The sequence below is a fragment of the Arthrobacter silvisoli genome (assembly GCF_003369445.1).
Taxonomy (GTDB): Bacteria; Actinomycetota; Actinomycetes; order Actinomycetales; family Micrococcaceae; genus Arthrobacter; species Arthrobacter silvisoli.
Map to the genome: position 1 here is coordinate 1 of NZ_QRCU01000039.1, position 55,523 is coordinate 55,523.

The following is a 55,523-nucleotide window of genomic DNA, read 5'->3' on the forward strand; positions in this document are numbered from 1 at the left end:
CTTCGGCATCCCCAATACGTAGACGCTATCCCGGCCGCGCAAGGAGTGTCGATGGGAACCCCTCCCCATGAAAAGGTCCCCACCGACGCCGGGCGGGTCCTGGCCGGCTATTTACCGAAGCCGCGCAGCCTCAGGGAATTGGCCACCACCAGCACCGAGCTCGCGGCCATCGCGGCGCCGGCGATCATCGGGTTCAGCAGCCCCAGAGCCGCCACCGGAATGCCGATCGCGTTGTAGAAGAACGCCCAGAACAGGTTGGTCTTGATTGTCGAAAGGGTCTTCCTCGACAACTCGATCGCCTGCACCAGTTGGCCCAGGTGGCTGCCCATCACGGTCAGGTCCGAAGCCTCGATCGCTACATCCGTGCCCGAACCCATCGCGATGCCCAGGTCCGCCTGCGCCAGCGCTGCAGCGTCGTTCACGCCGTCGCCGGCCATCGCCACTGTGGCGCCCCTCGCCTGCAGTTGCCGGACGGCGTCCACTTTGCCTTCCGGCAGGACTCCTGAGAACACGTCTTCAGCCGCGATCCCGACGGCGTCGGCCACCTGGGCGGCCACTGCGGCGTTGTCGCCGGTCAGCAGCATCGGCCTGATGCCGAGTTCCTTCAGCTGCGCGATCGCCGCCGCGGAATCGTCCTTGATGGTGTCCCGTAGTGCGACGATTCCGGCCGCACCGCCGTCCACGGCGACCCAGATCGCCGTGGCGCCTCCGGCCTCCGAGTCCGCCAGCGCCTTGCGTTGCGCCTCGTCCGGGGCGATCCCGTTTTCTTCCAGCCAGCCGGAGCGGCCCACGACGACGGTCTGCTGCCTGCCGTTCAGCGTCACCGTCCCGCGGACTCCGCCGCCGGCCGCCGAACTGAAGTCCGACACCGCGGGCAGGTTGCCGCCGTCGGGCAGTGTGTCCTTGGCGGCGGCGGCAATCGCGTGGGCGATCGGGTGCTCGGAGGCTGCCTCCACCGCGCCGGCCAGGGTAAGCACATCCGCTTCCCGGTGACCGTTGAGCGCCATGGTGCCGTCCACGGCCAGCTTGCCGCTGGTCACCGTGCCGGTCTTGTCCAGCAGGATGGTGTCCACGGTGCGGGTGTCCTCCAGGACCTGCGGGCCCTTGATGAGGATGCCCAACTGCGCGCCGCGCCCTGTGCCGGTCAGCAGGCCCACGGGGGTCGCGAGCCCCAGGGCGCACGGGCAGGCGATCACCAGGACCGCGACGGCGGCCGTGAAGGACGCGTCCAGCTCACCGGTTGCAAGGAACCAGGCCAGGAAGGTGAGCACCGCGAGGACCAGCACCACCGGCACGAACACCGCGCTGATGCGGTCCGCGAGCCGGGCGATCGGCGCTTTGCCGGTCTGTGCCTGGCTGACCAGCCGCCCCATTTGGGCCAGGGTGGTTTCCGAACCCACCCGGGTGGCACGCACCAGCAGCCGGCCCGAGGTGTTAATGGTGGCGCCCGTGACCGGGCTGTCCGGGCCGACCTCCACCGGGACGGACTCGCCCGTCAGCAGTGCGGCGTCGACGGCGGACGCGCCGTCCGTGACCACGCCGTCGGTGGCGATCTTCTCGCCCGGGCGGACCACGAACACATCGCCCACCCGGAGCTGCTCCGCCGGGATCTTGTGCTCGACGCCGTCACGCAGCACCGTGGCGTCCTTCGCGCCGAGGCTCAGCAGGGCTTTGAGGGCGTCGCCCGCCTTGGCCTTGGCGTTCGCCTCGAGGTAGCGGCCCAGGAGCAGGAAGGTGGTGACCACGGCGGCGACCTCGAAGTACAGGGCACCACCCATGGTCTCCATGCCGGGGTGCTCGGTCATCTGCGGGTCGGCGAACAACTGCCACGCCGAGTACAGATAGGCCGCCAGCACGCCGATCGACACCAGGGTGTCCATCGTGGAGGCGAAGTGCCGGGCGTTGATCGCGGCGGCCCGGTGGAACGGCCACGCCGCCCAGCTCACCACCGGCAACGCCAGCGCAGCCGCCACCCAGCCCCAGTTCGCGAACTGCAGCGCCGGGACCATCGAAATCAGGAACACCGGCACGGTCAGGATTGCGGCAACGATCAGGCGGGGGCGCAGCTGTTTCGCTGCGGGGCCGTGGTGCATGTGGTCGCCTGTCGCGACGCCACCGTCGCCGACGCTGTGGTCGTGTTCCGTTCCGCTGTGCTCACCATGATGCCTAGCGTGCTCGACGGCGGGGTGCTCGCCGTGGTGCCCGTGGTGCTGCCCGTCCGCGGGGCCGGCATGCGGCAGCGCGCGTCCAAGCGACGAAGGAGCGAGCGCGCCGAGCATGTCGGTTTCGCGGTCGTGCGCGTTCTCGTCGCCGTCGTCGGTTTCGTGGTCGTCCGAGTGGGTGCCCGGTTGCGGCTTCAGGTAGGCCTTGTAGCCCGTGGCGTTGACCGTGTCCACGATCTGTTGGTCCGTGATGCCGGCCGGGACCGTGACGCTGGCGGATTCGAGGGGGAGGTTCACGGAGGCTTCGACGCCTTCGAGCTTGCCGAGCTTCCGCTCCACCCTGGCCACGCATGATGCGCAGGTCATGCCCTCGATATCCAGTTCGATGATGCGGGTACCTTGCTGCTTGAGTAAGTCCTGGTTCCCCACGATGCCCCCTACGCGTCGTTGGCCACTACCAGGTAGCCTGCCTCGGCCACGGCTTCGCCGATCTCCGAGGGGGAGAGCTCCTGGGTGGAGGTGATGGTCACTGTCGAGATGCCGCCTGCATTCAGGTCGATCGCCACGGACTTCACGCCGTCGAGGGCTTCGATTTCCTCGCTGACCGCTGAAACGCAGTGCCCGCAGGTCATGCCCGAAACACTGACGTTGGTCTGGATGGTGGCGCTTTTCTGGCCCATGGCGTACTCCTTGGTGGTGAGTTGGATGGTGTGGTGAGAGTTTGCGGGGTTACCGCAGCAGGCGCCCGATGGCATCCGTGGCCTCCTTGACCTTGAAGTTGATGATTTCCGCACGGACCTCCGGGTCGGGTTCCGACGCCGCGCCCACCACGCAATGCCCGATGTGCTCTTCCAGCAGGCCAAGGCTGACGGCGTGCAGCGCCTTATTGACGGCGGCGACCTGGGTGAGGATGTCGATGCAGTACTTGTCCTCGTCAACCATGCGGGCGATCCCGCGGACCTGACCTTCGATCCGTTTCAGCCTGCGCAGGTAGGAGTCCTTGTTCGAGGTGTAGCCGTGCGGGGCGTGCGGCTCTTCGGACGTGTCCGAAGCAGCGGCAATGCCGGCCGGGGTGGTGAGAGGGTCTACCGTGCTCATGCATTCAATGTATACCCCCCGGGGGTACTTTGCAAGTACCCCCGGGGGGTATCCTCCGGTGGACGCGCCGCGGGTGTCGGGGACTAGGATTGCGCTCGGCTTTGTGAAGGTCGAAGAAAGGAACGCCATGCCGGACCCCGCAAGGGAAACCCCTCGGGGTGGAGGTGGTGCCTCGGAGTACTTCCGGGCTAAGCTCCGCTTCGAAATCGACGTCATGGACGTCGCCGACGCCGCGCCCGGCAGCTTCGTGCTGGTGGACACCCGCCGGCTGTCCTCCTGGGAACACGGGCACATCCCCGGCGCCGTGCACCTGCCCACCGCACAAATCCCTGCCCGTGCCCCGGAGCTGATCCCGGCCGGCAGCCGCGTGGTGGTCTACTCCTGGGGCCCGGGCTGCAACGGGAGCACCTTCGCCGCGCTCGCCTTCGCCGAACTCGGCTATCCGGTGCAGGAAATGATCGGCGGGATCGAGTACTGGGCGCGGAACGGCCTCCCGGTCGAAACGCCTAAGGGCGTGCAGACGGAGAAGCCCGATCCTCTGGTGACCGCGCACCAGGGGTGACCGTGAACCCGAGGTGAGCCCGGAACCCGAGGTGAGCCCCGCCGTCGGCGTCCAACGCCCGACGGCGGGACCGTGGCCCCGACTTAGCAGCCCTGACTCAGCCGCCCCACATCGCCGGGTACAGCGGAGTGACCGTCAGGCTCTCAAGGTGAGCGATGCCTCCCTCGGAGAAGACGGAGATGCTGTTCGCGCCCGCGGCGGGGAACACTTGATCCGTGATGGTCGCCAGGCCGTCCTGGGCGAAGAGCTCCACGGATGCCCGGTCCACGTACAAGCGCATCCGGAGGCGCCCGTTGATCAGGTCCACCCGGGCGTCTTCCACGGAGCTGAACGCCGGGTGGAAAACCACGTTGCCGGAGTTGCTCCTGTCGATGGAAAGCCGCTGCGTGGCCGTGGCATAGCCGATCCTGGTTGACTGGCTGGCATTTCCGAGCACCTTCAGGCCAAACGATGATGCCGTGCCGGGGGAGAATTCGGCGTCGATCTGCACTACGTCCCCGGTGGCCGGCAGGGCAGCGGTTCCCGGCTGGATGTCCTGGGCGGGCGCGGTGTACGCGGCGGAGGTGTTCTTCAGGGCATCTGCCTGGGACACCACCTGTTGCCGCAGCCGCGGGCCGTCGGGCGTCTGGGTCAGGACCACTTCACGCGGCAAAGCCATGGTTCCCCGCCATGTGCTGGTGGGGGTGTCCTGCCCGTAGTCCCAGTTGTTCATCCAGCCGAGCATGATGCGTTTCCCGCCGGGGGCATTGTTGAAGGACACCGTGGCGTAGTAGTCGCGGCCCCAGTCCAGCCAGTCGTGCGGTTCAAGGCGGGAGGTGTCGGAGGAGACGAACTCATCCGCCAGGATGTGTCCCCATCCGCCGCGGTTGTTGTCCACGATCCTGATGGTGGCCTGGCTGCCCTTGAAGGCGCTGACGTCCCATGCGGTCCAGGCCAGGCGTTCGGAATCGGCCCCGGTTGCGGTCCGGACTGTCTGGCCGTTGACCACCAGGTTCACCGTGGTTTCGCTGCTGCGGACTTTGGCCGGCTCGGATCCGAGCACCATGTTGTCCAAGGTCAGGTGCCCCCACGGGCCCGTGGCGTTGTCCACGATCCGGATGCGCGCGATCTGGCCGTACCATGGCGAAACGTCCCAGTTCTGCCAGTTCAGATCGCCGGAGTTCCGGCCCGTTGCGGTACGGACCGGAACGCCGCCCACCAGCAGTTCCACCTGAAGCTGCCCGTCGTACCGTTGGCCGCCACCCAGGAGGAATCCGATGTTGGTGTTCGTCAGGTAGAACTCGGGGGAGGTGACGGTGCCGACGTTGTTGTCCTGGTACGGGCCGCCCTCGAAGGTGTTGATCCGTTTCCCGATGGCGAATTCACCGCCCGACGTCGAGGGGTTGAGTGCCGCCTGGAAGTCGCCGGTGAGCTGCCAGCCGGCGTCGCTGAGGGTCCCGGGGTAGTCGAAACCGTCGAACAACAGATAGCCCGGAGGGGCCTGGTTGCCCGATTGTTCGCCCGGGCCCTGCGGGTGCTTCCCGCCGCCCACGAGGAAATTGAGGTAGTCCTTGTCGACGCTGAAGGGTGCCGATTCCATGGTGCCTACGGGATTGTCTCCACCGTGGAACCCGTTCACCAGCCCGGCCCCGACATTGCCCGCCACCGCCATCTGACCCGGGAGGCTGCCGGCGGCCGGGGCACTTCCCCAGGGACCGGAACTGTTCGCAGGATCGTTCTGGACGTTCCATCCGCCGTAGCTGCCGCCGTTGAAACCGGCAAGGACGTTTCCGGCCGGCAACTGATCGGCGGGATCGATGTTTTCGGCGGTGAACGTTGTGCCGTTGAAAGTACCCACGAAGTACTGTCCGCCGCTGCCGCCGGCTACGGCGCCCGGGTTGATGTTGACGGTGAGGACCCATTTGATGTTGTTCGGATCCCCGTCGACGGCGAGGGGAAACAGATCCGGGCATTCCCATTGTCCGCCGAAGGCATTCGCCGGTCCGAAGTCGGACAGGTAGCTCCAGTCCTTCAGGTTGCTGCTCTTGTAGAGGAGGACCCGGTGTTCGTCGGCCTCGACGGCGGCCATCACCCAGTAGTCCGGCCCGGAGGGGTTGTCGTACCAGAAGACCTTGGGGTCGCGGAAGCTGGAAGTATTCCTGGTGAGGACGGGGTTGCCGCTGTACTTGGTCCAACTCTGCCCATCGTCGAGGCTGAACGCCAACGATTGTGCCTGCTGTCCGGCCAGAGTCGGGTGGGCACTGGTGTAGTTGCTGGTGTAAATGGCAACCAAGGGCGGGTTTTGAAGGCTCCCGAAGCCACTGCTGTTGAGGGGGTCTTCCACCACGGAGCCGGAGAAGATCTCCTCGATGGCCTGGCCATTGCCGTTGAGGCCGCGGGAAATCGCGAGGGGCTGTTCCTGCCAGTGGATGAGGTCCGTGGACGAAGCATGGCCCCAGCTCATGTCACCCCATCGGGTCCCGTTGGGGTTGTACTGGTAATACATGTGGTACTTGCCGTTGTGGTAGACCAGCCCGTTCGGGTCATTCATCCAGTTCTTCTCGGGCGTGTAATGCAGATAGGGCCGGTACTGCTGCGTCGCCGGATCGGGATCGGTGGCGCGGGCAGGGCTGGTGGCTACGGCGAACGAGGCGGCAGTGAGGGCCACGGCCGTCCCGAGTGACAGCAATGCTTTGGTGCGTCTGGTCATCTTTGACAGACCTTTCAAGAGTGCTTGCCTTGCGGTAGGTCGGAAGTGCAGTGCAACGAAAGTGCAGTACATCGAACGACGACGGCGGCCATCACCTCAGGGGGCGGTGTCCGCCGTCGTCGTTGTTCCGGCAGCTGCGCGGCCGGTGGCAGGCGCTCGGAGCTTAGGGCGTCGCCCGGAACGAGTAGTTCGAGGCGTAGCTGACCACCTGGTTGCTGTCTCCGCTGTCCAGCACCTTGCAGCCGGACGTCGATGCATCCAGCACTACGGTGTGCACGGCGATCCCGGACACCGTGTTGTTCGTGGCGATGTAGTTGTTGTTCCCGGAGGCCACCAGGATGATCGTGGGCGTCTGGCCGGACGGGCTGACGGAAGCTGAGGGCACGTCGAAGCTGAAGTGGTTGCCGATCACTGAGTTGCTGCCGCCGGCGATGTGGACCAGCCCGAAAAGGTCATCCAGCCCGTTGTTGTAGGGTTTGAGCGGATCGAACGGCTCCATCTGGCGGAGGAAGTGGTTGTTGCCTACAAGGTTCTCCGTGCAGCTTCCCTCGAAGTTGACCATGCCCGGATAGAAAGCGTGCAGGCGGTTGGCGGTGATCGAGGAACGGGTGCAGTTCTTGAAATGCACGCTGCTCTTGCCGCGCGGGAAGATGTTGTTCCCGGTGACGAGGAGTCCGAAGTGGCCCTCGGCGAAGACCGAAAAGCCCACATAGCCGGCGCCGATCAGGTTGTCCGTCACCTTTGAAGCCTGGCCGGAACCGGTGAGCTCAACGCAGGATCCGCACTCGGCCAGGAAGTTGCCGCTCACGCTGAGGGCGTCGGTGTCCTTCACCACCAGCCCGCGCTCCAAGTACACCATGCCCATGCCCTCGACTCGGCAGGAATCGTTGGCGGAGTCGAAGAGGATGCCCGTTTTGCCGTTGGTGTAGTCGTTTTCGTTACTCCCGAAGGAGACCCCGTCCAGGCAGAAGTTTTCGAAAACGATGGAGCTCAGCCGCGGGTCGCCGCTCCGGTAGACCCGGAAGGCTTCGTTGTTGCCGTCGGTGTTTTCCACCCGGACGCGGCTGCCGCCGGGGTTGATCTCGTGCCAGCTGGAAGTGTTGCCGGCGTTGTAGCGGATGCTCAGCGAGGTGAAGCCGTGGCCCGATCCGCGGATGGTCAGGAAGCTGATGTCCACATTCACGCGGGTCTTGAGGGAGTAATCGCCCGGCGGGATGTAGATCACGGCGCCGGGCTTGGAGGACTGGCTGGTCTGCTGACCCTTGATGTCGGCGATGATGCTGTTGATGATGAGCCCGATGTCGTTGTAGGGCGTGGCCGAGGGATTGCCCGGTACGGACCAGGTGGTGACGTCGTAAACGGTGGTCAAAGCGTGTTCTCCTCACATCGTTGGGGGACTTGCTGTGCTGCTGTGCTGCGGGATCGCCGGAATAGTGCGGAGTCGCTGGAACATTCCGGCGATCCGGCGGCGTTCCGGCGAATTCGAGGGGCCGCGGCGGGGACTTAAAGAACGCCGATCAGGTGGCGGTGTCCGGCTCCCGACGGCGGTTGGCCGCTGCCCGGCGTCGGCTGCTGGGGCGCCGCGTGTGCCGGGCCGGCAAATGCGGCCAGCCCGACGGCGGTGCCCGCCGCTGCGGCCGAGGCCAGGAAGGCGCGGAGTACGTTCCTGCGGCTGATGTCCGGAATGGGCTTCATCTGTTCTCCCTTGAACTGGATTTCCTAGCTGTGACGAGCTGAGTGTGCCGAAGTGCAGCCAAAATGTGCCAAAACGATTTTGCGCCGCCGCGAAGACTTTAGGGCTGCACCAACCCCGGCGTCAAGGGAAAAGCCGAGGGAAAAATCCTTTGGGCACGCCGTCCGGACAATTTCCCTGTGACCCTTGACACCCTCGCCAATGGCCTTTACGGTTTTGCCAAGTCGTTTTGGCAAAACGATTCTTCACCCCGATCAATCTCGCCATTTCCGTTCGAGAGAAAGTGAGTCGACAGCGATGTCCACTCGAAAGACCATCAGCAGGTTCGTCGCCATCGGCGGCATTTGCACCGCCGTCGCCCTTGCGGCCACCGGGTGCGGCGCGGGGGGCCCGGCGTCTGCGGGTAGCGCCGCCAGCAACACTGTCAACGTCCTCGTCGAAGCCGGCGGCCACGCGGAACTCACCGGTGTCGCCGAGCAGTGCAAGAAGGAAACCGGCGTCACCGCCAACTTCGTCGAACTGCCGTACGACGGCATGTTCAACCGCCTGTCCAGCGAATTCTCCTCCGGCAATGTCTCCTTCGACGTCGCAGCCCTGGACTCCGTCTGGCTGCCCAGCTTCAAGGATGCGGTCCAGCCCATCGACGAACTCTTCACCGACGAGGCCAAGAAGGACATCTTCCCGGCCCTGGTCAAGGAAGCCAACGTGGACGGCCACTTCATCGGCATGCCCGCCTGGACCAACGCGGAAATCATCCTGTACCGCAAGGACCTCTTCGAAGACCCCAAGAACAAGGCCGACTTCAAGGCCAAGTACGGCTACGAGCTCGCCGCACCCACCACCTGGAAGCAGTACCAGGACATCTCCGCCTTCTTCACCAAGGACGGCATGTACGGCACTGACGTGAAGGGCGCCGTCGAAACCGAATGGCTGGCCCATGTGCTGCAGGCCGGTTCGCCGATGGTCCTGGACGCCGACGGCAAGGTGATCGTCGACAACGCCGCCCACAAGGAAGCCCTGGACTTCTACACCAGCCTGGTGAAGTCCGCCCCGTCCGGTGCCGCTCAGGTGGACTGGGCCGCGGCGCAGAACCTGTTCAACCAGGGCAAGACCGCCATGACCCGCTTCTGGGCCCACGCCTACCGCCAGATCCCCAAGGATTCCCCGGTGGCCGGCAAGGTGGGTGCCGCCCCGATGATCGGCGGCAGCGCCGGCGTCGCGGGTGTTCCCGGCCCGTGGTACCTCTCGGTTCCCAAGGCCACCAAGAACACCGAGGCGGCCAAGAAGTTCGTCAAGTGCGCCTACGACTACAACAGCATGGGCATCGAATCCAGCCTGGGCCTGGCCGCGCGCATCTCCGCCTTCGAAAAGTACCAGGACAAGCCGGGCTACGAGAGCTTCAAGCCCCTGATCGAAACCCTCAGCGGCAAGGCGACCCAAACCCGCCCGGCTACCGCGAAGTGGCAGCAGATCGTGGACACGGTCCTCATCCCCACCCTGCAGAAGGCCGTGGCAGGCGGTGACTCCGCCGCCCTCCTCGCTGACGCCAAGAAGCAGATCGAGGCCCTCCTCAAGTAAGACTCCGCGGCCGGCACCCGAGGCACAGCAAGTCCGGTGCCGGCCGCGGCCCCAACCAGCAGAAAAGAAAACCGTGCGTATCTCCGATCGCCGCTTCGCCCTCTTCCTGATGACGCCCGCGGCACTGTTCCTGGCCGTTTTCGTTGCTTACCCGCTGTTCCGTCTCGTGGCAGACAGCTTCTTCAAGATCTCGCCGATCGCCGGCGGCCCCCGGGACTTCGTGGGGTTCCAGAACTACGTTTCGGCCTTCGCCTCCGATGCCTTCATGGGCGCCGGGTGGCGGACACTCGCCTACACCGTGGTGGTGGTGACCCTCGAGTTCGCCCTCGGGCTGGGCATGGCCCTGCTGTTCACCACCCTGGGCCGCAGGTCCCAAGTGTGGCGGACCGTCTTCCTCTACCCGCTGATGATCGCCCCGATCGTGGCCGGCCTCCTGTGGAAGTTCCTGATGATCGACAACTTCGGCCTCATCGGAACCCTCCTCCACCAGGCCGGAATCCTCAGCAACCCCAACCAGATCGGCTGGCTGTCCGACCCCAACATCGTGTTGTTCTCCGTGGCCATCCCCGACATCTGGCTCACCACGTCCTTCATGTGCCTGGTGCTCTTCGCAGGCCTGCAGAACATCCCCGGCGACCTGATCGAGGCCGCCCGCCTTGACGGTGCCCGCGCGCCGTCCCTGCTGTTCCGGATCATCCTTCCGCTGCTGCGCCCCGTGATCGCCGTTGCCCTGGTGGTCCGCGGGATCGACGCCGCGAGGGCCTTCGACACCATCCTCATCCAGACCAACGGCGGCCCCCAGTCGGCTTCCGAAACCATGAGCCTGCTGATCTACCGCACCATGATCCGCTTCGGCGACCCGGGCCTCGCCAGCGCCATGGGCACCATCTACCTCGTCGCGATGCTCGCCGTCGCCTTCTTCGCGGTGGCCACCATCTGGCGGCCAGGAAAGGACACCTGATGCGCGTCGCCGAACGAACCAGGCCCGACGCAGGGAAGGCGGCTGCAGTGATTGCCGAAAGTTCCGTGCCAAGCACCACGCACGACGGCAGGCGCAAGCGCCGGGGCGTCAACCGCGAAGGCCTCGAAGCGGGCCGCCGAAGCACCCGGACGCTGCTGTGGGTCCTCCTCGCAGCAGCGATGGTCCTCTATGGCTTCCCGTTCCTCTACCTCCTGTTCACCTCCTTCAAGACGCCGATCGACACCATCGCGGTGCCGCCCACGGTCCTCCCCAAGGAATGGACGCTGGAGAACTACGCGAATGCCCTGGGCCGCAGCGGCGTGGTGGCCTCCTTCATCAACAGCATCCAGACGGCCGTCATCAGCACCCTGCTTTCGCTGGTGCTGGCGATACCGGCGGCCTATGGCATCACCCGCTACAAGACCCCGAGCGGCCGGGTGTTCATCATGGCCGCGCTGGTGACCCGCATGGTGCCGCCGGTGGCCATCGGCATCCCGCTGGCGTCCATGATGGCCTCCGTGGGCCTGGCGGATACGCCCATCGCGCTCTCGATTGCGCACACCACGATCTCGTTGCCGCTCTCCATCTGGCTGATGTCCAGCTTCTTCGAAGCCGTCCCGCGCGACCTCGAAGAGGCTGCAACGGTGGACGGCTGCAGCCGCCTTGGAGCCCTGTGGCGGGTGGTGATCCCGGTGGTCTCGGGCGGCATTGCGGTCACTGCGATCTTCGCCTTCCTGGCGTCGTGGAACGAGTTCCTGTTCGCGCTGTTGATGACCGCGATCCGCTCGCAGACAACACCTGTGGTGATCGCCAACTTCCAGACCCAGTTCGGACTCGACTGGGGATCCATGACCGCGCTCGCGGCGGTCTACTCGATCCCGGTCATCCTCCTGACCCTTCTCCTGCAGCGCAAGATCGTCGCAGGCATGACGCTGGGCGCTGTCAAGGGCTAGCGCCGTCAAGGGTCAGCGCTGCCAAGGGTTAGCGCCGTCAAGGGTCAGACCACCAGCAACGAGTAGCCTACTGATAGCCCCGCGGGGCAACCGACCATAAGGACGTGGGAGACAGATGAGCAACAAGACCATCGGCATCAAGGACGTGGCCCTCGCCGCCGGCGTCTCTGTGACAACGGTCTCCCACGTCCTCAACGATGTTGCCTACGCGCGGATCAGCCCCGAAACCCGGGACAAGGTCAGGACAGTCGCGGAGCAACTGGGCTATGGTCCCAACCGCCTTGCCCAGGCCCTGCGCACCCAGAGGACCGGCATGCTGGGCCTGGTCAGCGAGGAAATCGCCACCACGCCCCACGCCGGGCGGATCATCCTCGGCGCCGACGAGGCCGCGAAGGCCCGGGGTTACAACCTCATGATCATCAACACCCCCGGCTCGGCCAGCCTCGAATCCCGGCAGGCCGACGTCCAGGCCCTCCTGGAACGCCGGGTGGACGGCATCCTCTACGCCACCATGTACCACCGCAACGTGGAGCTTCCGGCCAACCTCGGCAGTGTGCCCTCCGTCCTGGTCGACTCGGTGGCCACGGGCGGAAACATCACCGCCGTGATCCCGGACGAGGAAGGCGGCGCCCGTGCCGCCGTCGGTGCGCTCCTCGAAGCCGGGCACACCCGGGTGGGCTTCATCAACAACACTGATGACGTCCCCGCCACCCACCAGCGGCTCGACGCCTTCCGGTCCGTGCTGACTGAAGCAGGGCTCGACGGCGATGCGGCACCTGTCGAGTCCGAGGTCTCCGAGGTGCACGGCGGCTACGAGGCGGCCCGGCGGATCCTGACCGGAAAGAACCCGCCCACCGGCCTGTTCTGCTACAACGACCGGATGGCGATGGGCGCCTACCGCGCCGCCGCGGAACTGGGACTCAGGATTCCTGAAGACCTTTCGGTGGTGGGCTTCGACGACCAGGAACTGATCGCCGCCAACCTCTATCCGGGCCTCACCACCGTGGCCCTGCCGCACTACGAGATGGGTGCATGGGCCACCGAGCACCTGATCGACGCCATCGAGGGGAAGACCGACCTTGCCCTCATGGCACTCCACCCGACCATCCTGAGCTGCCCCCTGGTGATCCGCGATTCCATCGCCGCTCCCCGGCAATAAGCAGCCAGCCCCTTCCAGCCCCCAAGAGGAAACGCCAGAACATGTCCAGTCGCCTTGATGCCGCACGCCCGGAAACGGCCCCGGCCGTCACCACCAGATTCCGGCCTGCCATCCACTTCACGGCAAGGGATACCTGGCTGAACGATCCGAACGGCCTGGTTTTCCACCACGGCCTGTACCACCTCTTCTACCAGAACAACCCGTACGGCAACGTCTGGGGCAACATGTCCTGGGGCCACGCCACGTCCCCTGACTTGCTGCACTGGACGGAAAATCCTGTGGCGATCGCCTGCGACGAAACGGAGGACATTTTCTCGGGCAGTGTCGTGGTCGACCACGGCAACACCTCCGGCTTCGGCACGGCGGACGCACCTGCCCTCGTCGCCATCTACACCAGCGCGTTCAAGGCGCCGTCCGGGCACGGCGGTACCCAGGCACAGTCCCTGGCCTACAGCACGGACGCAGGCATGACGTGGCGGAAATACGCCGGAAACCCCGTCCTCACCAGGAACTCCGCGAACTTCCGCGACCCCAAGGTCTTCCGTTATCACGGTGAGCACGGCGCCTACTGGGTCATGGCCGCCGTTGAGGCGCAGCAGCAAAAGGTGGTTCTCTACCGTTCGGAGGACCTCAAGTCCTGGGACTTCCTGAGCGACTTCGGCCCGGCCAACGCCGACGCCGGCGAATGGGAGTGCCCCGACCTCTTCCCCCTGCCGGTGGACGGGGACCCGGAGAATACCAAGTGGGTCCTGATCGTCAACGTCAACCCGGGCGCGGTGGCGGGAGGATCGGGCGGCCAGTACTTCGTGGGACAGTTCGACGGCGTCCGGTTCCTCCCGGACGACGGTTCACTTGCGGCGCCGGCCGGAGTGTCCTCGCTCGCCGATCCCAGGGCGGCCGCTGCCGCCTTGCCGCAATGCCTGTGGCTGGACTGGGGACGCGACTGCTACGCCTCCGTGTCCTTCAGCAACACCCCGGATGACCGCCGCATCATCATCGGCTGGATGAACAACTGGGACTACGCCAACGAACTGCCCACCGCCCCCTGGCGGTCCTCCATGACGCTCGCCCGCGAACTGCGCCTGACGACGGCGGGCCCCACCGCCGTCGACGGCTCCGTCCGACTGGTCCAGCAGCCGGTCCTGGCTGGGCCCCCTGCGGAAGTCATGGATACCGTCCAGCTGCATGATTCCGCCGTCCGGCTCCCGGACGCCGTTCCCGGCAGCGCCCAGGTCATCGACGCGGAGATCCTGCCCGGGAGCGCCGGGCGCGTCGATTTCCGGCTCCTCGGGAGCAGCGACGGAAGTGAGGGGACCATCCTCAGCTACGACACGCGAAGCGCCCGGCTCATCCTTGACCGCAGGTACTCCGGAAACACCGGCTTCCACGCGAAATTCGCGTCGGCCGAGTCAGCCCCGCTGGTCCTTGAGGACGGCGTACTCACGGTGCAGATCGTCGTCGACCACTGCTCGGTGGAAGTCTTCGCCCAAGGCGGCAAGGTGGTCCTGACCGATCTCATCTTCCCCTCCGAGGGAAGCCGGGAGAACTGGCTCTCCGTGGAGGGCGGCCCGGCCACCATACTGAAACTCGAAGTCTCAACCCTCGCCTGAGCGGCACACAAAGGAAGAAGCCATGTCCAGCAGCAACTACTACGACGTCACCACCTGGCCCGTCGGCAACGCGTCCAAGGACGTCGGCGAAGTCATCAACAGCATCATCGCGGACATCAAGGAGCGGCAGGCCGACACCGACGCGAACGACGGCGGAAAGCCCGGCGCGGTGATCTACCTTCCGCCGGGGGACTACCGCCTCCGGACGCAGGTGGTGATCGACGTCAGCTTCCTCAGGATCGAGGGCTCGGGGCACGGCTTCACGTCATCGAGCATCCGGTTCAACGTCCCCGAAGACGAATGGCCGGGGCTGCGCGAACTGTGGCCCGGGGGAAGCCGCATCCTCGTGGACATAGCCCCCGACGGAGAGGGCGGGGAAGCCCAGGGCGCCGCCTTTTACGTTGAACGGACGGGCAGCCCGCGGATCAGCTCGGTGGAGTTCTCCAACTTCTGCATCGACGGGCTGCACTTCACCGACGATGGCTCGGGAATGCACCCGGAAAACAGCTACGTGAACGGCAAGACCGGCATCTACGTGGCGAACGCCAACGACTCGTTCCGCGTCACCGGCATGGGGTTCGTCTACCTCGAGAACGCCCTCACCATCTACCACGCGGACGCGCTCTCCATCCACGACAACTTCATCGCCGAATGCGGCAGTTGCATCGAACTGCGCGGCTGGGGGCAGGCGTCAAAGATCACCGACAACCTGATCGGAGCAGGCTTCAAGGGCCACTCGATCCGCGCCGAGAACCATGGCGGGCTCCTGATCACGGCGAACAATGTCTTCCCGCGTGGAGCGAGCAGCGTCCACCTCGAGGGCGTCACCCGTTCCAGTGTCACCAACAACCGCCTGCATTCCTTCTACCCGGGGATGGTGATCCTCGCGGCGAACAGTTCGGAGAACCTCGTGGCCACGAACCACTTCCTGCGCGACCACGAGCCCTGGACGCCCTTCCTGGGAGTCGACAACGGCCTGGACGACCTCGCTGGGCTTCTCTGCGTGGACGGCAGCAACAACACCGTCGTCGGCAACCACTTCTCCGAGGTCATCGACGCAGACAGCATCCGGCCGGCTGGTGCGGCGCCGGTCATCATCCGGCTGCAGGCGGGGACCGGCAACTTCGTCTCCAACAACCATGTGGTGGCGTTGGACGTCCGTGCCGAATCCAGCGACTCCTGCTTCGCGGCGCAGGTGGACGCCCTGCTGACAACCTCGGCTTCGGACGGCCTCGCCGTGACGGCCGTCCTGGTTGATCCCGAATCGGCCCGGAACACGATCCTTGACTCCGGGACCGACGCGCAGGTCATCGCGGACAGGACCGTCAACGCCTTCAGGGCCACGCCCGCCATCGCTTCCTAGGCGGCCCATGCACCTGTGCCCGTAACCTTCCAGCCCCAGGGGGGCCTTGCCCCGGGAAGCACGACGGCGGCGGCCGCCTTTTGCGCCGCCGCCGCGGACGGCTACTTGTGTACCGGTGCCCAGGCCTCCGTGCCGACCGTGCCCGTGCCGACCGTGCCCGTGCCGCTGGCAGCTTCCGGCGCCGTCCCCCGGTCGAAGCGGTCGAGACGGAAGGACTTCAGCACCGGCGACAGGGTTCCGGTGAGGATCTCTTCGGCGAGGAGTTCACCGAGGATCAGCCCCAGCGTCGCTCCCGAGTGCGTGAACACAGCATGGAGGCCGGCGATCGCAGGCACCGGGCCAACCACGGGTTCGCCATCGCCCGGAATGGGCTTCAACCCAGCACCCACCCGCTGCGCGGTCAGCCGCGGGTTGCCGGCGAGCACTTTCGAGGCCTCATCGAGGAGGCCCTGCACCGACTCCTCCGGCACGGTGAACGAGCCGTCCTCCTCGGTGACCACGGTCTGTTCTGCCCAGTCAGCGTCGAGCACAAGCCGGCCGTCGGGCATGGGCCGGACCGCAACGCGCGGGGTGTTCAGCACGGTCTTCACTTCGGCATCCACCGGATCCGTGAACAGCACAAAGGCTGCAGGCGTGGCGTCCGGGACAACCACGCCCAGGGCGGCGAGCTGGGCCGGAACAGCGCCGCCGGTAGCGAGCACCACGTCGTCGGCGGGCAGCCGGGTTCCATCGCTGAGGATCACGCCGGATGCAGCGCCGTCCTGCACGTCAACCCGTACAACGCCTGCGTGTTCGATAACGCGCGCACCGTGGGCGGTCGCTTCGGCGGCGAGCACAGGGATGAAGTCCGGCATGTTCACCCAGCCTTCGCCCGGGTTGTAGATTGCCCCCTCCTCGGCAACGGCGTCGGGATCTACCTCGGGCGCAATGCGCGCGACGTCGGCGCGATCCACCCAGGTGGCGTCGTACCCGCCCGCGCGTTCGAAGGCGAACGTCTCATGGAAACTCTCGCCGGGACCTGCCCATTTCATGGCGCCGTCGAATCGGAGGTAGCCGCGGCTTTCCGGGTGGCGGGCGCTCCACGTGCGGTAGCGGTCGATGGCAAGCATCCGCAGGTAGTGGTAGCTGGCGGAACGGGCGCCTGAAGAATTCAGCCACGCGATCGAGCGGCTGGATGCACCGTCGGCGAGCGGCCCGGCGGTCACGAGCGTCACCTGCGCACCGCCCTGGGCAAGGTGTGCGGCGGTGGAGGCTCCGAGGATGCCGCCGCCGATCACGACTACGTGCTTCTGGGGGGACGTGGAGGACATGGTTCTCCCTTTCATGGTCAAAGGAATGGTGGGCGCCGCGAGGTGGGCGGCGGGGGAATGTCAGGCGGAAAGGGCGTGGATGCCTTCGATGACCCGCAGCACCTCAAGGGATTCGCGCGGATCGACGGGAAGCGGGCCAGTGCCGCGGAGGGCGTCGGCCAGCTCCTCATAGAAGCGGGGGTATGCGCCGCGTTCAGCAGGCACCGGGGTGCCGGAATCGCCGATGCCGAGGAGCCCCCACGACTCCCCGGGTTCAGTTCCGTACCCCGGATCGGTGGGCCGGACGCCCGCCGCGAGTTCAGCTTCCTGCAGGTCCAGCCCCCATTTCGTGTAGCCGGCGGCGGAGCCCAGAACGTGGAAGCGTGCCCCGTTCCGGGCGGCCATGCCGTTCATCCACAGCCGGGAGCGGACCCCGGAATCGTGGAGCAGGGAGACGAACGCCTCGGTTTCGCCGCCATCGGGGTGCGGGCCGTGCTTTGCCATGTCGCCGTGGCTTTGGGCAACGGGGCCGAACAACTGGATGGCCTGGTCGATCAAGTGGGCACCGAGATCGTGCAGCAGGCCGCCGCCTTCTGCCGGGGTGGCGGAGTCGCGCCAGTTCCCGAAACCGTCCGGCCGCCACCATTCAAAGCGCGATTCGAAGCTCCGGACCTCCCCAAGCGCACCGTCCCGCACAAGCTTCCGGAGGGTGAGGAAGTCGGCGTCCCACCGGCGGTTCTGGAACACCGTCAGCTGCACGCCGGCGTCGGCAGCCAGGGCCAGGAGTTCCTCGCCTTGGGCCGAGGAAGGAACGAACGGCTTGTCCACCACGACATGCAGCCCGCGGGCCATGGCCGAAGCGGCCAGTTCGAAATGGGTCGACGGCGGAGTCCCCAGGACCACCAAGTCAAGTTCCAGCGCGAACGCTTCCTCCACCGTCGGGACGATCTTCGCGTCAGGGTGGAGCCGCGCCGCCTCGGCGGCACGCGCCGGGTCCGCCGTCACGATTGCGTCCAGCGAGTAGTCCGGATCCGCGGCGATCAGCGGGGCATGGAAGACCTTGCCGGAGACTCCGAAGCCGACGACGGCGGTGCGGAGCGGCGCCTGCATTACAGCACCTCCGAAAGGAAGCGCTTGAGCCGTTCGCTTTGTGGGTTGTCGAAGAGCTCGGCGGGCGTGCCGGCTTCCACGACTTCGCCTTCGTCCATGAAGACCACCTGGTCCGCGACCTTGCGGGCGAATCCCATTTCGTGCGTGACCACAAGCATGGTCATGCCGCGGCGGCCAAGGCCTGCCATGAGGTTCAATACGCCCTTGACGAGCTCGGGGTCCAAGGCGCTGGTTGCTTCGTCGAAGAGCATCACTTCGGGTTCCATGGCCAGGGCCCGCGCGATGGCGACGCGTTGCTGTTGCCCGCCGGAGAGGTCACGTGGACGGTGGTCGGCCCGTTCGGCGAGGCCCACCTCGGCGAGGCGGCGGCGGGCGCGTTCCCTGGCCTCGGCCTTGGGCATTCCCTTGACGCTCCAAAGAGCCAGGGCCACGTTCTCCAGGGCGGTGTGGTCCGGGAAGAGGTTGAAGTGCTGGAAGACCATGCCGATACGGGCCCGCAGGACGTCCGGCTTGACCTGGAGGGCACTCTCGCCGGCCAGGATGACGTCACCGCTCTTGGGTTCATGCAGCCGGTTGACGCCGCGCAGGAGGGTGGACTTGCCTGAGCCTGAAGGCCCGATGATGCAGGTGGTGGTGCCGGGAGCCACGGTGAGGCTGACGTTGCGGAGCACTTCGATGTCCCCGTAGGCCATGGTGAGGTTCTTCAGTTCCAGGCTGGAGCCGTGGAACGTCTCGGCGGCTGTCTTGTCGGTGCTGCTGGCGCTGGTGCTGCTGTTTGCGAGGTTCACGTGTTGCTCCCGGTGATCAGCGGCGAAGCCGCATCGAGTTCATTGACTTCCTTCAGGCCACTGGTGGGCGCGGAGGGACGGCGGCGGCCGGTCCGGAACCTGTTGTCGAAGTAGTTGACCAGGTGGGTCAAGGGCACTGTGATCACCAGGTAGAAGATGCCGGCCATAACCAGCGGCGAAAGGTTTCCGGACAGCACGGCGGCGTCCTGGCCCACGCGGAAGAGCTCGCGTTCAGAGATCAGCAAGCCCAGGAAGTAGACCAGGGAGGAGTCTTTGACGATCGCGATGAACTGGTTGACGAGGGCCGGCAGGACCCTGCGGATGCCCTGCGGCACCACCACCAGGGCCATGGATTTGGCGTAGCTCATCCCCAGCGCGCGGCAGGCTTCGCCCTGGCCCTTGTCCACGCTCTGGATGCCGGCACGGAAGATCTCGCCGATGTAGGCGCTAGCAATCAGGCTGAGCGCGATGATCCCCAGCGGGTAGGGCGAGGGGCCGAAGATCGACTGGCTGAACCGGGCAAAGCCCTGGCCGATCAGCAGAATGGTCAGGATCGCGGGCAGGCCGCGGAATAGGTCGGTGTAGATCCGGGCCGGAACACGCAGCCACTTGGACGGGGAGATCCCCATGACCGCGACGATCATGCCCAGAGCCATGCCGATGATGGTGGCCGCGACGGAAATAATGAGGGTGTTCAGGAGTCCTACCCCGAGGAGTTGGGGGAGGACTTCGGCCATCGCGCCGAAATCGAAGAAGGTACGGATGATGGTGTTGAGCCAGTCCATGGTTGCTCTCAGACGTAGTTAGCTGGTGAATCCCGGGCGGACCGCACTGAGCGGCCCGCCCGGACATGTGGCGGCCGGCGGCCGGCCTGCCCGCCTACTTGCTCGGGGCGGGGGTGGTTGTTTGCTCGGCCTTGGGCAGGTACTGCTCGGGCATCGGAGAACCGGGGAACCACTTCTTGTACAGCTTCTTCCAGGTGCCGTCCTCCATCGCTTCGGCCAGGCCCTTGTTGAGCGCCTCCTTGAGCGCGGTCTTGCCCTTCGCCATGGCGAATCCGGCAGGGGCGTCGAAGGACGGGATGTCCGCCGCGCTGACCAGGCCGTGCTGCTTCTCATAGGACTTGGCCGCCTCGTAGTCCAGGAAGTGGGCGTCCACGGAGCCGTTGTTCAGCGCGGCAATCGCGGTGTTGTTGTCCGGGAAGCGCACCAGGCTCGCCGAGGTGAAGTTCTTCACCGCGTAGGCTTCCTGGAGGGTTCCCTGGACCACGCCCAGGCGCTTGCCCGCCAGGCCGTTTGCGTCCTTGATGCCCGAGGTCTTGGTGGTGATGATGGTCAGGTAGCCGGCCAGGTAGCCGTCGGAGAAGTCGACCGTTTCCTTGCGCTTGTCCGTGATGCCGATGGCGGCCACGCCGACATCGAACTGGCCGTTGGCCACAGCGGCAAGGAGGCCCGAGAAGTCCTGTCCGGTGAAGACGACGTTGTCCACGCCTGCGCGGTGGGCCACATCCTTGAACAGTTCGACGTCGAACCCGGTGAAGTTGCCCTGGGCGTCGGCGAAGGTGTACGGCTTGGCGTCGCCCAGGCTGGCAACGCGGATGGTGCCGGGCTGGATGAGTCCGTAAGGGTTGCCCGCCGTCGAGGTGCTCGCGGGGGTCGATCCGCCGCAGCCGGAGAGTGCCAGGAGCGTTGCAACGGCTGCCGCAACGATCACCCCCGGGCGGAAGTTCAGTCGTTTGGTCACAGCTTTTTCCAATCGTAGGAGCAGGAGGCGCCTTTGGCCTTTGGTGGGTGAGTCCTTGTTGAGTCCGGTCTCACCGGCTAGGATTGAGACCGGACTCACATTGGGGTTGTTTAGAAATGTAACCTAAGCCACAGTGGCCGTCAAGGCCCTTTCGGAAGGCCAAAATGAGCAGTAACAATCCGCGGCGGCGGGACGTCACGGTCGCCGACGTCGCCAAAGCCGCGCAGGTTTCCAAGGCCCAGGCCGCACGCGCCTTGGGCAATTACGGCGCCGTGAGCGACGACGTCCGGGAGCGCGTGCTGGCTGCCGCCGAGGAACTCGCGTACCGGCCCAACGAACTTGCGCGCAGCATGAACACCGGCAAGTCGCACACTATCGGCGTGGTGGTCGGTGACATCGAAAACCCGCACTTCGGCCTCGCTACCCGCGGCATCAGCGACACCGCCAAAAAGGCCGGTTTCAACGTCATCCTGATCAATACGGACGAGGACGTCTCTGCCGAGGTGGACGCCGTCCAGGTGCTTCTGGATAAGCGCGTTGACGGTTTGATCGTGGCGCCAGCGTCGTCCGTGAACACCGGGCACCTGCAGCGGGTGCAGGAAGCAGCCCGCCCCTTGGTCCTCCTGGACCGCACGGCCGGCGGACTCGCTGCTCAGACCGTGGCCGTGGACATGGCGGGGATGGCCTATGAATCCACGCGCTATCTCCTCTCGGAGGGCCACCGCCGGATCGCCTTCATCTCCACCCTGAAGACGGAATCCCCCTTCACCCCGGGCATGGTCGTGGATTCCTCGCAGATCACCGAGCGCCTGGACGGGATGGGCCGGGCACTGGGCGAGGAAGGGCTCGCGCTCTCTGCCGACTTGGTGCGCCTGAACGCCGGCGACGCGGAGTCGATCCGCAGCATTACGCGCGACGTTCTCCTCATGCCTGAGCCGGCCACCGCCGTCGTGGCTTCCGACGGCCTCATCGCCCTCAGCGTCATCGAAGCAATCCAGGAACTCGGACTGTCCATCCCGGGCGACGTCTCGTTCCTGATGTACGACGACTTCGCCTGGACGAGGCTCACCACCCCGCCCCTTACGGTCATCGCGCAGCCTGTGTACGACATGGGTGTGGCTGCTGCCAGTGCTTTGATCCGGCAGATCGAAGGGCGGAAGCCGGCCGTCGCGCCGGACCTGGTCGCCCGGTTGATCAAGCGGGGCTCGGTGGGCACGCCGAGGGCGGTCAAAGCGTACACCTGACCTGATCCGTTTCCGTTCAGTGGCGGCAGCCTTCCCGAGCGGCGTGCCGCTACGGTTGCCGGCTCGCGAAGACGACCTGGTTCCGGCCAAGGGCCTTGGCCTTGTACAGGGCAGCGTCGGCGGCCGCAACCATGCGCGGCAGGTCGGCGTCGGCGATTGCGCTCGCCGCGACTCCGTAGCTCACGGTGGGGAACACGACGCCGGGAGGCGTGGGCGCGGCGGCCAGGGCGCGGCTGATCACGCCGGCGATCACCTCACCGGTTTCCTGTTCGGCGCCCGGGAGCAGGATGAGGAATTCCTCGCCGCCGTACCTGCCCACAAGGTCGGTGGAGCGGATCGACGCGACGGCGGCTGAGGCGAACGCCTGGATCGCGGCGTCGCCGGCGGCATGGCCGTGCTTGTCGTTGAGGGCCTTGAAATGGTCCAGGTCTGCCATGATCAACGTGGAGGCCGTCCCCGTCGCATCCATGCGCTGCACTTCGCGGGCAGCCAGTTCCATGAAGGCCCTGCGGTTGAGGACGCCTGTGAGGCTGTCCCTGTTGGCGCGTTCATGGAGTCCGCTGATCAGCTGGTCGTTGCTCAAAGCCGTCATGCTGAAGGACACCGTGACCAGCAGGCCGATGATGAGGAGGCTGGTGACTGCGGGGCTGAAATAAGTGCGGAAGTCCGGGCCGTCGGGGCCTTCGAGCAGGTACACGGGCCATCGGCACAGGTAATAGGCCGCCAGGACACCCGCACCCACGGTCAGTGAGCGGTTGACGTAGGATCTGCGCGGTTTCAGCAGCGCAAGCTCGCGGGTCGCCAGCCCCAAGCCCACGGCCATCAGGCCCAGGTACACCAGGCCGCCCGACCATTCATTGGACGCTGGATTCTCCAAGGCCGAAGCAACCGCCGTCACCACCGGGGCCGCGATGACCAGCCAGAGCGGCGTCGTCAGCAGGCGCAGCGAGCGTGCGCCTGCCCAGACGCTGAACGCGCCGGAAACCGCCAAGGCGTTGCCGAGCGGGTCGGCCCAGACCTGATGCGGGGTCCCGGTGAGAAGGAACGCCAGGTTCCCTGTGAGGAAGGCGACGAGCGAAAGGCACCACCAGCCGCTGTACGGTGACCGCGTCTGTCGGAACGATGCGAAGAACAACAAACACAGGATGACTGTGACAACCCCGAGGGCGACCCTCAGGCTTAAAGTATCGAGTTCCATGACCTACTACCCCCTTGCCGAGGCCAAGCCTAAGGCATTTTGGCTGCCAGCCGTTGTCAAGTTGCATCACCGGGACACAAGGGTCCGCTGGGGCTAAAGGGGTCAGCCCCCCGCGGGAGTCAAACAGGCCGCCAAGGCGTTGAATATATGTAGCTGAAGATTCCTTCCCAGACCCCGCACTGCGGTTACAAGGCGGGGTCGGCGACGTGAGAGCCCAAGGGGCCCGGGGCCCTGGCTCTCTCCCCAGCCGTCGTCGGCCCCCCCGGAAAGTCCGACGGCGGCACGTGCCTCTGCTTTTGAGGTGGCAGTGCCGCCGTCGTGCTGTGTCCCAAACACCTAACGCAGGCCGCTGGCTCTGGTCGGAGCACCGTTGCCGGGTCTAGGCTCCAAAGCGACGGCGTGTGCCCGGCACGCCCCGACTGCGGGTGGGTGGAACTCTTTGGACGCCTTCGACAACAAGCAGCAACTGGACAGTGTGGAAAACAAGCAGGGCGCTGGTGAGGGGGAGGCGCCCCGGGGAAAGCCGGAATTCAGCGGCCCGTACCACCACCCTGCGGCCGGCTGGGGCGCGGCGATGAGCGTGGGACGGATCCTGCTGCGTGAACGCACCCTGCTGGACGGGCCGCGGGCCATTTTCCGGATGAACCATGAAGGCAAGGGCTTCGACTGTCCCGGCTGCGCCTGGCCGGACGACACCAAGGGCCTGCACCTGGACATCTGCGAAAACGGCATCAAGCACGTCACGTGGGAAATGACCCACAAGCGCGTGGGCCGTGCGTTCTTCGCGGAGCATTCGGTAGAGGAATTGTCCGGGTGGAGCGAATTCGAGCTGGAGAACAAGGGCCGCCTGACCGAGCCGATGGTCTACGACGCCGGCACGGACCACTACGTGCCGATCAGCTGGAGTGATGCCTTCGAACTGATCGGCCGCTCGCTGCGGGAGCTGGATGATCCCAACCAGGCCTCGTTCTACACTTCCGGCCGGCTGGGCAACGAGGCGACCTTCCTGTACCAGCTCCTCGCCCGCGAACTGGGCACCAACAACCTGCCGGACTGTTCCAACATGTGCCACGAAGCCAGCGGCCGTGCGCTCAAGGCAGCCCTCGGCACGGGCAAGGGCACCGTGGACCTGGCGGACTGGGAAGCCACCGATGCCCTGTTCATCATGGGCGTGAATGCGGCCTCGAACGCGCCCCGGATGCTGACTGCGCTCGCCGAAGCACACCGCCGCGGCGCGCAGATCGTGCACATCAACCCCTTGGTGGAAGCCGCCGCGAGCCGCACGATTGTTCCGCACGACATGTTGGACATGGCCGCCTTCCGCTCCACCAAGACCAGCACCCTGAACCTGCAGCCGCGCATCGGCGGCGACATGGCCCTGCTGCGCGGCATGGCCAAGGCGATCCTGGAAATGTCCGCCACCGACCCCAAGGCACTGGACCAGGAATTCATCGAACGGCACACCGCCGGCTTCGAGGAGTACCGGGCTGTCTGCGAGGCCACCCCGTGGGGCGACATCGAGCGGCAGTCCGGGCTGTCCCGGGCCGACGTCATCAAGGCCGCCCGGGTGTACCGCAACGCCGACCGCAGCATCATCAGCTGGTGCCTGGGCATCACCCAGCACGACCACGGCGTGGACACCATCCGCGAGATCGTCAACGTGCTGCTGCTGCGCGGCAACCTGGGCCGCGAAGGCGCCGGGCCCTCGCCGGTGCGCGGGCACAGCAACGTCCAGGGCAACCGGACCTGCGGCATCGACCACAGGCCCACCGAGCACTTCCTGGCCCGGCTGGACGAGGTGTGCGGCATCGAATCCCCGCGCGCCCATGGCCTGGACACGGTAAGGACCATCGAGGCAATGCACCGCGGGGACGTGAAGGTCTTCGTGGGCATGGGCGGCAACTTCGCCCTTGCGGCCCCGGACACCCCTTACACCTACGCCGGGCTGCGCAATTGCGAGCTGACGGTGCACGTGAGCACCAAGCTCAACCGCAGCCACCTCGTCCACGGGCGCCAGGCCCTGATCCTGCCCTGCCTTGGCCGCACCGAGAAGGATGAACAGGCCAACGGACTCCAGAGCACCTCGGTGGAGGACTCCATGAGCATGGTCCACCTGTCCGTCGGCATGAAGCGCCCCGCGTCCCCGCAGCTGCTTTCCGAACCGGCCATCGTCGCCGGCATCGCCCAGGCCGCGCTGCCGGAAAGCACCACGCCGTGGGCCTGGTACGTGGGGGACTACGACCGAATCAGGGACACCATGGCCAAAGTGCTGGACGGCTTCGAGGACTTCAACCGCCGGGTCCGCCTGCCGCTGGGGTTCCGGCTCAAGCAGCCCGCCCGGGAGCTCGTGTTCAACACGCCTTCAGGGAAGGCCGGATTTTCCGCCGCCCCGTTGCCGGACGTCATCCCGGCCCCCGGAGTCATCTCGCTGGGAACCATGCGCTCCCATGACCAGTGGAACACTACGATCTACTCGGACAACGACCGCTACCGCGGCATCAAGAACCTGCGCACCCTGGTGTTCATGAACACCCAGGACATGGCGGACCGGGGCATCAAGGAGCTCGACCCCGTGGACATCGTCAGCACGGCGCGGGACGGTTCCACCCGTTCGCTGTACGGGTACCTCGCGGTCCCGTATGACATTCCCCGCAGTTGCGCCGCCGGCTACATGCCGGAGATGAACGTCCTGTGCGCCATCGGCGACTACAGCACGCAAAGCGACCAGCCGATCATGAAGCACCTGAAGGTCACCATCACGCCCAGCGTCTGAGCTGGAGCCCGACGGCGGCACCCGGCCTTGCCGGTCAAGGTGCGGTGCCGCCGTCGGGCTTTTTCCGGGGCCGCTAACCCGGGCTGCTAAGCCGCGGGCCGGCTCACGAGCTGGATGAGGTTCCCGCAGGTGTCGTCCAGGACGGCGGTGACCACCGGTCCCATGGGGGTCGGCGGCTGGGTGAAGGCGACGCCGGCGGCTTCGAGCTCCTGGTGGGCGGCCTCGACGTCGTCCACTGCGAAGGACGCCGCCGGGATGCCGTCCGCGACAAGCGCCTGCTTGTAGGCCTTGGCCGCGGGGTGCTGGTCCGGTTCGAGCAGGAGCTGCACGCCGTCGGGTTCGCCCGCGCCGACCACGGTGAGCCAGCGGTAGTCCCCGACGGGCACGTCTTCCTTGGGAACGAATCCCAGCTTCCCGGTGTAGAACTCCAGGGCCTTGGCTTGGTCGTCGACGAAGACGCTGGTCACGTGGATCCTGGCCTGCATGGGCATCTCCTTGCTCGCTTGGTTTGGGTGTCCGGCTGCTGTGTGCCGATCCTACCGGGAGGGTCTGACAGGAAAGCCGGCGAGCACCCGCTCCAGCATGGCGACGCCGAAATCCCGGAAGGCATAATCGCCGATCCCGTGCGCCCACACCACGGTTCCGATGGCCTGGTTCAGGTTTTCAAGCTGCCAGATACTGTCCTCGGCCGGGCCGATGTGCCGTCCGAGGCCACCATGAAAGGCATCCGCCAGGTGTGGGCTGCCAACAAACTGCTTATGGGACAAGCGGACTAGGTCGTGCACCCAGGGCCGGGCGTCCGCGCGCCCGAAGTCGATGACCTTGATGCGGCCCTCCCCCTGCAGCCAGTTCCTTGGCTGGAATGGTCCTTGAGGACCATGTGCGGCCCAGAGGCTCCGATTAGACGGTTCCCGCGCCATAAGACGGCGGCCGTCGTCTGGTGCGGCGGGAACCGTCTAATCAGGCGGCCCCCGCACAAAGCACGACGCCGGCCCCCACCGAAAGGCGGGGACCGGCGTCGGGCGTTAGAACAGTTAGCGAGTGTTACGCCGTAACTGCCAGGGCGTCGATCTCGACGAGCATGACCTCGTGCGGCAGGTCGACGAAGACCGTGGTGCGGCTGGGGAGCTGGCCGCTGGGGACGTTCTCGTTGATGAACTCGCCGTAGACCTCGTTCATCGCGGCGAAGTCGTCGCGGGTGGTGAGGTAGACGCGGAACATGATGACGTCTTCCACCGAGGACCCGCCGGCCTCGAGGATGGCCTTGACGTTCTCCAGGGTGCGGCGGGTCTGGACGCGGACGTCGCCGTCGCCGATGTACTGGTTCGTGGCCGGGTCCATGGGGCCCTGGCCGGACACCTGGAAGATGCCGCCCTTCTTCACGCCCTGGGAGAAGGTGTGGGCCGGTGCGGGGGCGTTGTCGGTGCGGACGATGGTCTTGGCGCTCATACTGCGTTCCTTTCGGTGGGGGTCCAGCCCAGATCTTGTGAAATGGCTGCGGTGGTTTCGGTCAGTTCGGGGAGCAGGCCCATCAGGCCCTCGTAGTCGAGCATGACGATCGGCACGGAGCAGGACGCCGCTGCCACCACGGCGCCGCTGGCGTCGCGGATGGGAGCTGCGATGCAGTGCACGAACGCTTCGTGCTCGGCGTTGTCGTGGGCCCAGCCCTGCTTCCTGACTACTTCCAGTTCGGCCAGCAGGGCCTCGGGGGAGGTCAGGGTGTTCTCGGTGACCTTGACGTAGTCCAGTCCGGCGGCGATTTTCTCCTGCCGGGCGCGGGGCATGTCCGCCAGCAGGACCTTCGCGACGGCTGCCGAGTGCAGCGACGCCGTGAGGCCGATCCGCGAGTACATCCGCACGGGATGGTGGGACTCGAACTTGTCGATGTACACCACGTCCTTGCCTTCGAAGGCCGCCAGGTGCACGGTGTGCCCGGTACGGGCATTCAGTTCGGCCAGGTGCGGGCGCGCCACCTCGCGGATGTCGCGCTGCTCCAGGGCGAGGGAGGACAGTTCGAACAGCTTCGAGCCGAGGCGGAAGCGCTGTTCGTCGTCGCGCACCACCATCCGCTTCTCCTCCATGGTGTGCAGCAGGCGCATCACGGTGGTCTTGTGCACGGAGGCGCTGCGGGCGAGTTCGTCCAGGGTGGCCGGCTTCGCGGCCAGCTCGCTCAGCAGGTCGATCGCGCGCATCAGGCTCTGGCTCATGGCGCCACGCTCCCTTCGGCGGGTGGGGCTGCCGGCGAACCGCCCGGGGATGCGGCCGGCGGCGATGCTTCCGGTACGTCGAAATGCCCGGGCCGGACCCGGATCCCGGCCCACTGTTCGTCGCTGCATTCCAGGATCGCGGCGAGTGCGGCGGCTTCGGGGAGCGGCCCGCGGTCCCCGTGAACGGTCAGCGTGCATGCCGCGGCGGCATGGCCACGCCGCAGGCTGGCCTTCTGGCTGAGCCCGAACAACACGCCGCTGAGGTACCCGGCGGCGAAGGAATCGCCCGCGCCCACCGGTTCCACCACGTCCACGGACAGTGAGGGCACTTCGTCCCGGCGGCCGTCGCGGTGCAGGGCGATGGCGCTGATCGCTTCGTTCTTGATGACGACGACGGCGGGATCGGGCATGAGCGCGCGGAGCTCGCCTTCGTCCGTGGTGCCGAAAGCGTGTCCGGCTTCGTCCTTGCCCACCAGCACGATGTCCGCGAGGTTGGCCAATTGCCGCAGCACCGACTTGTCCTGCCCGGCCCAGAGGGCGGGTCGCCAGTTGACGTCGAACGTGATGAGCCTGCCGTCGCGCGGGGCCTTCAGGAGGACCTCGAGGAGCGCCCGGCAGTCGGCGGACAGGGCGGCGGTGATGCCGCTGAGGTGGATGAGCCCGGCCTTGCCGAGCAGCTCTGCCACCGCCGGATTCGCCAGGGTGGCCGGGGCCATGGCGGAGGCGGCGGAACCCTGCCGGTAGTACAAAACCGAGCTGCCGGCGTCGGGTTCGCTTTCCTGGGCGGGGACCTTTACGTAGAGGCCGGTGGGCAGGCTGGTATCCACTTCGACGCCAGTGACGCCCACGCCGTGGTCCCTGAGGTCTTCGATGATCCGGGTGCCGAAGCCGTCGTGGCCCACCCGGCCCACCCAGTGCGCTTCGAGGCCCATCGCGGCCAGGCCCATGGCGACGTTGGACTCGGCCCCGCCGATGCTGCAGTGCAGCTCCTCGGCCCGGTGCAGGGGGACCCCGTTCACGGGGGTGAGCATGGCCATGGTCTCGCCGATGCAGACAGCAGTTGGCATAAAGCTCTCCTTCTTTAGGTATACCGGGGCCTTGACGCCCAATCCGGGACCATGTTAGACATATCTGCAACAGCTTTGCAACCAGCGTTGCAAAATACGCAACGCAAGCATTTTGATAAGCCAGATCCTTGGTGTGCCGGACAATGACCGACCGGCCCCGTGAAGGGAAAACATGTCCACCTCCGAAGCCGGATCAACAGCCCCCGCCATCGCCGCCGACGCCGTCGCGCGGCTTTCTTCGGTTCCGCTGAGCTGGCGGCACAAGGCCGTGCCCGCCGCCGCGAACGGAACCACCGCCGGCGACTTCATCCGGGAACGCCACACCTTGGCGGAGCTGCAGACGCCGCTGCTCACCCTCGATGGCCGCGCGCTGGAGGGCAACGCCGACCGCCTGGCCGCGTGGTGCGCTGAGCACGGCGTCCGCCTCGCCCCGCATGGCAAGACCACCATGGCCCCGCAGCTCTGGGCCGAACAGCTCGAACGCGGCGCCTGGGGTATTACCCTGGCCAACTTCGCCCACCTCCGGGTGGCCCGTGAATTCGGGGTGCGGAAGCTGCAACTGGCCAACAGCCTCACGGATCCGCACGCCATTGAATGGGTTGCCTCGGTGGTGGGACCCGAACAGACCATCCTGTCCTGGGTGGATTCGGTGGCCACCGTGGAGCTGATCGGCCGCACACTTGAAGCCGCCGGAAGCAGCGCTGTGCTGGACGTCCTGGTGGAGCTTGGCGCCCACGGCGGACGCACCGGCGCCCGCGGCATCGACGCCGCCCTGGAGGTGGCCCGGGCTGCCGCTGCCTCGCCGCACCTGCGGCTGGTGGGCGTCAGCGGCTACGAAGGATCCCTCGCCCACACCGCCGACGCCGATGCGCTGGGTACCGTGCGCGCTTACCTCGGGCAGATGCTGGAACTGCACCGGCAGCTGCTCGCGGACGGCCTGTACGGCTCGGACGAGCTGATCGTCACCGCGGGCGGCAGTGCCTACTTCGACGACGTCGTCGACGTCCTCTCGCCGTGCATCAGCGACGGCGGCGACGGCGGACGGAAAGTCGAGCTGCTCATCCGCAGCGGCGCCTACATCATCCACGACGACGGTTTCTACCGGGGGATCTCGCCGTTCTCCCGGCACGGCGGGCAGCCCTTCCGCTCCGCCATGCACGGCTGGGCCCGCGTGGTATCCCAGCCGGAGCCCGGCTTGGCCCTGCTCGACGCCGGCAAGCGGGACCTTCCCGTGGACGAGGGCCTGCCGCGCCCGCAGCAGATCGGGCCGGAACTCGGCGGAGCCATGAGCCCGCTGGAGGGCGCCGAGATCACCGCGGTCAACGACCAGCATTCCTTCCTCAGCTTCGACCCCGCCACCACCACGGTCCGTCCCGGCGACGTGGTGCGGCTGGGCCTGTCCCACCCGTGCACGGCCTTCGACAAATGGACCCTGATCCCGGTCCTGGCCAGCGCGGACGGTGACCAGACCGTCGTCGACCTCATCCACACCTTTTTCTAGGAGTCCCGGATGAAGACCCTCATCAGCAACGCCGTCCTGATCGACGGCACGGGCGAGGCCCGGCGGGATGCGGACGTCCTGCTGGACGGCACCGGCATCGCACGGATCGCCGACGCCGGAAGCCTCACCGCCGCCGGAACCGGCGCCGACCGCACCATCGATGCCACCGGACTGGTCCTCAGCCCCGGCTTCATCGACATGCACGCCCACTCGGACCTGCAGCTGCTGGTCACCCCGGAGCACTACGCCAAGCTCAGCCAGGGCGTCACCACCGAACTCCTCGGCCAGGACGGACTGTCCTACGCGCCCGTGGACGACGCAACCCTGGCCGCCATCCGCCAGAAGATCGCCGGCTGGAACGACAACCCGGAGGACTTCGACTGGGACTGGCGCACCGTGGGCGAGTACCTTGACCGCCTGGATACCGAAAACGACGGCGGCCGGATCGCCACGAACGCCGCCTACCTCGTGCCGCAGGGCACCGTGCGGGCGCTCGTCATGGGCTTCGACGAAGGCGAGGCCAGCCCGGAGCAACTTGAGCAGATGCGCGAGGTGGTCCGGACCGCGATGGCGGAGGGCGCCGTCGGGATGTCCTCCGGACTGACCTACACACCCGGCATGTACGCCTCCACCGAGGAACTCGGGGCGCTGTGCAGCGTGGTCGGCGAACTGGGCGGCTTCTACGCCCCGCACCACCGCTCCTACGGCAAGGGCGCCTTGGCCGCGTACGCCGAAATGATCGGCCTCAGCCGGGACACCGGCTGCGCCCTCCACCTTTCCCACGCCACCATGAACTTCGCCGAGAACAAGGGCCGCGCGGGCGAACTGCTCGCCCTCATCGACGAGGCCCTCGACGCCGGCGTGGACATCACCCTGGACACCTACCCGTACCTGCCCGGCGCCACCACTCTCTCGGCGATCCTGCCCAGCTGGGCCTCCGCGGGCGGTACCGACGCCACACTGGCCCGGCTCCGCGACCCGGAAACCAAGGCGAGGATCCGCGAAGCCGTGGAAATCTACGGTTCGGACGGCTGCCACGGCGTGGTGGCCGAATGGGACACCCTGGAAATCAGCGGCGTGCAGAACCAGGCGCTCGCCGGCTACGTGGGCCGCACCATCGCGCAGATCGCGGCAGACGAAGGCCGCGAACCGTTCGAGGTCTTCACCCGGATCCTGCTGGACGACCGGCTCGGCACCGGCATCCTGCAGCACGTGGGCCACGAGGAAAACGTCCGCGCCATCATGGTGCACCGCACCCATACCGGCGGCAGCGACGGACTGCTGGTGGGCGGCAAGCCGCACCCCCGGGCGTGGGGCACCTTCCCGCGCTACCTCGGCCACTACAGCCGGGAACTGGGCCTGATGAGCCTGGAGGAAACCGTCCACCACCTCAGCGGCCGGCCCGCCGCGCGGCTCAAGCTCGACCGCCGCGGCCTGGTCCGCGAAGGCTACGCCGCGGACCTGGTCCTCTTTGACCCGGAGTCCGTCCGCGACACCGCCACCTTTGAGAATCCCCGCCAGGCAGCAGCCGGCATCCACTACGTGTTCGTCAACGGCACGGCAGCGATCGACGGCGGCCAGCCCACCGGCGCGCGTGCCGGCCGTGCCCTGCGCCGCAGCCCCGACGGCCGCACCCGAGCAACCCGAAAAGAAGGTACCCACGCATGACGCCCGAAGAATTCATCCAGCAGCTCGAGGAGGACCGCACCCTCGCCGTCGTCCGGGCTCCCGGAATCCCCGACGCCGCCGAACTCTGCCACGCCCTGGCTTCCGGCGGCATCCGCTCGGTGGAGCTGACCTTCACGACGCCGGACGCCCTCACCCATGTGCGCCGCGCCGCGGAGACCGCCGCTGAGCACGGCGCCGCCGTCGGCATCGGCACGGTCCTCACTGCGGACCAGGCCAAGGCCGCGATTGACGCGGGCGCGAAGTTCCTCGTCACCCCGGGTCTTCGCCCCGAGGTGGCCGAAGTCGCCACCAAAGCAGGCATCCCGTTCAGCCTCGGCGCCATGACCCCCACCGAAGTGGCCCAGGCCCTGGACCTCGGCTCCGCCGCGGTGAAGATCTTCCCTGCCCGCCAGCTCGGACCTGTGTACCTGAAGGACCTGCAAGGCCCATACCCGGGCATCAAGCTCCTGCCCTCCGGCGGCATCGACGCCTCCAACGCCAAGGGCTACCTCGACGCCGGAGCCGCCGCGGTCTGCTGCGGTACCAGTGTGGTGCCCCCCGCCGCCGTCGCCGCCGGCGACTGGACGGACATTTCAGCCCGGGCCGCCGCCTTCACCGGCGCCCTCAAGTAGGAACCCCGGAAAGGAAGATCAATGAATGAATTCCTCGACTGGCTGCGGCACGATACAGCCGGCCTGCTCCTGTTGGCAGGCGTGGGCATCGCCCTCTTGCTTTTCCTGATCATCAGGCTCAAGGTCGAACCCTTCATCGCCCTCGTGGGCACCAGCGTGCTCGTGGCCCTGGTCGGCGGGGTGACGGTGGAAGCCCTTGTCGGCTCTCCGGTCAAGAGCGGCGACGCCCTCATTGAAAAGGGCTTCGCCGGCATCCTCGGCCACATCACCTTGATCATCGGCCTCGGCACGGTGCTCGGTGCCATCCTCGAACGATCCGGCGGCGCGGAGGTGCTGCTGGGCAAACTCGTGAAGATCTTCGGCGAGAAGGGCACCCCGATCGCCATGGGCGTCACGGGCTTCGTGCTCGGCATTCCGGTGTTCTTCGACATCGGCATCTTCGTCCTGGCACCGCTGGTGTACGTCGCTGCGGTGCGCGGCGGAAAGTCCCTGGCCCTGTACGCCCTGCCGCTGTTGGCAGGCCTCTCCGTGACCCACGCCTTCCTGCCCCCGCACCCCGGTCCCGTGGCCGCAGCCGGCCTGTTCCACGTGGAACTGGGTTGGATCATCATCATGGGCCTCGCCTGCGGCATCCCCGCCTGGTTCGCCTCCGGCATCCTCTGGGGCACCTGGATCGGCAAGCGGGTCGATGTCAGCGTCCCCGAAGACCGCGTGATCCCGGAGGCCGAAGAAGCCAAGGGGCACGAGCCGCCCATGAGCCTTGTGGCACTCGCCATCGGCCTGCCCATGCTCCTGATCCTCGGCGCCACCTTCGGCAACGTCTTCCTGGCCGCAGGCACCCTGCGCGACGTCCTGGTCTTCTTCGGCAACCCGGCCATCGCATTGACGGTCGCCGTGGCATTGTCCATGTGGTTGCTGGGCATCCGCCGCGGCATGTCCGCCAAGGACCTCTCCGAACTCAGCTCCGCCTCGCTGAAGCCGGTGGGCATGATCCTGCTGGTGGTCGGCGCCGGCGCCTTCTTCGGTGCCGTGCTCTCGGCAACCGGCGTGGGCAAGGCGGTCGCCGACACCCTGTCCACGGCCGGCCTCCCGGTGATCCTGTCCGCCTACGTGATCGCCTGCGGCATGCGCATCGCCCAGGGCTCGGCCACCGTGGCCATCGTGACCACCGGCGGCATCCTCGCCCCGGCTCTCACGTCGGGGAGCTACTCCCAGCCGCAGCTGGCCCTGATTGCCATCGCCATTTCCTCCGGCTCGATCATCGCCAGCCACGTCAACGACGGCGGCTTCTGGATCATCTCCAAGTACTTCAACATGTCAGTCAAGGACACGCTGAAGACCTGGACCGTGCTGGAGACCGTGCTTTCCGTGGTCGGTTTCGGCATGGCGGCGCTGATCTACCAGTTCGTGTAGCCCTTGCCAGCCCCCGACGGCGGGTGGCCACCTCCGGCGCGTTTGCCGCGCGGGTGGCTGCCCGCCGTCGCGCGTTAACAGCGGGGGCGATGTCGCGGCGGCCCGGCCGAATTCGCCGGAAGGCTGCGGGGTCGCTGGAACGTTCCGGCGACCCGGCAGTTCTCCCGCGACCCCGGAGGCCGGCGCGGCACGTTTTTGAAGCGACCGCGCACGTCCCCTCTGGACGGCTAACGGCAGGAAGGGCTGGGGCTTGCAGCGTCCGGAGGGAGTCCCGTGGCGCTGGTGCACTAGCGGTGCTTAAACAAAAGAGCTCCGGAGTGCGTTATTGGGGGATACGCACTCCGGAGCGGCCTTTGGGCAGGTGCCTTGCGGTTCCTGCTGACATTCAGCTTACGTGCCGATTTCCTGCGCCGCCACCACCTCGAATAAGTACTTTTGCTTTAGTTTCAACCGACCTGTTTTGGCTGCCGGGTCCGTTACGACGCGGCGGAACCGTCCTCGCCGTCTTCGCCGTCCTCGTCGATTTCGTCCCCGGCCCGGTGCGCGTGCCGGGCCTGGACCGCCTTGGCCAGCGGCACGATCAGCACCGGCCTGCTTTGGTGGTGGCTCAGCCAGGAGGCCACCGAACCGTTCAGCGCCTCGGAAATCCGGTGCCCGATCCCGGGTTCGGGGCTGCCCACGACGATCATGGAGGCGTCGATTTCAGCGGCGAGCCGGCCGATCGCCCGGGCCGGATCCCCGGCCAGGAGCCGCAAGGTCCAGTCGACTCCGCTGCCCTGGGCGAGCCCGGTAATGCGTTCCTTCAGTCCCTGACGCACGGCGGCGATGTCGGCGTCGTCCTTTTCCGGGTGCAGGGACAAACGGTGGGTGTCCCGCGAGGGGTCCCACTCGACAAGGTAGCTTGCCTCGTCCACGTAGGCGCATACCAAGGGCGCGTCGAGGCGCCGGGCGAAGGCGGCTGCCGTCTGGAATACCTCGGGATGCTGCTCGGGCACGATGCCGAGAAGCAAGGGGGACCGTCCGCTGAAGCCGTCAGACATACTCAAATTGTCGCGCGATGCATGGTCAATGAACAGGTTCAGCGGACCTTGAAGAGAGCTCCAGCGGGGCCTAGCGTTAAGGCACAGAAAGGGGTGGTCCGCATGGAGATCTTCATGTGGTGGCTGGATCTGGACCTTAAACACAAGGAATGGCTGCGCGAAAACCTGCGTGTCACGGAGCTGCCTTTGACGGTACTCCAGGGAATCGCCGAAGCGGGCGGACCGCATCCGGACGATCCCGGTGGCGGCCTCAGCGCGGCCGACTGGGACTTCATCGAAACCCAGTCGGAGTTCGTGGACTAGCAAGGGGTCAGCGAGGCTGTGCCCGAACGGAAGGACACTGCTTGGAGCTGATCACGGGCGCCCTGGAAAAGGTTTCCGAGGGCGCGGTATGGGCCGAGGGGCCGGTCTGGCTGCCGGAAACGCAGACCGTCCGGTGGAGCGACATACCCAACGACCGGATCTTGGAATTCGACCCCGGGTCGGGGCAAACGTGGGTGTACGCGAGCGGTGTTGAGTACACGAACGGGCGAACCCTCGACCTTGACGGAAGCGTCGTGCAATGCAGCCACGGGCGCAGGCGCGTGGAGCGGGACCGCGGAGGCGTGGTCGCGGCGCTCGTCGATTCCTTTGGCGGCCGTCGGCTCAATTCGCCCAACGACGTGGTAGTCAAGGGAGACGGCTCGGTCTGGTTCACGGACCCGCCGTACGGAATCCTGCCCGGGACCACGGAAGGCCACGAAGGCGAACAGGAATATGGTGCGTGCCACGTCTTCCGCTTTGATCCGGCAACCGAGGTCCTGACGTCGGTGGTCACCGATCTCGTGCACCCCAACGGCCTGGCCTTCTCGCCGGACGAATCCATCCTCTACGTCGCCGATACTGCAGGCCCGGACCGCGGAGTTCCATACCGCATCGCCGCGTTCGGCGTGGAGGACGGCCGTTGCGCTGCCGGAAGGACTTTTGTGGAGCTTGAGGACGGCATGGCCTCGGACGGGTTCCGCGTCGATGTTCTGGGGCGGCTATGGACCTCCGCGGGACCGTCGGTGCGCGTCTACGCCCCCGACGGCAAGCTGCTGGCCGGCGTCGACGTTCCCGAAACGGTCTCGAACGTGTGCTTCGGCGGGCCAGATGGGCAGGACCTGTACATCACGGCCACCTCGTCCCTCTACAGGCTGCGCACGTCGACCCGGGATGCAGCCCGGCGGCTCGGCTCCGCTTCCGGTTGACCCTGCGCGGACGGCATTCTCCCCGGCAACGACGCGTGCCGCCCCCGCAAACCGTTGCCACCCGCAGGTGCGGGTGGTTGCATGGGGACCATGGCTAACGCAGAGAGTTACATCTTGGCGATCGGGACCAAAAAGGGCTTGTGGCTGGCGCACAGCACAGACCGCAAGGAATGGTCCCTCAGCGGCCCGCACTTCCTCATGAGCGAGATCCCCAGCATCGGGATCGATACCCGTGGGGATTCCCCGCGCATCATGGTCGGCGTGCGGTCCGAACATTGGGGGCCCACCGTGGCCCACTCCGATGACCTTGGCGCCACCTGGACCGAACCGGAACAGGGCGCCATTTCCTTTCCCGAAGGCACCGAAGCCGCGCTGGAACGCATCTGGCAGATCTACCCCGACGCCGCGTCCCGGCCCGGCGTCGTCTGGGCCGGCTGCGAACCGATTTCCGTCTGGAAGTCCACCGACGGCGGCGAGCACTTCGAGCTGAACCGCGCGCTGTGGGACCACCCCCACCGCAGCGAATGGGGCGCCGGCTACGGTGGCGCGGCCGCCCACTCGATCGTGGTGGACCGGTCGGGGGAGAAGGTGCACATCGCCATGAGCACCGGCGGCGTGTACAGATCGCTCGACGGCGGTGCCTCCTGGGAGGCCCGGAACAAGGGAATCTCGGCGTATTTCATGCCGGACCCCAACCCGGAGTTCGGCCAGTGCGTGCATAAGATCGCGGCGGATGCCGCCGTCGACGGCCGCCTCTACGCGCAGAACCATCACGGCGTCTACCGCACGGATGACGACGGCGAGAACTGGGAACCAATCGCGGACGGCCTGCCCGCCGATTTCGGCTTCGTGATGCTCACGCATCCGCGGCGTTCCGGGACCGCCTGGGTGGTTCCGTTGAAGGCCGACGGCGAGCGGATCCCGCCGGACGGCCGGCTTGCCGTGCATCGGACGGACGACGCCGGCGGGTCCTGGAAGCGGCTCGAGACCGGACTGCCGGACCATGAGTACAACTCGGTGCTGCGCGACGCCGCCTCGGTGGACACCGCCGAACCGGTCGGAGTGTACTTCGGAACACGGGGCGGCACGGTGTACGCCAGCGCGGATGAGGGCGAGAGCTTCACCGAGGTGGTTTCGCACCTGCCGGATGTGCTTTGTGTCCGGGCCGCGGTGGTCTCGGGTGCGGCCGTGCCCGCGTTTTCTGCGTAGGAGTCCCGTTGCCAGACATCACTGTGGTGCTGCCGAGCGTCCTGCAGCCGCTCGCCGGCGGGCAGTCCTTGCTGACTGCGCCCGCCGGCGGGGCCGGGACCGTGGGTGCGTTGCTTGACGCTGTGACCGGGGATTACCCGGTGCTTGCCCGGAGGCTCCGGGACGAGACCGGAGCCCTGCGCCGCTACGTGAATATTTACGTCAACGGCGAGGAAGTCCGGCGCCTGAAAGGCTTGGAAACCGAGGTGTCGGCCGGCCAGGAGGTGTTGATCATCCAGTCCGTGGCCGGCGGTTGAGACGCGTGGGCGGGTTGGCTCAGGCCACTCGCCAGAGGGTGCATTCGTCCGTATTGATGGCCTTGCGGAGGCCGCTCAGCTGGTCCATGATCCACACGACGCCGATGCCCGGCGCGGTTTCCTGGACGCTTCCCCTGCGGATGACGACGTCATCGTATGCGGGTCCGACAGAGAGGCGGGCCTCGATCTGGTCGCCGCGGTGCAGCTGGTCGAGGGTGCGGATGCGGGTGGTTCGGACTGGTACTTCCTTCAACATGGTGGCCTCCTTGGCTGGAGCTGCCAGCGTTTGCCGGCACTTCCAGTGTGGGGGGCGAATGTTGCAGGGTGGTTTCGGCGCCGTTAGCGTCCCGTAAGTTCCACACTCCTTAAGCGCGAACTGGCAGCAGATGACCTCTCAGACCGATTCTGAGGGCATCTGCTGCCAGTTCGAGCTGTGCCTACTTGGGAGGTGACGACGGCGGACGGTTCCGGGGCTACCTCGAGCCGAGTTCCGCCGTCGGGGTCTTGAAGGACTCGCGGGCGGTGAGCGCGGAGACTGCGGCGATCACGCAGATCGCGCCGGTGAAGAGGCTGATCTGCACCCATCCGCCGGCCTTGGTGCCGCCCATGGCGGTGACGATCGCGGGGGCGAAGCCGGCCATCAGGAAGCCGAGCTGCGTGCCGATGGCCAGGCCGGAGAAACGCACCCGGGTGCTGAACATTTCACCGTAGAAGGAGGGCCACACGGCATTGGCGGCGGCGTAGCCGCAGGCGAAGAACACCACGGACACCAGGAACATCAGCGGCACGTTGCCGGATTCCAGGGTCAGCAGGAACACGGGGGTCATGATGGCGCTGGCCAGGGCACCGTAGATGAAGACGGGCTTGCGGCCGATCCGGTCTGCGAGGTTGCCGAAGAACGGCTGCGTACCCAGGGCGAAGATGTTCGCCACCACTACCAGCCACAGGGTGACGGTGCCGTCCACGTGGGCCACATCCTTGGCGTACTTGATGGCAAGGGTGCCGAAGACCGTGCTGACGGCGGCGATGAAGGCGCAGCAGACCACGCGGAGGACGTCGCGCCAGTGCAGCTTGAGGAGGTCGGCCACGGGGAGCTTGGCGATGGTGTTGTTCTTCTTGGCTTCGGCGAATGCCGGCGGCTCGTGCAGGGTGCGGCGGATGAAGTAGGCCACGACCACGACGGCGGCGCTGAGCCAGAACGGGATGCGCCAGCCGATGCCGTACTTGATTTCGTCGGGCAGGGCGACCACGGGAATGAACACGAGCGCCGCGAGGATCTGGCCGCCCTGGGTGCCGGTGAGGGTCCACGAGGTGAAGAAGGAGCGGCGGTTGTCCGGGGCGTGCTCGAGGGTCATGGAGGAGGCGCCTGCCTGCTCGCCGGCAGCGGAGAGGCCCTGGCAGAGACGGGCAAGCACCAGCAGGGCGGGAGCCCACCAGCCGATGGTCTTGAAGTCCGGGAGGCAGCCGATGATGAAGGTGGCTGCGCCCATGAGGACCAGGGTGAACATGAGCACCCGCTGCCGGCCGATCCGGTCGCCGAAGTGGCCCAGGATCACGGCACCCACCGGGCGGGCCACGTAGGCGAAGCCGAAAGTGGCGAAGGACATGATGGCCGCGTTGGCGTCCGCGCTGGGGAAGAACACGTGCGGGAAGATCAGGGCCGCGGCGGAACCGAAGATGAAGAAGTCGTAGTACTCAACGGCGCTGCCCAGGAAGCTGGCGAGGGCTGCCTTCTTCGGCGTGCCCGCAGGAGTGTGGGTCCCCGGCATCGTAGACGGGATTGTGTGGCTCATGGTGTTCCTTCGGTGTGACGACGTTGTCGCATCTGGTGAAGCGGGTGGTCTGTGGCGCCTTCGCGGCTGCTCTTCGTGAGGCCGGTGGGAGGCGGTCCTGTGGACGTCTCGGCTGAAACGCCCGGCGCGAGGCTTCAGCAGTAGCTCTCACAATGTGGGAGCTGTTTGTGCAATATAGAAATGATGACTGTGAGTACGGTCACCTGTCAAGAAATCTACTCACGATCTAGATATAGCTCTCACGATGTGGCAATCTTTGCTCATGAGCGTCAAAGAGGACACCAAGACGGACATGATCGGCAAGGCCCTGGGCCTCCTGGTGCTGCTGGGCAACGAACCCAAGGGGGCCAGTGCCTCCGAGCTTTCCCGGCAGGCCGATCTTCCCTTCAGCACCACCTACCGCCTGCTTGGCTCGCTGACGCGGGACGGTTTTGTGGACTACGAGCCGGACGGCCGCCGCTACCATCTCGGCCTGCGGGTCTTCCAGCTCGGCCAGCGCGTCTCCAACCACCACGGCTTCGCCGGCACCGCCCGGCCCGTCCTGCAGAAGGTGACCGAAGGGACCGGCGAGGCCACCATCCTCGCCGTGCGGGACGGCCACCACCACCTCACGGTGAACAAGGTGGACGGTCCCCAGATGTTCCGCGTCACCAGCGATCCCGGGTTCCTGGGCAAGCTGCACACGACGGCGGTGGGGAAGGCTTTGGTGGCTTTTGCCCCCGACGACGAGCGCGCCGCGCTGATCGAGGAGCTGGACCTGGAGCCGCTCACCGACTTCTCGATCACCGACCGCGACGCCTTCCGGGCTGAAATCGAGAAGATCCGCCGGCAGGGCTTCGCGCTCATGGATGAGGAGAACGAAGTGGGGATGCGGGCGATCGCGGTGCCGGTCCTCAATAGCCAGGGATTCGCGTTCGCCGCGCTGGCCACGGCCGCCCCGGTATTCCGGATGTCCGTGGAGCAGCTCCAGGCCGTGGTCCCGTTGCTAAGGGACGCGGCCGCCGAACTCGCCGCGCGCCTGCCGCAGCGGTGAGTGTGTTGCGCGAACTGGCAGCAGATGACCCTTGAAGTGCATTCAAAGGTCAGGTGCTGCCAGTTCGGGCTCGGATCGGGACGCGACTCGCCTGCGAGCCTTTTAGATGTTCGCAATAAGAACACTAGTGCAATATGTGAACATGTTGTGTAAGCTGGTTCATACCGCAAGGCGGCGCTCCGCTGGAGCCGCCGCCGTCCGGAGTTGTCAAAGGAGCAATGAGCATGAGCACTCGAGCCGAGTCCTATCTGGTGGGCCTGATCGGTGAGGGCGTCATCCCGTCGCTGTCGCCGGCCATGCACGAGCGCGAGGCGGACCGCCAGGGCCTGCGCTGCCTCTACCGCCCCATCGACCTGCTCGAACTCGGCCTGCCGGGTGCCGCCGTCGGCGATCTCCTCACCGCCGCGTACCGCATGGGCTTCAACGGCCTGAACATCACCCACCCCTGCAAGCAACTGGTCCTCGAGCACCTGGACGAGGTGTCCGACGACGCCCGCCGCCTCGGCGCGGTGAACACCGTGCTGATCCAGGACGGCCGCTTCATCGGGCACAACACGGACTTCTCCGGCTTCGCCGCCGCGCTCGCTGACGGCCTCCCGGATGCCTCGCTGGAGCGCGTTGTGCAGCTGGGCGCCGGCGGTGCCGGGTCCGCCGTGGCGTACGCCCTGCTGTCCGCAGGCGTCCGCACCCTGGACCTGGTGGACATGGACCCCGCGCGCAGCGCCGAACGCGCCGCAGAGCTGTCCGGTTTCTTCCCGGAGGCCACCGTGACCGCCCGCTCGACGGCGGAGCTGCCGCAGCTCATGCCGCTGGCCGACGGCCTGGTGCACTGCACCCCGGTGGGCATGGCCGCGCATCCCGGCACGCCGCTGGACATGTCCCTCGTGGAGCCGCGGCACTGGGTGGCGGACATCGTCTACCGGCCGATCGAAACGCAGCTGGTGCGCGAAGCCCGCGCCAAGGGCTGCCGGGTGCTCGACGGCGGACGCATGGCCGTGGGCCAGGCCGCCGACGCCTTCCGGATCTTCACCGGCCGCGACGCCGACGCCGCCCGCATGCGCGAACACTTCCTCGAACTGATCGCCGCCGAGGAGAAGGTGGCCGCCTGATGCGCACCGGGATTGCCACCGTGTGCCTCTCCGGCACCCTCAAGGAGAAGATGCAGGCCTGCGCGATCGCGGGCTTCGACGGCATCGAGATCTTCGAACAGGACCTGGTCACCTCTGCGCTCAGCCCGGAGGCCGTCCGCGCCATGGCCGCCGACCTCGGCCTGGGCCTGGACCTTTACCAGCCCTTCCGCGACTTCGACAGCGTTCCTGAGGAGCTGCTCAAGGAGAACCTGCGCCGCGCCGGCGCCAAGTTCGAACTCATGTCCCGCCTGGGCATGGACACCATCCTGGTGTGCAGCAACGTGGCCACCGCCGAAATCGACGACGACGGCCTGCGCGCCGAGCAGCTCACCCGCCTCGCGCACCTGGCCGGGGAACACGGCGTCAAGGTGGCCTACGAGGCGTTGGCCTGGGGCAAGTACGTCAACGACTACGAGCACGCCCACCGCCTGGTGGAAATGGTGGACCATCCGAACCTGGGCACCTGCCTGGATTCCTTCCACATCCTTTCCCGCGACTGGGACACCGCCCCGATCGAGAAGATCAACGCGGAGAAGATCTTCTTCGTACAGGTGGCGGACGCTCCGAAGCTCTCCATGGATGTGCTCTCATGGAGCCGCCACTACCGGGTTTTCCCTGGGGAGGGGCAGCTCGAGCTCGCCAAGTTCATGGGCCACGTAGTGCGCGCGGGCTACGCTGGCCCGGTGTCCCTGGAGGTCTTCAACGACGTCTTCCGCCAGTCCGACGTGGAGCGCACCGCCGTGGATGCGATGCGCTCGCTGATCTGGCTGGAGGAGCAGAGCGCCAAGTGGCTGGACGCGAACGACCCCGGGGCTGCCGGCGCCTCCGGCACCTCGGCGAGCGGCCGCCGTCGTTATCCGATGGAACTGGCCACCCTGCCCAAGGTGGCCGAACCGGCAGGCTTCAACTTCGCCGAGGTCAAGGCGGACGACACCGCCGGCCTCGAGAAGCTCCTGGGCCAGCTGGGCTTCGAGTTCGAGGGCCGGCACCGCACCAAGGACGTGCAGCTGTGGACCATGGGCCACGCCCGGGTCATCATCAACGAACAGGCGCCCTCGCACGCCGAACCCGCCATCGCGGCGCTGGGGTTCGACGTCGACAATCCCGTGATTGCCTCCGCCCGCGCCCAGCAGCTCAAGGCGCCCGTGGTTCCGCGGAAGGTGCAGGCGGACGAGGAAGTCTTCCAGGGCATCGCCGCCCCGGACAGCACCGAGATTTTCCTGTGCCAGGGCAGCCCGGACGGCACGGCGGCGTGGACGCATGAGTTCGGCGACGGGCTTGCCACGCCAAGCGGGACCGGCGCGGTGATCGACCACGTCAACCTGGCCCAGCCCTGGCAGCACTTCGACGAAGCCGTCCTCTTCTATACCAGCGCACTGGCCCTGGAACCTGCCCCGTTTGCCGAGGTTCCCAGCCCCACCGGCCTGGTGCGCTCGCAGGTCATGCAGACCACGGACCGGGCTGTGCGCCTGGTCCTGAACCTGGCGCCGCTGATCCAGCAGGGAGCTCACGCGGGCTACCAGGAACACATCGCCTTCGCGGTGGACGACCTGGTGGGCCTGGCCCGCGACGCGAGGGACCGCGGCCTGGAGTTCCTGCAGATCCCGGCCAACTACTACGAGGACCTGGCCGCCCGCTTCAGCCTGGACCCCGGCTTCCTGGCCACCCTGAAGGAACTCAACCTGCTCTACGACCGGGACGCCAGCGGCGAATTCCTGCACTTCTACACGGCCACCGTGGGCAGCGTGTTCTTCGAAATGGTGGAACGCCGCGGCGGCTACGACGGCTACGGCGCCCCGAACGCGCCGGTGCGGCACGCCGTCCAGTACGACCACGCCCGCCGCGCAACCGACCCCCGAAACGCAACCACCAAGTACGCAACCGAAAGGAGCCGGCCATGACCATCGACGCACATGGAACGCACCGCGCCGACAGCAGCGACGCCCGCCTTGCCGGGCAGGACGGCGCTGTGCCGGACGCAGACTGGCAGGACGAGAACGACGAGCTCGTTCCCCACGCCGAAGCCCACGCGGCCCACGTCCTCGATGCCGCCGCCGAATCGCAGCTGGACATCAGCGCCGAAATCGCCGCGATCGGCGAGGCCTACCGCCGGGAACTCGACGGCGGCGCCGCCCCGGAGACCCAGCCCCGCCTGGACTTCGCCCCGTACCGCAGCTCGCTCCTGCGCCACCCCACCAAGAGCCTGCACCACGCCGACCCGGAGACCATCGAGCTGTACTCGCCGGCCTTCGGGCACCAGGACGTGCACGCCCTGGAAGCGGACCTGACCATCCAGCACAATGGCGAACCGCTCGGCGAGCGGATCATCGTGGCGGGCAAAGTGCTCGACGGCGACGGCCGGCCGGTTGCCGGGCAGCTGGTGGAGATCTGGCAGGCCAACGCCGCAGGCCGCTACGTCCACAAGCGCGACCAGCACCCCGCCCCGCTGGACCCGAACTTCACCGGCGTGGGCCGCTGCATCACCGGCCCGGACGGCTCCTACCGCTTCACCACCATCAAGCCCGGCGCCTACCCGTGGAAGAACCACCTCAACGCCTGGCGCCCGGCCCACATCCACTTCTCCCTGTTCGGTACCGACTTCACGCAGCGGATCGTCACCCAGATGTACTTCCCGGGCGACCAGTTGTTCCCGCTGGACCCGATCTACCAGTCGATCGTGGACCAGGATGCCCGGGACCGGCTCGTGGCCAGCTACGACCACGAGCTCACCAGCCCCGAGTGGGCGCTGGGCTACACCTGGGACATCATCCTCACCGGGTCCAAGCGGACCTGGACCGAGAACGAAGCATACGGCGACGCCGGCGACGACGAGGAGTAGGCAGCAATGAGCAAACTGACACCCACACCGGGCCAGACCGTCGGCCCCTTCTACGGCTACGCCCTGCCCTTTACCAAGGACAACGAACTCCTGGCACCGGGAACGCCCGGCAGCATCCGCCTCCAGGGCACCGTGTACGACGGCGCCGGCCACCCCATCCCTGACGCCATCCTGGAAATCTGGCAGCCCGATGCCGAGGGCAACGTCGTCCAGCGCACCGGCTCCCTGGTCCGCGACGGCTACACCTTCACCGGCTGGGGCCGCAGCGCCGTCGGGAACACCGGCATCTTCACGTTCACCACGGTCAACCCCGGGCCCACCTCGGAGGGGTCCGCGCCGTTCATCTCCGTGGCGGTTTTCGCCCGCGGCCTCATGAACCGGCTCTTCACCCGCATCTACCTGCCGGAAAACGAAGAAGCCCTGGCCAACGATCCGCTGCTGGGCTCGCTGCCCGAGGAACGCCGCAAGACCCTTATCGCGCGCCGCGACCCCGACGGCGGCCTTAGCTGGGACCTGCGCCTGCAGGGTCCGGACGAGACCGTGTTCCTCGACTTCCAGGGCACCGCCACCGGGACGGGCGCGTACCGATGAGCAACTCCGGCCTGCCTGGTGACTTCGGCCTGTTGAGCCCTGTCACGGCGTCGCCCGCGGTCGCCGCGCTGACCGGCGACCGGGCGGTGCTCGCGGCGATCCTCGACGTCGAGGCCGCCTGGGCTGCCGTCCTCGAAGAGGCGGGCCTGGTACCGGAGGGCGCGGCCGCCGTCGTCGCGCAGGCCGCCGACCCGGAGCTGTACGATCCCGTGGCCCTCGCCGAACGCTCCCAGGGCGGGGGCAACCCGGTGATCCCGCTGCTCGGGGAGCTCCGCGCGCGGGTCCGCGACGCCGAGCCCGCCGCGCTGGCCGCCGTGCACAGCTCGCTGACCAGCCAGGACGTCCTGGACTCGGCCCTCATGCTGCTGGCCGACCGCGCGCGTTCCGCCCTGCTCCGCGAGGTCAGGGGGACGACGACGGCGCTCGCGGCCCTCGTGGACGAGCATGCGGACACGCTGTGCGTCGGCCGGAGCCTGACGCAGCACGCGCTGCCGTACACCTTCGGGCTCAGGGCCGCGCAGTGGTTCCAGGGCGTGGCAGCGGCGGCCCGAGGCCTCGACGCGTTGGACCTGCCGCTGCAATTCGGCGGCGCCGGCGGGACCCTGGCCTCGGCCACGGTGCTGACCGCGGGAACCGCGAGTGATCCCTTCGGCCTGGCCGATGCCCTCGCCGCGAAGCTCGGACTCGCCGCGGCCCCGGCGCCGTGGCACACGAACCGGCTCCCGGTGACCGGGCTCGGCAACGCGCTGGCGGCGCTCATGGATGCTTTCGGAAAGATCGCCGCGGACGTGGTGTTCCTCAGCCGCCCCGAAGTGGCCGAACTCGGCGAACCACTGCTGGCCGGCCGCGGGGTTTCCTCGGCCATGCCGCAGAAGCAGAACCCCGTGCTGTCCGTGCTGGTCCGCAGCGCAGCCCTCCAGGCCCCGGCGTTTTCAGGGCAGTTGCACCTGGCCGCCGCCGTCTTCAACGACGAACGCCCGGACGGCGCCTGGCACAGTGAGTGGCCGGCCCTGCGCTCCCTGCTCGCCCTCACCCTCGGCGCCGCAGCGCAGCTGCGCGAACTCGCCGAAGGGCTGCGGGTCTTCCCCGACGCCATGCGCCGCAACCTGGAACTCTCCGGGCCGCTGCTGCTCAGCGAAGCCGTCGCGGCCGTCGTCGCGCCCCTGCTCGGTGCGGACGGCAAGCGGGAGCTGCAGGCCGTCGTCGACGCCGTCCTCCAAACGGAGCCGGCCGGGCAGGCCGCCGCTTACGCGAAGCTGCTGCGCGATGCCGTCCCGGAACGGCTGCTCCCGGACGCACGGCTCGCTGAACTGCTGGACCCCGCCAACTACCTCGGCGAAGCGGCGGACATCAGCCGCCGCATCCTCGCCGCCTACCCGGACTACGCCGCAACGACCATGAAGGGGGCTACCCATGACTAGGCCAGTGCTCAAGGCTGTGCTGCTTTCCCCCCAGCGTCCCCTCGGGGACAAGCCGCTCCTGGTGGTGGGCAGCTCGCTCGGCACCTCCACCGTCCTGTGGAACGAAACCGCGGAACTGCTGGGCGATGACTACGCCGTGGTCGGCTGGGACCTCCCGGGCCACGGCGTCTCGCCCGCGGCCAGCGGGACCTTCAGCGTGGCCGAACTGGCCGACGCCGTCGTGGAACTCGTCGACTCCGTGGCACCGGGTGCACGGTTCCACTACGCCGGGGTGTCCCTGGGCGGTGCCACCGGCCTGCAGCTGGGCATCAAGCACGGCGAACGGCTCCTCAGCCTCTCCGTGCAGTGCTCCGACGCGAGAATCGGCACGCCGGAAGGCTGGCTGGAACGTGCGGAGACCGTCCGGAACCAGGGCACGCCGGTGATGATCCAGGGCTCGGCGCAGCGCTGGTTCGGCGCCGGATTCATGGACCGCGAACCCGCGGTCAGCAGCCGCCTCCTGCACTCGCTGCGCGACACCGACCGCTTCAGCTATGCCTTCTGCTGCGAGGCCCTGGCCGGCTTCGACGTCCGCGGTGAACTTGGCACCATCTCAGTCCCCACGCAGCTTGTGGCGGGCGTCGAGGACACCGTCGCGCCGCCGTCGTCCGCTGAGGCAATGGCGGAAGGGATCGCTGCAGGCGGCGGCAGGGCTGTTGCGGTGGTGCTCGACGGCGTGGCGCACCTCGCGCCCGCGGAGGCACCTGCTGCCGTCGCGGACTTGATGCGCAGTTTCATGAAGGAGGCTTCGGCATGAGCAATGTTGACCCGAACGGTTTTGATCCGCAGGGTCCGGTCCGGAGTGGTGCCGTAACGGCGGATGCCACCTCGCGGGAGATCTACGACGCCGGCATGGTGGTCCGGCGCGAAGTGCTCGGCGACGCGCACGTGGACCGCGCCAACGCCACCAAGGACGACTTCACCGACGACTTCCAGGACATGATCACCCGGATCGCCTGGGGCGGGATCTGGACCCGGCCGGGCCTGACCCGGCAGATGCGCTCCGCGGTCACCATCACCGCGATGGTGGCGCACGGGCACTGGGAAGAACTGGCCATGCACATCCGCGCGGCCCTCCGGAACGGCCTGGACCGGGACGAAATCAAGGAAATCCTGCTCCAGACCGCCATCTACTGCGGGGTACCCTCCGCCAACACCGCCTTCAAGACAGCCCAGCACGTCTTCGCGGAGATCGACTCCGCCGCCACCCCACCCAACTAGCTCGCATTAACAACTGCGGGTCAGTTGCAGAGAAAGGACCCCTCATGAACCAGGCTTTTGTGTACGACGCCGTGCGCACGCCCTTCGGCAAGTTCGGCTCCGGGCTTGCCGGTGTCCGCCCGGACGACCTCGCCGCCCACGTGGTCCGCGAGTCCGTTCGCCGGGCGCCTGCCCTCGACGTCGAACGGATCGACGAAGTGGTGTTCGGCAACGCCAACGGCGCCGGCGAGGAAAACCGCAACGTGGCCCGCATGGCCACCCTGCTGGCCGGGCTGCCGGTCTCCATCCCCGGCACCACGGTTAACCGGCTCTGCGGCTCCTCCTTGGACGCTGCGATCATCGCCTCCCGCCAGATCAACGCCGGCGACGCCGAGCTCATGCTGGTGGGCGGCGCCGAATCGATGAGCCGCGCCCCCTGGGTACTGCCCAAGACGTCCAAGCCCTACCCGGCCGGCGACATGACCCTGGCCTCCACCACCCTGGGCTGGCGCCTGGTCAACCCTGCCATGCCCGCCGAGTGGACGGTGTCCCTGGGCGAGGCCACCGAGCGCCTCCGCGAAAAGTACGGCATCACCCGCGAACGCCAGGACGAGTTCGCGGCGGCCTCGCACAACCTTGCCGCGGCCGCCTGGGACGAAGGCTTCTACGACAACCTGGTGACCCAGGTGCCGGGCACCGAACTGGTGCGGGACGAGGGCATCCGGGCCGGTTCGACCGCCGAGAAGCTCGCCGGACTGAAGACCGTGTTCCGTCCGGAGTCTTCCGGGCCCGACGGCGGCACTGTCACCGCCGGGAACGCCTCGCCGCTGTCCGACGGTGCTTCTGCTGCGTGGATCGGTTCCGAGGCCGCTTCCGGGCTGCTCGGCCTGGAGCCGCTGGCCCGTATCGCGGGGCGCGGGGCGCACGGCAACGACCCGCAGTTCTTCGGCTTCGCCCCGGTGGAGGCGGCGAACAAGGCCCTCGCGAAGGCGGGCATCAGCTGGGAGCAGGTGGGCGCCGTCGAACTCAACGAAGCGTTCGCCGCGCAGTCCTTGGCCTGCATCGACGCGTGGGGGATCGACCCCGCGATCGTGAACCGGCACGGCGGTGCGATCGCCATGGGCCACCCGCTGGGCGCCTCCGGCACCCGCATCCTGGGCACCCTGGCCCGCTCGCTCCAGGCCTCCGGGCAGCGGTGGGGCGTCGCGGCGATCTGCATCGGCGTCGGGCAGGGGCTCGCCGTCGTCCTCGAAAACGTCACTACTGGTGTTAAAGGCTGATCATGCTGACTTTCATTGACACTGTGGGCGAGGCCGTGGCCGGGATCAAGGACGGTTCCACCGTCATGATCGGCGGCTTCGGCAACGCCGGGCAGCCCTTCGAACTGATCGACGCGCTGCTGGACTCCGGCGCCACGGACCTGACCGTGGTGAACAACAACGCAGGCCAGGGCGACCAGGGCCTGGCGCTGCTCATCAAGGAAGGCCGGGTGCGCAAGATGATCTGCTCCTTCCCCCGGCAGTCCGATTCCTGGCACTTCGACGCCAAGTACAAGGCCGGGCAGATCGAGCTCGAACTGGTGCCACAGGGCAACCTGGCCGAACGCATCCGGGCCGCCGGGGCCGGCATCGGCGGCTTCTTCACCCCCACCGGTTACGGCACCATGCTCGCCGAAGGCAAGGAAACCCGCTTCCTGGACGGCAAATGGCAGGTCTTCGAGACCCCCATCCACGCCGACGTCGCCCTCATCAAGGCCCTCAAAGCCGACGGCAAGGGCAACCTCGTCTACCGCAAGACCGCCCGGAACTTCGGCCCGATCATGGCCGCCGCCGCGAAGCACAGCATCGTCCAGGTCTCCGAGATCGTGCCCGTCGGTGCCTTGGACCCGGAAAACATCGTGACCCCGGGGATTTACGTCAACACGGTGGTCCGGGTTCCCGGCGCCGCCGGCAATTCCGGCACCGCCGGCAACGCAGGAAAGGTGGCCTGAGATGAGCACCCTCGAAACCTCGCTCCAGACCTCGGCCGAGCCGCTGGGCCGCAACGAACTCGCAGCCCTGGTGGCCCGGGACATCGCGCCCGGCTCCTTCGTGAACCTGGGCATCGGCCAGCCCACGCTGGTGTCCAACTACCTCACCGAGGAACAGAACATCACGCTCCACACGGAGAACGGCATGCTCGGCATGGGCCCGGAAGCCGTGGGTGAGCAGATCGACGGCGACCTCATCAACGCCGGCAAGATCCCCGTCACCGAACTGCCGGGGGCGTCCTACTTCCACCACGCCGATTCCTTCGCGATCATGCGCGGCGGGCACTTGGACATCTGCGTGCTCGGCGCCTTCCAGGTCTCGGCCAGCGGCGACTTGGCGAACTGGCACACCGGCGCACCCGACGCGATTCCCGCCGTCGGGGGTGCGATGGACCTGGCCACGGGCGCCAAGGACGTGTTCGTGATGATGACCCTGCTGACCCGCGACGGCGTGTCCAAGCTCGTGGAACACTGCACGTACCCGCTCACGGGCGTGGGCTGCGTGACCCGCGTGTACACGGACAAGGCCGTGTTTCTCACCGGGCCCGACGGCGTCACCGTGCGCGAGACCTTCGGCTGCACCCTCGAGGAACTCCAGGCCCTCGTCCCGCTCCCGCTGACGGCCGCCGTTTCCTGAGCGCGGTTTCTTGAGCGCGAACTGGCAGCAGATGACCTCTGAACACGCTTTTGCGGACATCTGCTGCCAGTTCGCGCCAATAGGATAGGTAACCATGAGCGAAGCAGCAGCCACGGCCCCGCAGGCCAGTGACCAGTACGTGCAGTCCCTGGCGCGCGGCCTGGCCGTGATCCGCGCCTTCGACGCCGCCAACCCGCTCATGACCCTCAGCGAAGTGGCCGCACGGACCGGCCTCACACGTGCCACGGCCCGCCGCTTCCTGCACACCCTGGTGGAGCTGGGCTACGTGCGCACCGACGGGAAGACCTTCGCGCTCACCGCCCTCGTGCTGCAGCTGGGGTACGCGTACCTCTCGGCGCTCTCCCTGCCGCAGCTCGCCCAGCCCCACCTCGAGGAGCTGTCCCACAAATTGGGGGAGTCGACGTCGGCCGCGGTGCTGGACGGGGCAGACATCTTCTACGTCGCCCGGGTGGCGACCCGCCGGATCATGACCGTCGGAATCACAGTGGGCACGCGCTTCCCGGCGTACGCGACGTCGATGGGCCGGGTCCTGCTGGCGGGCCTGCCGGACGCGAAACTGCAGGAGTACCTGGCCACCGTCGAACTGCAGGCCCTCACTCCGCACACGGTGGCCACGCGCGAGGCCCTGCTGGCCGAACTGGAAAAGGTCCGGGAACAGGGCTGGTGCCTGCTGGACCAGGAACTGGAACTCGGGCTCATGTCCATCGCGGCCCCCGTCCGCAACGCCGTGGGCAAGGTGGTGGCCGCCGTCAACGTCTCATTGCAGGCCCAGAACGTCTCGGCGCAGGCCGAACCAGAGGCGTACCTTGAGTCCGTCCGCAAGGAAATCCTGCGCACCGCTGAACTGATCTCGGCGGACATCTCGGCCAAGCACTGATCCTTTCCGCGCTACTTCCCGATTTCCGCCAGGCGCAGTTCAAGGATGCGGCGGACGAGTTCGTCGGGGACGGGGTTGTCGGCGCTGAACCTCAGCGTCCCCGGCGACCACGAGAAGCCATCCAGTTCGCCCTCGATCCGGGGCAGGATCTGTCCGCTGTACGGGTACATGGCCAGGTGCTTCTTGGTTTCGAGGACGCTGACGAATCCCTTGCCGTCCAGGAGCAGCGCGGGCATGCCGTAGCTGGTGCCCTCCTGGACGCCGGGTGCCAGTTCGCGCGCGATCGCGACGACGCGTTCCAGCACCTCCCGGTTCGGTGCTTTGATGCCGGCGAGATAATCGGTGACGGTTCCCATACGGACATGGTGCGCCTTCCGGGCTCCCCGCGTCGATGCGCGAACTGGCAGCAGATGACCCCTGCACGCGATTCAAAGGGCATCTGCTGCCAGTTCGCGCTCCAAGATGGAGGCGGGTCAGCGGGTCAGCTTGGCCGAATCCGGGTGCTCGTCGCCGATGTGGCCGGGGGCGTTGGCCGCGAGCACGCGCTGGACGAACGCGCTGTACTCCTCCATGTAGTGGCGCAGCAGCTCCGCGGTGTTGGGGTCGGAGACCGTGCCGTCCTCGGCGAAGACGTCCTTGTTGAACTTGATGTAGGCCTCGGGGGCGTTCAGCTGCGGGGCGTCCAGGAAGCTGAGCACGCTGCGCATGGAGGACTGCATGACGGCGGTGCCGATGCTGCCCGGCGAGGTGCCGATGATGCCGGTCGGCTTGCGCGCGAAGGAATTGGTGCCCCACGGACGGGAGCCCCAGTCGATGGCGTTCTTGAGCGCGCCCGGGATGGAGCGGTTGTATTCCGGGGAGATGAAGAGGATGCCGTGCGACGCGGCCACGGCGTCCTTGAAGGCGCGGCCCGCGGCCGGGTAGTCGGCGTCGTAGTCCGGGCTGTAGAGCGGGAGGTCCTTGATGGGGATTTCGGTGAATTCGAGCTCTTCCGGGGCCAGTTTGATGAGGGCCTTGGAGAGGATCCGGTTGATGGAATTGCTGGCGAGGCTGCCCACGAGGTAGCCGATCTTGTACGTTGCCATGACTGCATTCCTTTCCGACGGCGCGGCCGGAACCGGCTCGTCGACGGTCGTGGTGGGGCTGGAGGCCACCAACCCCTAGCAAGCCTAACCGCCGAGTGCCCCGACGTGAGCGCGAACGTACACTTGGGGCCCTGAAAACCGAAACGGGGCCCCACGTGTACGTTCGCGCTTAAGCCCGCCGGCCCCCTCCCGTCCGTGCCCGCAGGGGGTTAGGCTCATGCCAACGACTGCACGGGCTTTGTGTCACCGGGAACCAACGGAGGTTCCGGGAAGGGAGCGCGATGAAACTGGGCATTGCACGCGAACGCCGGGAGGGCGAACGGCGGGTGGCCGCGACGCCGGACACCGTCAAGCAGTTGGCGGGCCTCGGCGTCGAGGTCCTCGTCGAAAGCGGTGCCGGGCTGCACTCCGGCCATCCGGACGAGGCCTACAAGGACGCCGGCGCCTGGATCGTCAAGGAACTGGACTTCGGCACCGTTGACCTCCTCCTCCACGTCCGCCCGCTTGACCTTGACTCAGCCAAGTCCCTCAAACAGGGTGCGGTCACCGTCGGGCTGGCCTCGCCGTCGTCGGAACTTCCCACGGTGCGGGCGCTCGCCGAAACGGGGGTCACGTCTTTCGCGCTGGAGCTGGTGCCGCGCATCTCGCGGGCCCAGTCCATGGACGCGCTGACCTCGCAGGCGCTCGTGGCCGGCTACCGCTGCGTACTGGAGGCGGCCATGCGCCTGCCGCGCTTCTTTCCGCTCTACATGACGGCCGCCGGCACCATCCCGCCAGCCCGGGTGCTGGTGCTGGGCGCCGGCGTCGCGGGCCTGCAGGCCATCGGCACCGCCAAGCGGCTGGGCGCCCGCGTTTCCGCGAACGACATCAGACCGGCCTCCGCGGACGAGGTCGCCTCGATGGGCGGAACCTTCATCAGGCTCGACGTCGAAACGGCCGAGGCGTCCGGCGGGTACGCCCGCGAACTCAGCGCCGACCGCGGGGCCCTGCAGCGCGAACTGCTCGCCCCGCACGTGGCGGCGGCCGACGTCCTCATCACGACGGCGGCCGTCCCCGGGCGCCGTGCCCCGCTCCTGGTCACCCGCGCGATGGTCCAGGCCATGCGGCCGGGCTCGGTGGTGGTGGACCTGGCTGCGGAATCCGGCGGAAACGTGGAAGGCGTGGTGGCCGGGGAGGACACGGCGATCCCGACGGCGGACGGCCGCGGCACGGTGACCCTGGTGGGCATGAAGGACCCCGCCTCCGCCCTGCCCGCCGATGCCTCCCGGCTGTACGCGAAAAACGTCGCCAACCTGGTGGAACTGCTGGTCAAGGAGGGCGCCTTCGCGCCGGACTGGGAGGACGAGGTGGTGGCCGGCAGCTGTTTGACGCACGACGGCGGTGTGCGGCATGCGCCCACGGCCGAGGCTTTGGCGGCGCTCACCACGGCCGACTCCGCGACGGAAGGGGCGAACTGATGGACGGCGTGAGCCTGCTGACGATCACCGTGCTGGCGGTGTTCGTGGGCTTCGAGGTGGTTTCCAAGGTGTCCAGCACCCTGCATACCCCGCTGATGTCAGGGGCCAACGCGATCCACGGCATCATCCTGGTGGGCGCCATCATCGTGGCCGGGCAGGCGCATGAGCCGTTGGTGCTCGCGGTGGCGCTGCTCGCCGTCGTGCTGGCCACCGCCAACCTGGTGGGCGGCTTCGTGGTGACCGACCGCATGCTCGAGATGTTCCGCGGCCGGAAGCCCGCCGCATCCGGAAAAGCTCAGAAGCCGGCGCCCGGGGTGGACAAAGCCACGCAGAAGGAGGAGGCACGATGACCCTCCTCAGCCCCGTCTGGACCGCCTTGCTCTACCTGGCCGCGGCGGTGTGCTTCATCCTCGCCCTCAAAGGCCTGAATTCACCGCGCACGGCCCGGCAGGGCAACCTGGTGGGCGCCTTCGGTGCGGTGATCGCCGTCGTCGCGGTTTTCCTGTCCGTGCACCTGGACAATATCCCCTGGATCGTGGGTTCGATCGCGGTGGGGTCGGCGGTGGCGGCGCCCGTGGCCCGGCGGGTCAAGATGACGCAGATGCCACAGCTGGTGGCGCTGTTCAATGGCGTGGGCGGCGGCGCCGCGGCCTTGGTGGCGCTGCTGGAACTGGCGCACAGTGACGACGGCTGGATGCGGGTGGCTGTGGTGTTCACGCTGCTGGTGGGCGCCGTGTCCTTCGCGGGTTCGGCCATCACTTTCGCGAAGCTGCAGGAGCTCATGACCACCCGGCCTGTGGTGTTCCCGGGGTTGCCGGTGGTGATGTCGCTGGTGCTGCTTGCGGCGGTGGGGACCGGTGCGGGCGTCGTGGTCAGCGGCTCCCAGGCGCTCGCCGTCGTGCTCCTGCTGCTGGGCATGGTGGCCGGCGTGCTGCTGGTCCTGCCGGTGGGCGGCGCAGACGTGCCCATCGTGATCTCGCTGCTGAACGCCTTCACCGGCCTCGCTGTAGCGGCGTCCGGGCTGGTGCTTGGCAACGTGCTGCTGGTGGTGGCGGGCACGCTGGTGGGGGCCTCGGGCACCATCCTTACCCGCGCCATGGCAGCGGCGATGGGCCGCAGCGTGGCGGGCATCCTGT

At 67.4% G+C, this 55,523-nt stretch carries 54 protein-coding genes (1 of these 54 running past the window's edge); 32 read left to right on the plus strand and 22 right to left on the minus strand.

The window, feature by feature from the left end:
* Nucleotides 1-107 precede the first annotated feature (107 nt).
* From DWV11_RS10755 to DWV11_RS10765, 3 genes are all read right to left on the minus strand, one after another.
* Nucleotides 108-2,528 (minus strand): heavy metal translocating P-type ATPase, encoded by a 2,421-nt coding sequence (locus DWV11_RS10755; RefSeq protein ID WP_115789078.1) that lies wholly within the window; start codon nt 2,526-2,528, stop codon nt 108-110.
* Nucleotides 2,529-2,599: 71 nt separating this feature from the next.
* Nucleotides 2,600-2,842 (minus strand): heavy-metal-associated domain-containing protein, encoded by a 243-nt coding sequence (locus tag DWV11_RS10760; RefSeq protein ID WP_245953556.1) that lies wholly within the window; start codon nt 2,840-2,842, stop codon nt 2,600-2,602.
* Nucleotides 2,843-2,891: 49 nt separating this feature from the next.
* Nucleotides 2,892-3,260, minus strand: coding sequence for a metal-sensitive transcriptional regulator (locus DWV11_RS10765; RefSeq protein WP_245953557.1), 369 nt, complete (start codon nt 3,258-3,260; stop codon nt 2,892-2,894).
* A 127-nt stretch (nt 3,261-3,387) separates the two neighbouring features.
* Between DWV11_RS10765 and DWV11_RS10770 the strand changes: the two genes are divergently transcribed.
* Nucleotides 3,388-3,822 carry a rhodanese-like domain-containing protein gene (locus tag DWV11_RS10770; RefSeq protein WP_210725722.1) on the plus strand — a complete coding sequence of 145 codons (435 nt, stop codon included), beginning with the start codon at nt 3,388-3,390 and terminating at the stop codon, nt 3,820-3,822.
* 97 nt (nt 3,823-3,919) lie between these two features.
* Here DWV11_RS10770 and DWV11_RS10775 read toward each other — a convergent pair whose 3' ends face one another.
* The 3 genes from DWV11_RS10775 to DWV11_RS10785 all read right to left on the minus strand — a co-directional run bounded on the left by DWV11_RS10775 (nt 3,920) and on the right by DWV11_RS10785 (nt 8,206).
* Complete coding sequence (locus DWV11_RS10775; protein ID WP_115788884.1) at nt 3,920-6,511, minus strand: GH32 C-terminal domain-containing protein; 2,592 nt, start codon at nt 6,509-6,511, stop codon at nt 3,920-3,922.
* A 163-nt stretch (nt 6,512-6,674) separates the two neighbouring features.
* Nucleotides 6,675-7,880 (minus strand): NosD domain-containing protein, encoded by a 1,206-nt coding sequence (locus DWV11_RS10780; RefSeq protein WP_115788885.1) that lies wholly within the window; start codon nt 7,878-7,880, stop codon nt 6,675-6,677.
* A gap of 134 nt (nt 7,881-8,014) precedes the next feature.
* Nucleotides 8,015-8,206 (minus strand): hypothetical protein, encoded by a 192-nt coding sequence (locus DWV11_RS10785; protein ID WP_115788886.1) that lies wholly within the window; start codon nt 8,204-8,206, stop codon nt 8,015-8,017.
* A 295-nt stretch (nt 8,207-8,501) separates the two neighbouring features.
* Between DWV11_RS10785 and DWV11_RS10790 the strand changes: the two genes are divergently transcribed.
* The 6 genes from DWV11_RS10790 (at nt 8,502) to DWV11_RS10815 (ending at nt 15,828) form a co-directional block, all read left to right on the plus strand.
* Nucleotides 8,502-9,782: an ABC transporter substrate-binding protein gene (locus tag DWV11_RS10790; RefSeq protein ID WP_115788887.1), complete on the plus strand. Its 1,281-nt coding sequence runs from the start codon at nt 8,502-8,504 to the stop codon at nt 9,780-9,782.
* 73 nt (nt 9,783-9,855) lie between these two features.
* The gene (locus DWV11_RS10795) at nt 9,856-10,743 is read left to right on the plus strand and encodes a carbohydrate ABC transporter permease (protein WP_115788888.1); all 888 of its coding nucleotides are present in this window, start codon (nt 9,856-9,858) and stop codon (nt 10,741-10,743) included.
* Nucleotides 10,743-11,696 carry a carbohydrate ABC transporter permease gene (locus DWV11_RS10800; RefSeq protein WP_115788889.1) on the plus strand — a complete coding sequence of 318 codons (954 nt, stop codon included), beginning with the start codon at nt 10,743-10,745 and terminating at the stop codon, nt 11,694-11,696. Before DWV11_RS10795 ends, DWV11_RS10800 begins: the two co-directional genes overlap by 1 nt.
* 115 nt (nt 11,697-11,811) lie before the next feature.
* Complete coding sequence (locus DWV11_RS10805) at nt 11,812-12,855, plus strand: LacI family DNA-binding transcriptional regulator (protein WP_115788890.1); 1,044 nt, start codon at nt 11,812-11,814, stop codon at nt 12,853-12,855.
* Between the two features lie 41 nt (nt 12,856-12,896).
* Nucleotides 12,897-14,465: a glycoside hydrolase family 32 protein gene (locus DWV11_RS10810; RefSeq protein ID WP_115788891.1), complete on the plus strand. Its 1,569-nt coding sequence runs from the start codon at nt 12,897-12,899 to the stop codon at nt 14,463-14,465.
* Between the two features lie 22 nt (nt 14,466-14,487).
* The gene (locus tag DWV11_RS10815) at nt 14,488-15,828 is read left to right on the plus strand and encodes a right-handed parallel beta-helix repeat-containing protein (RefSeq protein ID WP_115788892.1); all 1,341 of its coding nucleotides are present in this window, start codon (nt 14,488-14,490) and stop codon (nt 15,826-15,828) included.
* A gap of 101 nt (nt 15,829-15,929) precedes the next feature.
* Here DWV11_RS10815 and DWV11_RS10820 read toward each other — a convergent pair whose 3' ends face one another.
* From DWV11_RS10820 to DWV11_RS10840, 5 genes are all read right to left on the minus strand, one after another.
* Nucleotides 15,930-17,138, minus strand: a complete 1,209-nt coding sequence (locus DWV11_RS10820; protein WP_115788893.1) for an NAD(P)/FAD-dependent oxidoreductase — start codon at nt 17,136-17,138, stop codon at nt 15,930-15,932.
* A gap of 60 nt (nt 17,139-17,198) precedes the next feature.
* Nucleotides 17,199-18,227 carry a Gfo/Idh/MocA family protein gene (locus DWV11_RS10825; RefSeq protein WP_115788894.1) on the minus strand — a complete coding sequence of 343 codons (1,029 nt, stop codon included), beginning with the start codon at nt 18,225-18,227 and terminating at the stop codon, nt 17,199-17,201.
* The gene (locus DWV11_RS10830) at nt 18,227-19,015 is read right to left on the minus strand and encodes an amino acid ABC transporter ATP-binding protein (RefSeq protein WP_115788895.1); all 789 of its coding nucleotides are present in this window, start codon (nt 19,013-19,015) and stop codon (nt 18,227-18,229) included. Before DWV11_RS10830 ends, DWV11_RS10825 begins: the two co-directional genes overlap by 1 nt.
* Entirely contained in the window at nt 19,012-19,800 is a 789-nt protein-coding gene (locus DWV11_RS10835; protein ID WP_115788896.1) for an amino acid ABC transporter permease, read from the minus strand. Before DWV11_RS10835 ends, DWV11_RS10830 begins: the two co-directional genes overlap by 4 nt.
* A 94-nt stretch (nt 19,801-19,894) precedes the next feature.
* Nucleotides 19,895-20,758: an ABC transporter substrate-binding protein gene (locus tag DWV11_RS10840; RefSeq protein WP_425452058.1), complete on the minus strand. Its 864-nt coding sequence runs from the start codon at nt 20,756-20,758 to the stop codon at nt 19,895-19,897.
* Nucleotides 20,759-20,922: 164 nt separating this feature from the next.
* On the opposite strand from DWV11_RS10840, the gene DWV11_RS10845 reads away from it, so the two are divergent.
* Entirely contained in the window at nt 20,923-22,002 is a 1,080-nt protein-coding gene (locus DWV11_RS10845; RefSeq protein WP_115788898.1) for a LacI family DNA-binding transcriptional regulator, read from the plus strand.
* A gap of 49 nt (nt 22,003-22,051) precedes the next feature.
* On the opposite strand, the gene DWV11_RS10850 is transcribed toward DWV11_RS10845, so the two are convergent.
* Nucleotides 22,052-23,200, minus strand: a complete 1,149-nt coding sequence (locus DWV11_RS10850; protein ID WP_115788899.1) for a GGDEF domain-containing protein — start codon at nt 23,198-23,200, stop codon at nt 22,052-22,054.
* A 439-nt stretch (nt 23,201-23,639) separates the two neighbouring features.
* Between DWV11_RS10850 and DWV11_RS10855 the strand changes: the two genes are divergently transcribed.
* The gene (locus tag DWV11_RS10855; protein ID WP_115788900.1) at nt 23,640-25,973 is read left to right on the plus strand and encodes an FdhF/YdeP family oxidoreductase; all 2,334 of its coding nucleotides are present in this window, start codon (nt 23,640-23,642) and stop codon (nt 25,971-25,973) included.
* Between the two features lie 86 nt (nt 25,974-26,059).
* Here DWV11_RS10855 and DWV11_RS10860 read toward each other — a convergent pair whose 3' ends face one another.
* The 5 genes from DWV11_RS10860 to DWV11_RS10880 all read right to left on the minus strand — a co-directional run bounded on the left by DWV11_RS10860 (nt 26,060) and on the right by DWV11_RS10880 (nt 29,247).
* Nucleotides 26,060-26,458: a VOC family protein gene (locus DWV11_RS10860; protein WP_115788901.1), complete on the minus strand. Its 399-nt coding sequence runs from the start codon at nt 26,456-26,458 to the stop codon at nt 26,060-26,062.
* A 51-nt stretch (nt 26,459-26,509) separates the two neighbouring features.
* The gene (locus DWV11_RS10865) at nt 26,510-26,740 is read right to left on the minus strand and encodes a hypothetical protein (RefSeq protein WP_115788902.1); all 231 of its coding nucleotides are present in this window, start codon (nt 26,738-26,740) and stop codon (nt 26,510-26,512) included.
* A gap of 277 nt (nt 26,741-27,017) precedes the next feature.
* Nucleotides 27,018-27,422: a RidA family protein gene (locus DWV11_RS10870; protein WP_115788903.1), complete on the minus strand. Its 405-nt coding sequence runs from the start codon at nt 27,420-27,422 to the stop codon at nt 27,018-27,020.
* Nucleotides 27,419-28,180: an IclR family transcriptional regulator gene (locus tag DWV11_RS10875; RefSeq protein WP_115788904.1), complete on the minus strand. Its 762-nt coding sequence runs from the start codon at nt 28,178-28,180 to the stop codon at nt 27,419-27,421. The genes DWV11_RS10870 and DWV11_RS10875 overlap by 4 nt, the downstream gene beginning before the upstream one ends.
* On the minus strand, nt 28,177-29,247 hold the full coding sequence (locus DWV11_RS10880) for a sugar kinase (RefSeq protein ID WP_115788905.1): 1,071 nt from the start codon (nt 29,245-29,247) through the stop codon (nt 28,177-28,179). The genes DWV11_RS10875 and DWV11_RS10880 overlap by 4 nt, the downstream gene beginning before the upstream one ends.
* Before the next feature lie 172 nt (nt 29,248-29,419).
* On the opposite strand from DWV11_RS10880, the gene DWV11_RS10885 reads away from it, so the two are divergent.
* The 4 genes from DWV11_RS10885 to DWV11_RS10900 are packed head-to-tail and all read left to right on the plus strand — an operon-like array spanning nt 29,420 to nt 34,461.
* Complete coding sequence (locus DWV11_RS10885) at nt 29,420-30,748, plus strand: type III PLP-dependent enzyme domain-containing protein (RefSeq protein ID WP_115788906.1); 1,329 nt, start codon at nt 29,420-29,422, stop codon at nt 30,746-30,748.
* Between the two features lie 9 nt (nt 30,749-30,757).
* On the plus strand, nt 30,758-32,416 hold the full coding sequence (locus DWV11_RS10890) for an N-acyl-D-amino-acid deacylase family protein (RefSeq protein ID WP_115788907.1): 1,659 nt from the start codon (nt 30,758-30,760) through the stop codon (nt 32,414-32,416).
* A complete protein-coding gene (locus DWV11_RS10895) occupies nt 32,413-33,048 on the plus strand; it encodes a bifunctional 4-hydroxy-2-oxoglutarate aldolase/2-dehydro-3-deoxy-phosphogluconate aldolase (protein ID WP_115788908.1) in 636 nt (211 codons plus the stop codon). Before DWV11_RS10890 ends, DWV11_RS10895 begins: the two co-directional genes overlap by 4 nt.
* Nucleotides 33,049-33,069: 21 nt before the next feature.
* Nucleotides 33,070-34,461 carry a GntP family permease gene (locus DWV11_RS10900; RefSeq protein ID WP_115788909.1) on the plus strand — a complete coding sequence of 464 codons (1,392 nt, stop codon included), beginning with the start codon at nt 33,070-33,072 and terminating at the stop codon, nt 34,459-34,461.
* A gap of 476 nt (nt 34,462-34,937) precedes the next feature.
* On the opposite strand, the gene DWV11_RS10905 is transcribed toward DWV11_RS10900, so the two are convergent.
* Entirely contained in the window at nt 34,938-35,501 is a 564-nt protein-coding gene (locus DWV11_RS10905; RefSeq protein ID WP_115788910.1) for a universal stress protein, read from the minus strand.
* Nucleotides 35,502-35,603: 102 nt separating this feature from the next.
* Between DWV11_RS10905 and DWV11_RS10910 the strand changes: the two genes are divergently transcribed.
* The 4 genes from DWV11_RS10910 to DWV11_RS10925 all read left to right on the plus strand — a co-directional run bounded on the left by DWV11_RS10910 (nt 35,604) and on the right by DWV11_RS10925 (nt 38,235).
* Nucleotides 35,604-35,804, plus strand: coding sequence for a hypothetical protein (locus DWV11_RS10910; RefSeq protein ID WP_115788911.1), 201 nt, complete (start codon nt 35,604-35,606; stop codon nt 35,802-35,804).
* A gap of 41 nt (nt 35,805-35,845) precedes the next feature.
* Nucleotides 35,846-36,730 carry an SMP-30/gluconolactonase/LRE family protein gene (locus DWV11_RS10915; RefSeq protein WP_115788912.1) on the plus strand — a complete coding sequence of 295 codons (885 nt, stop codon included), beginning with the start codon at nt 35,846-35,848 and terminating at the stop codon, nt 36,728-36,730.
* An 81-nt stretch (nt 36,731-36,811) separates the two neighbouring features.
* A complete protein-coding gene (locus DWV11_RS10920; RefSeq protein WP_115788913.1) occupies nt 36,812-37,939 on the plus strand; it encodes a WD40/YVTN/BNR-like repeat-containing protein in 1,128 nt (375 codons plus the stop codon).
* Between the two features lie 8 nt (nt 37,940-37,947).
* Nucleotides 37,948-38,235, plus strand: coding sequence for a MoaD/ThiS family protein (locus DWV11_RS10925; protein ID WP_115788914.1), 288 nt, complete (start codon nt 37,948-37,950; stop codon nt 38,233-38,235).
* Between the two features lie 19 nt (nt 38,236-38,254).
* On the opposite strand, the gene DWV11_RS10930 is transcribed toward DWV11_RS10925, so the two are convergent.
* Nucleotides 38,255-38,491, minus strand: a complete 237-nt coding sequence (locus DWV11_RS10930; RefSeq protein WP_115788915.1) for a hypothetical protein — start codon at nt 38,489-38,491, stop codon at nt 38,255-38,257.
* 217 nt (nt 38,492-38,708) lie between these two features.
* Nucleotides 38,709-40,028 carry an MFS transporter gene (locus DWV11_RS10935; protein WP_115788916.1) on the minus strand — a complete coding sequence of 440 codons (1,320 nt, stop codon included), beginning with the start codon at nt 40,026-40,028 and terminating at the stop codon, nt 38,709-38,711.
* A 262-nt stretch (nt 40,029-40,290) separates the two neighbouring features.
* Here DWV11_RS10935 and DWV11_RS10940 point away from each other — a divergent pair, with 262 nt between their 5' ends.
* The 12 genes from DWV11_RS10940 (at nt 40,291) to DWV11_RS10995 (ending at nt 51,845) form a co-directional block, all read left to right on the plus strand.
* Nucleotides 40,291-41,061 carry an IclR family transcriptional regulator gene (locus DWV11_RS10940; RefSeq protein ID WP_115788917.1) on the plus strand — a complete coding sequence of 257 codons (771 nt, stop codon included), beginning with the start codon at nt 40,291-40,293 and terminating at the stop codon, nt 41,059-41,061.
* 224 nt (nt 41,062-41,285) lie between these two features.
* Entirely contained in the window at nt 41,286-42,170 is an 885-nt protein-coding gene (locus DWV11_RS10945; protein ID WP_115789081.1) for a shikimate dehydrogenase, read from the plus strand.
* Nucleotides 42,170-44,092 carry a bifunctional sugar phosphate isomerase/epimerase/4-hydroxyphenylpyruvate dioxygenase family protein gene (locus DWV11_RS10950; RefSeq protein WP_115788918.1) on the plus strand — a complete coding sequence of 641 codons (1,923 nt, stop codon included), beginning with the start codon at nt 42,170-42,172 and terminating at the stop codon, nt 44,090-44,092. The genes DWV11_RS10945 and DWV11_RS10950 overlap by 1 nt, the downstream gene beginning before the upstream one ends.
* Nucleotides 44,089-45,030: a protocatechuate 3,4-dioxygenase subunit beta gene (gene pcaH / locus DWV11_RS10955; RefSeq protein ID WP_425452059.1), complete on the plus strand. Its 942-nt coding sequence runs from the start codon at nt 44,089-44,091 to the stop codon at nt 45,028-45,030. Before DWV11_RS10950 ends, pcaH begins: the two co-directional genes overlap by 4 nt.
* A gap of 6 nt (nt 45,031-45,036) precedes the next feature.
* Nucleotides 45,037-45,621 carry a protocatechuate 3,4-dioxygenase subunit alpha gene (gene pcaG / locus DWV11_RS10960; protein ID WP_115788919.1) on the plus strand — a complete coding sequence of 195 codons (585 nt, stop codon included), beginning with the start codon at nt 45,037-45,039 and terminating at the stop codon, nt 45,619-45,621.
* On the plus strand, nt 45,618-47,042 hold the full coding sequence (locus DWV11_RS10965) for a lyase family protein (RefSeq protein WP_115788920.1): 1,425 nt from the start codon (nt 45,618-45,620) through the stop codon (nt 47,040-47,042). The genes pcaG and DWV11_RS10965 overlap by 4 nt, the downstream gene beginning before the upstream one ends.
* Complete coding sequence (locus DWV11_RS10970) at nt 47,035-47,838, plus strand: alpha/beta fold hydrolase (protein ID WP_115788921.1); 804 nt, start codon at nt 47,035-47,037, stop codon at nt 47,836-47,838. Before DWV11_RS10965 ends, DWV11_RS10970 begins: the two co-directional genes overlap by 8 nt.
* Complete coding sequence (pcaC, locus tag DWV11_RS10975) at nt 47,835-48,302, plus strand: 4-carboxymuconolactone decarboxylase (RefSeq protein ID WP_115788922.1); 468 nt, start codon at nt 47,835-47,837, stop codon at nt 48,300-48,302. The genes DWV11_RS10970 and pcaC overlap by 4 nt, the downstream gene beginning before the upstream one ends.
* A gap of 44 nt (nt 48,303-48,346) precedes the next feature.
* Nucleotides 48,347-49,561, plus strand: coding sequence for a thiolase family protein (locus DWV11_RS10980; protein WP_115788923.1), 1,215 nt, complete (start codon nt 48,347-48,349; stop codon nt 49,559-49,561).
* Between the two features lie 2 nt (nt 49,562-49,563).
* Entirely contained in the window at nt 49,564-50,271 is a 708-nt protein-coding gene (locus DWV11_RS10985) for a 3-oxoacid CoA-transferase subunit A (protein ID WP_115788924.1), read from the plus strand.
* Nucleotide 50,272: 1 nt separating this feature from the next.
* A complete protein-coding gene (locus DWV11_RS10990; RefSeq protein WP_115788925.1) occupies nt 50,273-50,947 on the plus strand; it encodes a 3-oxoacid CoA-transferase subunit B in 675 nt (224 codons plus the stop codon).
* Nucleotides 50,948-51,041: 94 nt separating this feature from the next.
* Nucleotides 51,042-51,845 (plus strand): IclR family transcriptional regulator domain-containing protein, encoded by an 804-nt coding sequence (locus DWV11_RS10995; protein ID WP_115788926.1) that lies wholly within the window; start codon nt 51,042-51,044, stop codon nt 51,843-51,845.
* 11 nt (nt 51,846-51,856) lie between these two features.
* Here DWV11_RS10995 and DWV11_RS11000 read toward each other — a convergent pair whose 3' ends face one another.
* Both DWV11_RS11000 and DWV11_RS11005 read right to left on the minus strand, forming a co-directional pair.
* On the minus strand, nt 51,857-52,201 hold the full coding sequence (locus tag DWV11_RS11000; protein WP_115788927.1) for an iron chaperone: 345 nt from the start codon (nt 52,199-52,201) through the stop codon (nt 51,857-51,859).
* A 117-nt stretch (nt 52,202-52,318) separates the two neighbouring features.
* Complete coding sequence (locus DWV11_RS11005) at nt 52,319-52,930, minus strand: NADPH-dependent FMN reductase (RefSeq protein ID WP_115788928.1); 612 nt, start codon at nt 52,928-52,930, stop codon at nt 52,319-52,321.
* A gap of 281 nt (nt 52,931-53,211) precedes the next feature.
* Here DWV11_RS11005 and DWV11_RS11010 point away from each other — a divergent pair, with 281 nt between their 5' ends.
* The 3 genes in view from DWV11_RS11010 to DWV11_RS11020 are tightly spaced (each overlapping or abutting the next) and all read left to right on the plus strand, a layout consistent with a single transcriptional unit that may run on beyond the window.
* The gene (locus tag DWV11_RS11010) at nt 53,212-54,387 is read left to right on the plus strand and encodes a Re/Si-specific NAD(P)(+) transhydrogenase subunit alpha (RefSeq protein WP_115788929.1); all 1,176 of its coding nucleotides are present in this window, start codon (nt 53,212-53,214) and stop codon (nt 54,385-54,387) included.
* The gene (locus DWV11_RS11015) at nt 54,387-54,737 is read left to right on the plus strand and encodes an NAD(P) transhydrogenase subunit alpha part 2 (protein ID WP_115788930.1); all 351 of its coding nucleotides are present in this window, start codon (nt 54,387-54,389) and stop codon (nt 54,735-54,737) included. The genes DWV11_RS11010 and DWV11_RS11015 overlap by 1 nt, the downstream gene beginning before the upstream one ends.
* Nucleotides 54,734-55,523, plus strand: partial view of an NAD(P)(+) transhydrogenase (Re/Si-specific) subunit beta gene (locus DWV11_RS11020; protein WP_115788931.1) — the 5' portion only. The gene runs 584 nt beyond the window's last position; only the first 790 of its 1,374 coding nucleotides appear in the window; the start codon lies at nt 54,734-54,736; its stop codon lies off the right edge, out of view. The genes DWV11_RS11015 and DWV11_RS11020 overlap by 4 nt, the downstream gene beginning before the upstream one ends.

Excerpts from the sequence above, each read along its gene's own strand:
- DWV11_RS10755 (WP_115789078.1), bottom strand. The coding sequence starts at position 2,528 with ATGACCTGCGCATCATGCGTGGCCAGGGTGGAGCGGAAGCTCGGCAAG.
- DWV11_RS10760 (WP_245953556.1), bottom strand. The coding sequence starts at position 2,842 with ATGGGCCAGAAAAGCGCCACCATCCAGACCAACGTCAGTGTTTCGGGC.
- DWV11_RS10765 (WP_245953557.1), bottom strand. The coding sequence starts at position 3,260 with ATGAGCACGGTAGACCCTCTCACCACCCCGGCCGGCATTGCCGCTGCT.
- DWV11_RS10770 (WP_210725722.1), top strand. The coding sequence starts at position 3,388 with ATGCCGGACCCCGCAAGGGAAACCCCTCGGGGTGGAGGTGGTGCCTCG.
- DWV11_RS10775 (WP_115788884.1), bottom strand. The coding sequence starts at position 6,511 with ATGACCAGACGCACCAAAGCATTGCTGTCACTCGGGACGGCCGTGGCC.
- DWV11_RS10785 (WP_115788886.1), bottom strand. The coding sequence starts at position 8,206 with ATGAAGCCCATTCCGGACATCAGCCGCAGGAACGTACTCCGCGCCTTC.
- DWV11_RS10790 (WP_115788887.1), top strand. The coding sequence starts at position 8,502 with ATGTCCACTCGAAAGACCATCAGCAGGTTCGTCGCCATCGGCGGCATT.
- DWV11_RS10800 (WP_115788889.1), top strand. The coding sequence starts at position 10,743 with ATGCGCGTCGCCGAACGAACCAGGCCCGACGCAGGGAAGGCGGCTGCA.
- DWV11_RS10805 (WP_115788890.1), top strand. The coding sequence starts at position 11,812 with ATGAGCAACAAGACCATCGGCATCAAGGACGTGGCCCTCGCCGCCGGC.
- DWV11_RS10810 (WP_115788891.1), top strand. The coding sequence starts at position 12,897 with ATGTCCAGTCGCCTTGATGCCGCACGCCCGGAAACGGCCCCGGCCGTC.
- DWV11_RS10815 (WP_115788892.1), top strand. The coding sequence starts at position 14,488 with ATGTCCAGCAGCAACTACTACGACGTCACCACCTGGCCCGTCGGCAAC.
- DWV11_RS10820 (WP_115788893.1), bottom strand. The coding sequence starts at position 17,138 with ATGTCCTCCACGTCCCCCCAGAAGCACGTAGTCGTGATCGGCGGCGGC.
- DWV11_RS10825 (WP_115788894.1), bottom strand. The coding sequence starts at position 18,227 with ATGCAGGCGCCGCTCCGCACCGCCGTCGTCGGCTTCGGAGTCTCCGGC.
- DWV11_RS10835 (WP_115788896.1), bottom strand. The coding sequence starts at position 19,800 with ATGGACTGGCTCAACACCATCATCCGTACCTTCTTCGATTTCGGCGCG.
- DWV11_RS10845 (WP_115788898.1), top strand. The coding sequence starts at position 20,923 with ATGAGCAGTAACAATCCGCGGCGGCGGGACGTCACGGTCGCCGACGTC.
- DWV11_RS10850 (WP_115788899.1), bottom strand. The coding sequence starts at position 23,200 with ATGGAACTCGATACTTTAAGCCTGAGGGTCGCCCTCGGGGTTGTCACA.
- DWV11_RS10860 (WP_115788901.1), bottom strand. The coding sequence starts at position 26,458 with ATGCAGGCCAGGATCCACGTGACCAGCGTCTTCGTCGACGACCAAGCC.
- DWV11_RS10870 (WP_115788903.1), bottom strand. The coding sequence starts at position 27,422 with ATGAGCGCCAAGACCATCGTCCGCACCGACAACGCCCCCGCACCGGCC.
- DWV11_RS10875 (WP_115788904.1), bottom strand. The coding sequence starts at position 28,180 with ATGAGCCAGAGCCTGATGCGCGCGATCGACCTGCTGAGCGAGCTGGCC.
- DWV11_RS10880 (WP_115788905.1), bottom strand. The coding sequence starts at position 29,247 with ATGCCAACTGCTGTCTGCATCGGCGAGACCATGGCCATGCTCACCCCC.
- DWV11_RS10885 (WP_115788906.1), top strand. The coding sequence starts at position 29,420 with ATGTCCACCTCCGAAGCCGGATCAACAGCCCCCGCCATCGCCGCCGAC.
- DWV11_RS10890 (WP_115788907.1), top strand. The coding sequence starts at position 30,758 with ATGAAGACCCTCATCAGCAACGCCGTCCTGATCGACGGCACGGGCGAG.
- DWV11_RS10895 (WP_115788908.1), top strand. The coding sequence starts at position 32,413 with ATGACGCCCGAAGAATTCATCCAGCAGCTCGAGGAGGACCGCACCCTC.
- DWV11_RS10900 (WP_115788909.1), top strand. The coding sequence starts at position 33,070 with ATGAATGAATTCCTCGACTGGCTGCGGCACGATACAGCCGGCCTGCTC.
- DWV11_RS10905 (WP_115788910.1), bottom strand. The coding sequence starts at position 35,501 with ATGTCTGACGGCTTCAGCGGACGGTCCCCCTTGCTTCTCGGCATCGTG.
- DWV11_RS10910 (WP_115788911.1), top strand. The coding sequence starts at position 35,604 with ATGGAGATCTTCATGTGGTGGCTGGATCTGGACCTTAAACACAAGGAA.
- DWV11_RS10920 (WP_115788913.1), top strand. The coding sequence starts at position 36,812 with ATGGGGACCATGGCTAACGCAGAGAGTTACATCTTGGCGATCGGGACC.
- DWV11_RS10930 (WP_115788915.1), bottom strand. The coding sequence starts at position 38,491 with ATGTTGAAGGAAGTACCAGTCCGAACCACCCGCATCCGCACCCTCGAC.
- DWV11_RS10935 (WP_115788916.1), bottom strand. The coding sequence starts at position 40,028 with ATGAGCCACACAATCCCGTCTACGATGCCGGGGACCCACACTCCTGCG.
- DWV11_RS10940 (WP_115788917.1), top strand. The coding sequence starts at position 40,291 with ATGAGCGTCAAAGAGGACACCAAGACGGACATGATCGGCAAGGCCCTG.
- DWV11_RS10945 (WP_115789081.1), top strand. The coding sequence starts at position 41,286 with ATGAGCACTCGAGCCGAGTCCTATCTGGTGGGCCTGATCGGTGAGGGC.
- DWV11_RS10950 (WP_115788918.1), top strand. The coding sequence starts at position 42,170 with ATGCGCACCGGGATTGCCACCGTGTGCCTCTCCGGCACCCTCAAGGAG.
- pcaH (WP_425452059.1), top strand. The coding sequence starts at position 44,089 with ATGACCATCGACGCACATGGAACGCACCGCGCCGACAGCAGCGACGCC.
- pcaG (WP_115788919.1), top strand. The coding sequence starts at position 45,037 with ATGAGCAAACTGACACCCACACCGGGCCAGACCGTCGGCCCCTTCTAC.
- DWV11_RS10965 (WP_115788920.1), top strand. The coding sequence starts at position 45,618 with ATGAGCAACTCCGGCCTGCCTGGTGACTTCGGCCTGTTGAGCCCTGTC.
- DWV11_RS10970 (WP_115788921.1), top strand. The coding sequence starts at position 47,035 with ATGACTAGGCCAGTGCTCAAGGCTGTGCTGCTTTCCCCCCAGCGTCCC.
- pcaC (WP_115788922.1), top strand. The coding sequence starts at position 47,835 with ATGAGCAATGTTGACCCGAACGGTTTTGATCCGCAGGGTCCGGTCCGG.
- DWV11_RS10980 (WP_115788923.1), top strand. The coding sequence starts at position 48,347 with ATGAACCAGGCTTTTGTGTACGACGCCGTGCGCACGCCCTTCGGCAAG.
- DWV11_RS10985 (WP_115788924.1), top strand. The coding sequence starts at position 49,564 with ATGCTGACTTTCATTGACACTGTGGGCGAGGCCGTGGCCGGGATCAAG.
- DWV11_RS10990 (WP_115788925.1), top strand. The coding sequence starts at position 50,273 with ATGAGCACCCTCGAAACCTCGCTCCAGACCTCGGCCGAGCCGCTGGGC.
- DWV11_RS10995 (WP_115788926.1), top strand. The coding sequence starts at position 51,042 with ATGAGCGAAGCAGCAGCCACGGCCCCGCAGGCCAGTGACCAGTACGTG.
- DWV11_RS11000 (WP_115788927.1), bottom strand. The coding sequence starts at position 52,201 with ATGGGAACCGTCACCGATTATCTCGCCGGCATCAAAGCACCGAACCGG.
- DWV11_RS11005 (WP_115788928.1), bottom strand. The coding sequence starts at position 52,930 with ATGGCAACGTACAAGATCGGCTACCTCGTGGGCAGCCTCGCCAGCAAT.
- DWV11_RS11010 (WP_115788929.1), top strand. The coding sequence starts at position 53,212 with ATGAAACTGGGCATTGCACGCGAACGCCGGGAGGGCGAACGGCGGGTG.
- DWV11_RS11015 (WP_115788930.1), top strand. The coding sequence starts at position 54,387 with ATGGACGGCGTGAGCCTGCTGACGATCACCGTGCTGGCGGTGTTCGTG.